Source organism: Geothrix fermentans DSM 14018, from assembly GCF_000428885.1.
Classification (GTDB): domain Bacteria; phylum Acidobacteriota; class Holophagae; order Holophagales; family Holophagaceae; genus Geothrix; species Geothrix fermentans.
Map to the genome: position 1 here is coordinate 1 of NZ_AUAU01000027.1, position 46,659 is coordinate 46,659.

General features: G+C 70.3%; 39 protein-coding genes and 2 riboswitches. Of the genes, 28 read left to right on the plus strand and 11 right to left on the minus strand.

The features are described 5' to 3' along the window. From G398_RS17475 to metH, 9 genes are all read left to right on the plus strand, one after another. Positions 1–269 (plus strand): integrase core domain-containing protein (locus G398_RS17475; RefSeq protein WP_043484595.1); only part of this gene is annotated, 269 nt, incomplete at its 5' end. A gap of 76 nt (positions 270–345) precedes the next feature. After that, positions 346–2,583: a hypothetical protein gene (locus G398_RS17480; protein WP_052571758.1), complete on the plus strand. Its 2,238-nt coding sequence runs from the start codon at positions 346–348 to the stop codon at positions 2,581–2,583. Then, entirely contained in the window at positions 2,580–4,277 is a 1,698-nt protein-coding gene (locus tag G398_RS21950) for a tetratricopeptide repeat protein (RefSeq protein WP_026853406.1), read from the plus strand. The genes G398_RS17480 and G398_RS21950 overlap by 4 nt, the downstream gene beginning before the upstream one ends. A 59-nt stretch (positions 4,278–4,336) precedes the next feature. After that, entirely contained in the window at positions 4,337–4,702 is a 366-nt protein-coding gene (locus G398_RS21075) for a response regulator transcription factor (RefSeq protein WP_169720639.1), read from the plus strand. Between the two features lie 78 nt (positions 4,703–4,780). Continuing rightward, complete coding sequence (locus G398_RS0109380) at positions 4,781–5,866, plus strand: HEAT repeat domain-containing protein (RefSeq protein WP_026853407.1); 1,086 nt, start codon at positions 4,781–4,783, stop codon at positions 5,864–5,866. Then, on the plus strand, positions 5,863–7,305 hold the full coding sequence (locus tag G398_RS17490) for a glycosyltransferase family 2 protein (protein ID WP_052571762.1): 1,443 nt from the start codon (positions 5,863–5,865) through the stop codon (positions 7,303–7,305). Before G398_RS0109380 ends, G398_RS17490 begins: the two co-directional genes overlap by 4 nt. A gap of 52 nt (positions 7,306–7,357) precedes the next feature. Then, a riboswitch (SAM riboswitch) is annotated at positions 7,358–7,461 on the plus strand. 64 nt (positions 7,462–7,525) lie between these two features. After that, positions 7,526–9,385 carry a bifunctional homocysteine S-methyltransferase/methylenetetrahydrofolate reductase gene (locus G398_RS17495; protein WP_043484598.1) on the plus strand — a complete coding sequence of 620 codons (1,860 nt, stop codon included), beginning with the start codon at positions 7,526–7,528 and terminating at the stop codon, positions 9,383–9,385. Further along, positions 9,382–9,669: a 2Fe-2S iron-sulfur cluster-binding protein gene (locus tag G398_RS17500; protein WP_052571763.1), complete on the plus strand. Its 288-nt coding sequence runs from the start codon at positions 9,382–9,384 to the stop codon at positions 9,667–9,669. Before G398_RS17495 ends, G398_RS17500 begins: the two co-directional genes overlap by 4 nt. 125 nt (positions 9,670–9,794) lie before the next feature. Then, positions 9,795–13,217: a methionine synthase gene (gene metH, locus G398_RS0109400; RefSeq protein ID WP_026853408.1), complete on the plus strand. Its 3,423-nt coding sequence runs from the start codon at positions 9,795–9,797 to the stop codon at positions 13,215–13,217. On the opposite strand, the gene G398_RS0109405 is transcribed toward metH, so the two are convergent. Next, the gene (locus G398_RS0109405) at positions 13,214–15,220 is read right to left on the minus strand and encodes a molybdopterin oxidoreductase family protein (protein ID WP_026853409.1); all 2,007 of its coding nucleotides are present in this window, start codon (positions 15,218–15,220) and stop codon (positions 13,214–13,216) included. The genes metH and G398_RS0109405 overlap by 4 nt on opposite strands. Positions 15,221–15,362: 142 nt before the next feature. Then, positions 15,363–15,472, plus strand: a riboswitch (SAM riboswitch). A gap of 126 nt (positions 15,473–15,598) precedes the next feature. Here G398_RS0109405 and G398_RS0109410 point away from each other — a divergent pair. The 3 genes from G398_RS0109410 to G398_RS17505 are packed head-to-tail and all read left to right on the plus strand — an operon-like array spanning position 15,599 to position 19,186. Beyond that, positions 15,599–16,900, plus strand: coding sequence for an O-acetylhomoserine aminocarboxypropyltransferase/cysteine synthase family protein (locus G398_RS0109410; RefSeq protein WP_026853410.1), 1,302 nt, complete (start codon positions 15,599–15,601; stop codon positions 16,898–16,900). A gap of 10 nt (positions 16,901–16,910) precedes the next feature. Then, positions 16,911–17,846, plus strand: a complete 936-nt coding sequence (gene metA / locus G398_RS0109415; protein WP_026853411.1) for a homoserine O-acetyltransferase MetA — start codon at positions 16,911–16,913, stop codon at positions 17,844–17,846. Continuing rightward, a complete protein-coding gene (locus G398_RS17505; RefSeq protein ID WP_052571767.1) occupies positions 17,843–19,186 on the plus strand; it encodes an aspartate kinase in 1,344 nt (447 codons plus the stop codon). Before metA ends, G398_RS17505 begins: the two co-directional genes overlap by 4 nt. Positions 19,187–19,192: 6 nt before the next feature. On the opposite strand, the gene G398_RS0109425 is transcribed toward G398_RS17505, so the two are convergent. Together G398_RS0109425 and G398_RS0109430 are read right to left on the minus strand one after the other, a co-directional pair. Beyond that, entirely contained in the window at positions 19,193–19,879 is a 687-nt protein-coding gene (locus tag G398_RS0109425) for a zinc ribbon domain-containing protein (RefSeq protein ID WP_026853412.1), read from the minus strand. A 75-nt stretch (positions 19,880–19,954) separates the two neighbouring features. Beyond that, complete coding sequence (locus G398_RS0109430) at positions 19,955–20,185, minus strand: hypothetical protein (RefSeq protein ID WP_026853413.1); 231 nt, start codon at positions 20,183–20,185, stop codon at positions 19,955–19,957. Between the two features lie 273 nt (positions 20,186–20,458). Between G398_RS0109430 and G398_RS0109435 the strand changes: the two genes are divergently transcribed. Beyond that, entirely contained in the window at positions 20,459–21,013 is a 555-nt protein-coding gene (locus tag G398_RS0109435) for a hypothetical protein (RefSeq protein WP_026853414.1), read from the plus strand. Between the two features lie 365 nt (positions 21,014–21,378). Here the strand turns inward: G398_RS0109435 and G398_RS0109440 are convergent, their stop codons facing one another. Further along, positions 21,379–21,771, minus strand: coding sequence for a YidB family protein (locus G398_RS0109440; RefSeq protein ID WP_026853415.1), 393 nt, complete (start codon positions 21,769–21,771; stop codon positions 21,379–21,381). A 166-nt stretch (positions 21,772–21,937) separates the two neighbouring features. On the opposite strand from G398_RS0109440, the gene G398_RS0109445 reads away from it, so the two are divergent. The 4 genes from G398_RS0109445 to G398_RS0109460 are packed head-to-tail and all read left to right on the plus strand — an operon-like array spanning position 21,938 to position 25,844. Beyond that, positions 21,938–22,192 carry a GlsB/YeaQ/YmgE family stress response membrane protein gene (locus G398_RS0109445; protein ID WP_026853416.1) on the plus strand — a complete coding sequence of 85 codons (255 nt, stop codon included), beginning with the start codon at positions 21,938–21,940 and terminating at the stop codon, positions 22,190–22,192. Continuing rightward, positions 22,192–23,139 (plus strand): DUF4126 domain-containing protein, encoded by a 948-nt coding sequence (locus G398_RS21955; RefSeq protein WP_052571769.1) that lies wholly within the window; start codon positions 22,192–22,194, stop codon positions 23,137–23,139. Before G398_RS0109445 ends, G398_RS21955 begins: the two co-directional genes overlap by 1 nt. A gap of 57 nt (positions 23,140–23,196) precedes the next feature. Further along, positions 23,197–25,236, plus strand: a complete 2,040-nt coding sequence (locus G398_RS0109455; RefSeq protein WP_026853417.1) for a M13 family metallopeptidase — start codon at positions 23,197–23,199, stop codon at positions 25,234–25,236. A 17-nt stretch (positions 25,237–25,253) separates the two neighbouring features. Next, on the plus strand, positions 25,254–25,844 hold the full coding sequence (locus tag G398_RS0109460; RefSeq protein ID WP_026853418.1) for an isochorismatase family protein: 591 nt from the start codon (positions 25,254–25,256) through the stop codon (positions 25,842–25,844). Between the two features lie 7 nt (positions 25,845–25,851). On the opposite strand, the gene G398_RS0109465 is transcribed toward G398_RS0109460, so the two are convergent. Beyond that, positions 25,852–27,093, minus strand: a complete 1,242-nt coding sequence (locus G398_RS0109465; RefSeq protein ID WP_026853419.1) for an FG-GAP repeat domain-containing protein — start codon at positions 27,091–27,093, stop codon at positions 25,852–25,854. Positions 27,094–27,165: 72 nt separating this feature from the next. Between G398_RS0109465 and G398_RS19665 the strand changes: the two genes are divergently transcribed. The 4 genes from G398_RS19665 to G398_RS0109485 all read left to right on the plus strand — a co-directional run bounded on the left by G398_RS19665 (position 27,166) and on the right by G398_RS0109485 (position 30,129). Next, a complete protein-coding gene (locus G398_RS19665) occupies positions 27,166–27,795 on the plus strand; it encodes a uracil-DNA glycosylase family protein (protein WP_026853420.1) in 630 nt (209 codons plus the stop codon). A 486-nt stretch (positions 27,796–28,281) separates the two neighbouring features. Next, entirely contained in the window at positions 28,282–28,629 is a 348-nt protein-coding gene (locus G398_RS17520; protein ID WP_043484600.1) for an ArsR/SmtB family transcription factor, read from the plus strand. Further along, positions 28,626–29,066, plus strand: a complete 441-nt coding sequence (locus G398_RS0109480) for an SRPBCC family protein (RefSeq protein ID WP_026853421.1) — start codon at positions 28,626–28,628, stop codon at positions 29,064–29,066. The genes G398_RS17520 and G398_RS0109480 overlap by 4 nt, the downstream gene beginning before the upstream one ends. Before the next feature lie 319 nt (positions 29,067–29,385). Next, positions 29,386–30,129, plus strand: a complete 744-nt coding sequence (locus G398_RS0109485) for a DUF899 domain-containing protein (protein ID WP_026853422.1) — start codon at positions 29,386–29,388, stop codon at positions 30,127–30,129. 451 nt (positions 30,130–30,580) lie between these two features. On the opposite strand, the gene G398_RS0109495 is transcribed toward G398_RS0109485, so the two are convergent. Genes G398_RS0109495 through G398_RS0109505 form a run of 3 tightly spaced genes read right to left on the minus strand, consistent with a single transcriptional unit; the run spans position 30,581 to position 31,934 of the window. Continuing rightward, positions 30,581–30,937, minus strand: coding sequence for a PadR family transcriptional regulator (locus G398_RS0109495; RefSeq protein WP_026853423.1), 357 nt, complete (start codon positions 30,935–30,937; stop codon positions 30,581–30,583). Positions 30,938–30,957: 20 nt separating this feature from the next. Then, positions 30,958–31,464 carry a hypothetical protein gene (locus G398_RS17530; RefSeq protein ID WP_043484604.1) on the minus strand — a complete coding sequence of 169 codons (507 nt, stop codon included), beginning with the start codon at positions 31,462–31,464 and terminating at the stop codon, positions 30,958–30,960. Continuing rightward, on the minus strand, positions 31,461–31,934 hold the full coding sequence (locus G398_RS0109505) for a hypothetical protein (protein WP_026853424.1): 474 nt from the start codon (positions 31,932–31,934) through the stop codon (positions 31,461–31,463). Before G398_RS0109505 ends, G398_RS17530 begins: the two co-directional genes overlap by 4 nt. A gap of 190 nt (positions 31,935–32,124) precedes the next feature. Between G398_RS0109505 and G398_RS0109510 the strand changes: the two genes are divergently transcribed. Both G398_RS0109510 and G398_RS0109515 read left to right on the plus strand, forming a co-directional pair. Then, positions 32,125–34,923 (plus strand): M16 family metallopeptidase, encoded by a 2,799-nt coding sequence (locus tag G398_RS0109510; protein ID WP_052571773.1) that lies wholly within the window; start codon positions 32,125–32,127, stop codon positions 34,921–34,923. A 135-nt stretch (positions 34,924–35,058) separates the two neighbouring features. Further along, entirely contained in the window at positions 35,059–36,798 is a 1,740-nt protein-coding gene (locus G398_RS0109515; protein ID WP_169720640.1) for an RluA family pseudouridine synthase, read from the plus strand. A gap of 124 nt (positions 36,799–36,922) precedes the next feature. On the opposite strand, the gene G398_RS0109520 is transcribed toward G398_RS0109515, so the two are convergent. Beyond that, complete coding sequence (locus tag G398_RS0109520) at positions 36,923–37,231, minus strand: 4a-hydroxytetrahydrobiopterin dehydratase (RefSeq protein ID WP_043484605.1); 309 nt, start codon at positions 37,229–37,231, stop codon at positions 36,923–36,925. A gap of 46 nt (positions 37,232–37,277) precedes the next feature. Here G398_RS0109520 and G398_RS0109525 point away from each other — a divergent pair, with 46 nt between their 5' ends. After that, positions 37,278–38,036, plus strand: a complete 759-nt coding sequence (locus G398_RS0109525; RefSeq protein WP_043484608.1) for a 3-oxoacyl-ACP reductase family protein — start codon at positions 37,278–37,280, stop codon at positions 38,034–38,036. Between the two features lie 84 nt (positions 38,037–38,120). Here the strand turns inward: G398_RS0109525 and folD are convergent, their stop codons facing one another. Further along, positions 38,121–39,035: a bifunctional methylenetetrahydrofolate dehydrogenase/methenyltetrahydrofolate cyclohydrolase FolD gene (folD, locus tag G398_RS0109530; RefSeq protein WP_026853429.1), complete on the minus strand. Its 915-nt coding sequence runs from the start codon at positions 39,033–39,035 to the stop codon at positions 38,121–38,123. 63 nt (positions 39,036–39,098) lie between these two features. Beyond that, on the minus strand, positions 39,099–40,076 hold the full coding sequence (locus G398_RS0109535) for a hypothetical protein (protein ID WP_052571774.1): 978 nt from the start codon (positions 40,074–40,076) through the stop codon (positions 39,099–39,101). A 215-nt stretch (positions 40,077–40,291) separates the two neighbouring features. Here G398_RS0109535 and G398_RS17535 point away from each other — a divergent pair, with 215 nt between their 5' ends. From G398_RS17535 to hppD, 4 genes are all read left to right on the plus strand, one after another. Next, positions 40,292–40,861: a ribosome maturation factor RimP gene (locus G398_RS17535; RefSeq protein ID WP_052571776.1), complete on the plus strand. Its 570-nt coding sequence runs from the start codon at positions 40,292–40,294 to the stop codon at positions 40,859–40,861. A 1-nt stretch (position 40,862) separates the two neighbouring features. Beyond that, positions 40,863–42,191, plus strand: coding sequence for a transcription termination factor NusA (gene nusA / locus G398_RS17540; RefSeq protein WP_052571778.1), 1,329 nt, complete (start codon positions 40,863–40,865; stop codon positions 42,189–42,191). 57 nt (positions 42,192–42,248) lie between these two features. Further along, positions 42,249–45,332, plus strand: a complete 3,084-nt coding sequence (gene infB / locus G398_RS21960; protein WP_026853431.1) for a translation initiation factor IF-2 — start codon at positions 42,249–42,251, stop codon at positions 45,330–45,332. A gap of 180 nt (positions 45,333–45,512) precedes the next feature. Further along, on the plus strand, positions 45,513–46,643 hold the full coding sequence (hppD, locus tag G398_RS0109555; RefSeq protein ID WP_052571780.1) for a 4-hydroxyphenylpyruvate dioxygenase: 1,131 nt from the start codon (positions 45,513–45,515) through the stop codon (positions 46,641–46,643). Positions 46,644–46,659 lie beyond the last annotated feature (16 nt).

Sequence of the window (46,659 nt, forward strand, 5' to 3'; positions counted from 1 at the left end):
CGAAGCTGGTCCAAGCTGTCTGCGAGGCCCAAGACATCCGGCACAGCTTCACCCGGCCTTACCGCCCTCAGACCAACGGCAAGGCCGAACGGTTCATCCAGACAGCCCTTCGCGAGTGGGCCTACCGCCTGGCCTACCAATCCTCAGAACAGCGGAGCCAAGCCCTCAAAGCCTGGCTCCACCACTACAATCACCACAGGTCCCACTCAGCCCTCGGCGGTCTCGCCCCCGCTCAAAAGCTGAACAACGTCCTTGGCCGCGACACCTAGAGCACGCTGGTCTCTGATTTCGTGCCCGGATCGTGAAATTTCCGCTCTAATGAAGCGGATGATTCGACGTTTACCGATGGTGTTGCGCGTTGGCCTCGCCCTGTTCCTGGCAGGCCCCGGATGGGGTGCCGCCCCGGCCCAAATCCCAACCCAGATCCCGGCCCGGGCCCATGCGCACCGCCTGGAGGTGGCCGACGGCCAGGGCGGCTGGCGGCCGTTCTACGTCAAGGGCGTGAACCTGGGCGCAGCCCTGCCCGGCCGGCACCCCACCGAGTTCCCCGACCGGGCCACCTACGACGGGTGGATCCGGGAGATGGCCGAGGCGGGCTTCAACACCGTCCGCGTCTACACCATCCACCCGCCGGCCTTCTACGAGGCCCTCCGCGCCCACAACCTCGCGGCCCCGAAGCCGCTGCGGCTCATCCATGGCGTCTGGACCGAACCGCCTCCCCGCGGCGACTTCCAGGACCCGGCTTGGCTGGCGGCGTGGCACCGGGAGATGGAGGACGTGGTGCAGGTCATTCACGGCCGGGCCCGCCTCCCCAGGCGCCCCGGCCACGCCGCCGGCGCCTACGGGGCCGACGTCAGCCCCTGGACCCTGGCCGTGATCCTGGGCCGCGAGTGGGAATCCTCCAGCGTCGTGGCCTTCAACCACCGCCATCCGGGCGAGTCGGACTGGTCCGGCCGCTTCGTCACCCTGCGGGGGGGCCACGCCATGGAGCGCTTCCTGGCCCGGAGCCTGGACCGCTTCCTCGCCCTCGAGTGGGACCAGTACCGCGCCCAGCGCCCCGTCGCCTTCACCAACTGGCCCACCCTGGATCCCCTCTTCCACATCACGGAATCCACGGAGGCGGAGGAGCACGCCCTGCGCCGGAAAGCGGGCCAGGCCAGCGGCCCGCCGAGCCCCGCGGCGGAGGACGAGGACGCCGTGGGCCTGGACATGGAGAAATTCAGCGGCACGCCCCTCCTCCAGGCGGGCCTCTTCGCCAGCTACCACGCCTATCCGTACTACCCCGACTTCATGAACCTGGATCCCAGCTACGCCCAGGCGCGGGACCACCTGGGGCCCAGCAACTATGCGGGCTACCTCGCGGACCTGGTGAAGCACCACACCCGCCATCCCGTGCTCATCGCCGAGTTCGGCGTGCCCTCCTCGCGGATCGTGGCCCACTGGCAGCCCCAGGGCCTGACCCACGGGGGCCAGGGCGAGCGGGAGCAGGGGGAGCAGGACGCCCGCCTCCAGCGGAACATCTACGACGCCGGCTGCGCCGGGGGCGTGCTCTTCGCCTGGATGGACGAGTGGTTCAAGCAGAACTGGCTCACCCTGCCCTTCGAGCGGCCGGTGGAACGGAAGCCCCTCTGGTACAACCCCATGGACGCCGAGGAGAACTACGGCCTCATCGCCTGCCGTCCCGGGGCCAAGGGCCCCTCCATCCTCATCGACGGCAAGGCCGGGGACTGGGGCCGGGTTCCCGCCTACCTCGAAGGCGGGGGCCTCACCCTGAAGGCGCGGGCGGACGAGGGCTGGCTCCACCTGGGCCTGTTCTTTCCACACCCCCTGGATTTCTCGAAAGAGGCCGTCCTGGTGGGCCTCGACACCGTGGATCCCCGGCGGGGGGACCACCGGATCCCCTGGACGGGCGGGCTCCGCAGCGAGGCGGGGCTGGAGTTCGTGGCGCTCTTCCAGGGACCGGACCGCACCGGCCTGTTCGTGGACGCGCCCTATGCCGTGTCCGAGTACCGGTTCCGGCCGGACCGGAGCCACCGCAGCCTCGCCAACGACCAGGGCCGCTTCGTCCTGCCCACGGCCAAGAGCAACCACCCCCGGGTCGGCCGCGACGGGACGCGGTTCCCGGGCCACAGCACCGAGATCGGCTGGCTCCGCCAGGGCACCCAGGACCGCACCGACCCTGCCTTCGACTCCCGGGCCGAGTGGCAGTCGGGGCGCACCGCCGATGGGCGCGGCTTCATCGAGGCGCGGATCCCCTGGACGCTCCTCCATGTCACGGATCCCAGCAGCCGGAGGGTCCTGGACGATCCGGGGGGCACGGCCCCTGGCGCCGGAGGCACGACTGTCACTCCCGGGTTCAGATTCGTGCTGCTGGTCCTGGATGCCGACATGCCTCTCGGGGAGAGTGCCGGGACGCCCCGCCTCACCCTCCCCGCCGCCCGCCGGGGGCGCCTGCCCCTGCCGCCCCTCTTCACCTGGGAGACCTGGAAACAGCCCACCTTCCACCGCTTCCGCAAGCAGTCCTTCGCCCTCTACCAGAAGGCCCTGGCCGACACCCCCGACGAACCGAGGACGCCCCGATGATCCACGCCGCCCCGCCCGCCCTGCAGCAGCCCGCTCCGGCTCCGGATGCCGCCGCCCTCCTGAGGCAGGCCCGGGAGCTGCGCTCGCAGAAGCGGTTCGCCGAGGCCGTGGCGGTCTACACCCGGATGCTGGACCTCTGGAAGGACCAGCCCGAGGCCCTGCTGGAGCGGGGCCGGACCCTGAGCTGGATGAAGCGCTACGACGAGGCCATCCGCGACCTGAAGCGCCACGGGGAGGTCCACCCGGAACTGGCGGCGGAATCCGAGCCGGTCCTGGCCCGGGTGACCGCCTGGTCCGGGCGCTTCCGGGAGGCCGTGGCGATCCTCCAGCCCCAGGTCGCCAAGGGGGATCGCCAGGCCACCCTGGACACGGCCACCTACCTGAGCTGGGACGGCCAGCTGGACCGGAGCCTGGCCCTGACCGGCGAGTGGCTCAAGGGCCACCCCGCCGACCACGACTTCCTCATCCTTCGGGGCCGGGTGCTGGGCTGGCGGGGCCTGCACGACCAGGCGCGCCGGACCTACGAGGAGGCCCTCCGGAGGACGCCCGGCGATGGCCCCGCCCTCCTGGGGCTCGCCCAGCTGGACCTCTGGGCCGGGGATCCCGAGGGCGCGGAGCGCCGCATGGGCGGCCTGGGGCCCGAGGCCGCCAGAAGCCCGGAGGCCGAGCTCATGCGCGCCCAGGTGGACCAGCGCCTGGGCCGCCGCCGCCGGGCGCGGGCCCGGACCGAGGCCCTGCTGGACCAGCCGGACATGCGCGAGGAGGCCCAGTCCCGGCTCTGGGGCTTCGCCGACGCCCAGGGTCCCTGGATCGAGCTCTCCCAGGTCCGCACCGATTCCAACGAGGGCCTGCGCGCCCAGGCTCAGCGGGTGGACGCAGCCCTCCCCTTCTTCGACGGCACCCTGCGCCTGGGCGGGGCCTGGGACCTGCTGGACCAGAGCGGCCAGGGCGAGCGCAAGCCCCGGGAGTGGTCGCTGGGGATCACCCACCCCCTGGGCACCCGCCTCACGGCCTCGGCCCAGGTGGGCCGGGTGGACGACGTGGGCGGCGAAGCCGCGGGCTTCCACAGCTTCTCCCTCGGATGGCGCGCGGCCCCGGGCCTGAACCTGGTGCTGTCCCACACCTTCGCGCCCAGCCTGGCCACGCCCCGGGCGGTGGATCTCCGCACCTTCACCCGGGCCTGGGGCCTGGGCGGGGCCTGGGTCTTCAACCAGACCCTCGATCACGTGACCCTGTCCCTGGACCGGGGCTTCCTCTCCGCCGACGCCGCCCGGAAGGGCCTCCGTCTGGAGGGCGGGCACCGCTTCCCCTTCGCCGGCGGCGAGGCGCGCGCCGGTCTGGCCACCCGCCTCGTCGACCAGGACCGCAGCCTGCGCATCGGCTACTTCAACCCCGAGCGCTACCGGTACTACGGGGCCACCGCCGGGGCCTCCCTGCGGCACGAGGAACGGTGGGAGCTGGCCCTGGACGCCTGGGGCGGGCGGCAGACCGTGAACCGGACCGCCAGCCAGTTCACCTGGGGCTACACCCTGGCGGGCACCTGGACGCCCGGCGGTTCGGCCATCGCCCTCTTCGCCTCCTGGGACCAGAGCGTGGCGGGCCTGCCCATCGCGGACCCCCTGGACCCCACCAGCTACCGGGACCACACGCTCCGGTTCGGGATCCGGGTCCGCGGAAGCCGATGGATCTGGTGAAAGGGGGTAGACTTTTTCCGATGACCCGACATTGGCCAGCTCACACAACGGTCCTGGTGGTGGAAGACGATGCCGCGACCGCGAAGATCATCCAGGTCCGCCTGGAGATGGAGGGGCTGAGGGTCCTCGTGGCGACCAACGGCATGGACGCCCTGGAGATCTTCCAGCGCGAGGCCGTCGACCTGGTCGCCACCGACCTCATGATGCCGGCCATGAACGGGTTCCGGCTGGTGCAGGAGGTGCGGGACCTGCCCCCCCCCAAGGGCCGCGTGCCCATCCTCCTTCTCTCCAGCAACCACAGCGAGCAGGACATGGTGCGGTGCCTGGCGGCCGGAGCCGACGACTACATGGCCAAGCCCATCTCCGTCCAGGTGATGGTGGAGCGGCTCTGGCGGCTCTACGAACGCTCCCATCGGGCGGGGTGAGCCATCCTCCCCATCCGCATCCCCCACCACCTCCTGCTGCCCATCCTTCAGTGGGCGACGCTCATCCTGGTCGCCCTCGTGGCCGGCCTGATCCTGGTCGGCGCGGTCATGCAGTACCGCCAGGACCGCAGGAACCGGTACCGCATCGCCCGCTACCAGGCCTGGGAGACCCGGCTCTCGGACTTCCTCTTCCGGAAGGGGTACGAGCATGGGGACTTCGGGCCGGTGGCCTGGGCGGACCGCTGGCTCTTCAGGGACTTCCTGGCCCGCTACCAGTCCAGCATCGCGGGCGAGGAATCCGAGCTGCTCCGCGGCCTCTACCTGGACATCGGCCTCCATGCCTCCCTGCCCCGCCGGCTGCGGGACCGGGACCCCAGGGTGCGGGCCCAGGCCGCCAAGGAGATCGGGGCCTTCCGGCTGGACGAGCCCTCGGAGCACGTGGCGCCGCTGGCGGCGGAGCGGCCCTGGCGCTGGAAGCCCGGCCTCCGCCTGGAGGGCTACCTCGACCGGGTCCTGCCCCTGCTGGACGACCCCGTCCCCTACGTGGCCCACACCGCCGCCCTCACCCTCACCCAGAGCCGGAACCTGAGGTACGCCGCGCCGGTGGTGGCCTGGGTCATGCGGGAGGAGCTCTACCAGCGGGAGCGGCTGCTCCGGGTGCTGGAAGGCTTTGGTCCCGGCCTGCTGCCCTGGATGAAGGACAACCTGGAATCCCCGGACCAGAACCCAGGGCCCTGGATCCTCTTCGCCCTGCTGGCGGGCTCCCACCGGCACCGGGAGTCCCAGCCGCGCCTGCTGTGGCTCCTCGACATCCCGAATGTGGACCTGCGCGCCTCGGTCCTCAAGGCCCTCATCATCCTCGCGGACCCGGCCATCTACCCCAGGGTGCTGGCCTTCGCCACCAGCCCCGCCTGGGAGATCCGGACCCAGGTCGCCCGGGCCCTGGGCGTGCTGGGGGGACCCTCGGCCGTTCCGGACCTGATGCCCCTGATGGCCGATCCCGTGTTCGAGGTGCGCCGCAACGCCGCCCAGAGCCTCGTGGACCTGGGCCATGCCGGGGTCTCGGCCCTGACCTGGCTGGCGGAGGATCCCAAGGCGGACCGGTTCGCCCGCGACATGGCTCGGGAGCGGCTCGAATGGGCCGATGAACGGGGGCACCTGTGACCTTCCGCGCCTTCGCCACCGGCTTCGCCGAGTGGGGCATCCTCCTCTACTTCCTCGCCATGCAGCTCACGACCCTGTCGCTGATCCTGCGGGCCTTCTTCTCCATACGCGGCTACCTGGACGCCGTGCGGATCGACCGCCTCGACACGGCCTTCGAGACCAGCCACTACAAGCCCATCACGCTCATCTGCCCGGTCTTCAACGAGGAGGCCGGCGTGGTGCCCAGCGTCAACAGCCTCATCAGCCTGCGCTACCCGGAGTTCCAGGTGGTGGTGGTGAGCGACGGCAGCACGGACACCACCCTCGCGCGCCTGGTCAAGGCCTTCAAGCTCCAGCCGAGCCAGCGCGTCGTGCGCCACCTGCTGCCCACCCAGGAGGTGCGCGGCATCTACGAGAGCGCCTACGTGCCCAACCTGGTGGTGGTGGACAAGGCCAACGGCGGCAAGGCCGACGCCCTGAACTGCGGCATCAACCTGGCCCGCTATCCGCTGGTCTGCTGCATGGACGGGGACAGCCTCCTGGAGAACGACGCCCTCCTGCGCATCGCCCGGCCCTTCATGGACCGGCCCGACATGGTGGCCTCCGGGGGCGTGGTCCGGCCCGTGAACGGCTGCAAGGTGACCCCCATGGGCATCCGCGGCATCTTCCTCCCGGATTCCTGGCTGGCCCGGTTCCAGATCGTGGAGTACCTGCGGGCCTTCCTCTTCGCCCGCGTAGGCCTGGCCTCGCTGGACACCATGTTCATCGTCAGCGGCGCCTTCGGCGTGTTCCGCAAGGACGTGGTGGTGGCGGCCGGGGGCTTCGAGACCGCCACCATCGGCGAGGACTTCGAGCTGGTGGTGCGCCTCCACCGCTGCCTGCGGGACTGGAAGCGCCCCCACCACATCACGCTGGTGCCCGATCCCGTCTGCTGGACCGAGGTGCCCGAGGACTTCCGGGGCCTGGGCCGCCAGCGCAACCGCTGGCAGCGCGGCCTGCTGGAGACCCTGTGGCGGCACAGGCGCATGTGGTTCAACCCGAAGTACGGCCGCATCGGGCTCTTCTCCATGCCCTATTTCCTGCTCTTCGAGGCCCTGGCCCCCGTCATCGAGGTGGGCGGCTACCTCATGTTCGCCTGGTCCCTCTGGACCCGCTCGGTCAACGCCGACTTCGCCATCCTGTTCGTCTACGTGGCCCTGCTCCTGGGCGTGCTGAACTCCGTGGTGGCCGTGGTGCTCCAGGAGATCAGCGGCCATCGCTACCAGGGGCTCAAGGCCTGGATCCTGCTGATCTTCGCGGCGGTGGTCGAGAACTTCGGCTACCGGCAGCTGACCCTCTGGTGGCGCCTGCGGGGCATCTTCGACTGGATCCGCGGCAAGGACAGCTGGGGCCACCTGAAGCGCAAGGGCCTCACGGCGCAGCCGGTGCCGGAGGGGCCCCCTCCGCCAGCCCGGGCTTGACGGATGGTTGTCGTCAGACCATTCTGACTTCTCGATCTTTGGCAGTCCGATAGCGCTATCCAGAAAGGTGGAGGGAAAGGCCCTGCGAAACCTTGGCAACCTGCGACAGCAAGGTGCCAATTCCTGCCCCCGGCGCGTCCGGGGGGAAGATACCGAATGACTCAGACTGACCCGAGACCCCCTGGATGCCGATGACGGACGGCCGCCTCCAGGCGCATCCATGACCCATCCCACCTTCCAGCAGGCCCTCGACGGGGGCGAGTGCTTCCTCTTCGACGGGAGCACGGCCACGGCCCTGCACGACCGCGGCATCACCCTCCAGCGCAGCTTCGAGGAGTGCAACCTCAAGGCGCCGGACCTGCTGCTGGCCATCCATGGCGAGTTCCTGGCGGCGGGCGCCCAGGTGCTCACCACCAACACCTGGGGCGCCAACCGGCTCAAGCTCGCCGCCCGCGGACTGGAGGGCCAGCTGGACGCCATCAACCGCGAGGGGGTGGCCCTGGCGAAGCAGGCCATCGCCCAGCAGGGCAGCCGGGCCTGGGTGGCGGGCTGCATCGGCCCCCTGGGCGTGCGGATCGAGCCCTGGGGGCCCACGTCCTTTGACGAGGCCCGGGCCCTCTTCCGCGAGCAGGCCCAGCCGCTGGTCGAAGCGGGGGTGGACCTCCTGGTGCTCGAGGGATTCGAGGACCTGAACGAGGTCCATCAGGCCATCCTGGCCGCCAAGGAGGCCGGGAGCCTCCCGGTCGCCGCCCTGATGACCACCAACGATGACGGCCAGGCCCTCTTCGGCGCGGAACCCGAGTGGTTCATCAAGCAGCTGGACACCTGGGGCGCGGACCTGGTGGGCCTCATCGGCGGCAACGGGCCGGCGCCCCACCTGCGCCTGCTGGAGCGCCTGAAGTCGGTGACCGCCAAGCCCATCGTCCTCCAGCCGAACCCGGGCCTGCCCCACCAGGTGGACGGCCGCCTCATCTACGGGGCCAGCCCCGAGTACCTGGGCGGCTTCGCGGCCCGCGCCCTGGCGGCGGGGGCTCGCGCCGTGGGCGGGTGCAGCGGCACCACGCCCGCCCATATCCGCGCCATGCGGGGCTCCTTTCGCCAGGAGCGGGCCTTCGTGCAGGGCGGAGGCGGCTTCGAGCTGAAGCCCCACGAGCAGCCCCAGCCGGAAGTCCCCTTCGCCTACCGCAGCCGCTTCAGCCTCAAGCTGGCCCAGGGCGAGTTCACCCACACCGTGGAGCTGGTGCCGCCCAAGGGCATGGAGTACGACAAGCTCGTGGCCAAGACGCGCCAGTGCCGGGCCCTGGGCGTGGACGCCATCAACGTGCCCGACGGCCCCCGCGCCATGGCCCGCATGTCGGCCCTGGCCACGGCCCTCATCATCGAGCAGCAGGTGGGGCTGGAGACCATCCTCCACTACGCCTGCCGCGACCGGAACCTGCTGGGCATGCAGAGCGACCTGCTGGGAGCCGCCGGCCTGGGCCTGCGGAACATCCTGGCCGTCACCGGCGATCCTCCGAAGCTGGGCCCCTACCCCCAGGCCACGGCGGTCTTCGACGTGGACGCCATCGGCCTCGTGAACATGCTCAAGCGCCTGAACACGGGCCTCGACCTGGGCGGCGCCAGCATCGGCAAGCCCACCTCCTTCAGCGTGGGCGTGGGCGCCAACCCCGTGGCCCCGGATCCGGAGCGCGAGAAGGCCCGCTTCCGCTACAAGGTGGAGGCCGGCGCCCAGTGGGCCATCACCCAGCCCGTCTTCGACGCCGACAGCCTCTTCCGCTTCCTCGATTTCGCGGAGACCGTGGCCCCGGGCCTGCCCGTCATCGCGGGCATCTGGCCCTTCAAGAGCCTGCGCAACGCCGAGTTCATGGCCAACGAGGTGCCCGGCGCCTACGTGCCTCCCACCGTGCTCGCCCGCATGGCCAAGTGGCCCACGGCCGAGGACCAGGTCAAGGAGGGCCTGGCCATCGCCCAGGAGGTCATCGCGACCATCCGCCCCCGCATCCGCGGCCTCCAGCTCAGCGCCCCCTTCGGCCAAGTGGAACTCGTCGCGCCGCTGCTGCCGAAACGGGAGGTCGCATGAGCGTGAAGGTCCACTTCCTCCTGGAGGATCTGCTGGTGGAGGCGCCGGAGGGGACGCCGCTGCAGGCCATCGCCGATGCCGCCGGCGCCGACATCACCTTCGGCTGCCGCACGGGCTCCTGCGGCACCTGCCGGGTGCGCGTGGCCGAGGGCCTGGACCGGTGCAGCGACATGGGCGCCGAGGAGCGGGACTTCCTGAAGGGCCTGGACGCGCCCCCCGACCAGCGCCTGGCCTGCCAGGTGACCGTCCAGGGGGACGTCGATATCGAATACCTGGGTCTTTAGCCACGGATGAACACAGATGAACACGGATAAGCATTCGCGAGGACAACGCCTCATGCGCGAGCCAGTTCTTCGCTCTTCCATCTGGGTTCATCCGTGTTCATCCGTGGCGAATTAAGGGCTTAGCCATGACCACCCTCGACACGCTCCTCCGCGACAAGGTGCTGCTGCTGGACGGCGGCATGGGGACCCAGATCTTCGCCCGCTCTCCCACCCTGGAGGACTACGGCGGCGCGGCGCTTGAAGGCTGCGTGGACCTGCTCACGGAGCGCCGCCCCCAGTGGATCCGCGAGATCCACGAGAGCTACTTCAAGGCCGGAGCCGACGCCGTGGAGACCAACACCTTCGGGGCGAACCCGCTGGTGCTGGGCGAGTTCGGCCTCTCGGACAGGGCCTACGCGCTGAACGTGCAGGCTGCCTCCCTCGCCCGGGAGGTGGCCCGCAGCTTCGACCGGCCCCGCTTCGTCATCGGTTCCGTGGGCCCGGGCACCAAGCTCATCACGCTCGGCCACGTGGGCTACGCGGAGCTGCTGGCCTCGTACCGCGTTCAGATGGAGGGCCTGCTGGATGGCGGCGCCGATGCCGTCCTCATCGAAACCTGCCAGGACCTGGGCCAGATCAAGGTGGCCGTGCGGGCCGCCAGGGAAGCCATGGCCGCGAAGCGGCGCCGGGTCCCGCTCTGGGTCCAGGCCACCGTGGAGACCACGGGCACGCTGCTGGTGGGCTCGGACATCGCCGCCGTGCTCACCAGCGTGGAACCGCTCGGCATCGACGTGCTGGGCCTCAACTGCGCCACGGGCCCCGACGAGATGCACGCCCACCTCCAGACCCTCTCGGAAGCCAGCCCCTTCCGCATCAGCTGCCTGCCCAATGCGGGCCTGCCGGTGAACGTGGACGGCCAGGTGGTCTACCCCCTCCACCCTGCTGCCTTCGCCCCCAAGGTGCTGCACGCGGCCTCGGAGTTCGGACTCGCCATCGTGGGCGGCTGCTGCGGCACCACGCCGGACCACATCGAGGCGCTGGCCGCCGGCGTGGAGAAGCTGAACCCGCCGAAGCGCACGCCGAAGCTTGAGCGCAGCGCCGCCAGCCTCTACCAGAGCGTGGCCCTCCGGCAGGAGCCCGCGCCCCTCATCGTGGGCGAGCGGACGAACGCGAACGGCTCCAAGAAGTTCCGCGACCTGCTGGCCGCCGAGGACTGGGACGGCATGATCGCCCTGGCCAAGGAGCAGCAGAAGGAGGGCGCCCACCTGCTGGATCTCTGCGTCGCCTACGTGGGCCGCGACGAGGTGCGCGACGCGGACGAGCTGCTGGGCCGGCTGGCCACCCAGATCACCCTGCCCCTGATGATCGACAGCACCGAGGTGCCGGTCATCGAGCGGGCCCTCCAGCGCAGTCCCGGCAAGTGCGTGGTGAACTCCATCAACTTCGAGGATGGCGAAGGCAAGGCCCGGAAGATCCTGGACCTGTGCAAGACCTACGGCGCCGCCGTGGTGGCCCTCACCATCGACGAGCGGGGCATGGCCAAGACCCGCGAGGAGAAGCTGGCCGTGGCGAAGCGCCTGCACGCCCTGGTCGTGGACGAGTACGGGATGGATCCCGGCGACCTCATCATCGATCCCCTCACCTTCACCCTGGGCAGCGGCGACGAGGAGTTCCGCGGCTCCGCCGTGGAGACCCTGGAGGCCCTGAAGCTCATCAAGGCCGAGCTGCCCGGCGTCATGACCATGCTCGGCGTGAGCAACGTGAGCTTCGGCCTGAACCCCGCGGCCCGCCACGTGCTCAATGCGCTGATGCTCTACCACGGCGTGAAGCACGGCCTGGACCTGGCCATCTTCAACGCCTCGAAGGTGCTGCCCGTCGCCAAGATCGACTCCGAGGACCGCCGCATGGTCGAGGACCTGATCTTCGATCGGCGTGCGGACGGCTACGATCCCCTCAAGGCCGTGCTGGCCCGCTTCAGCGACCGCAAAGCCAGCCTCGCCGACGACCGCCGCGCCGACCTGCCGGTGCTGGAGCGCCTGCATCGCGGTATCCTCGACGGCGAGAAGCAGGCCATCCTGGCGGACGTGGATGAGGCTCTGAGGGACCACGACCCCCTGAAGCTCATCAACGAGGTGCTGCTGGGGGCCATGAAGGTGGTGGGCGAGCGCTTCGGGGCCGGCGAGATGCAGCTGCCCTTCGTGCTGGAGAGCGCCGAGGCCATGAAGGCCGCCATCAAGCGCATCGAACCGCACCTGCCCCGGGAATCCACCTACCAGAAGGGCCGCATCCTGCTGGCCACCGTGAAGGGCGACGTCCACGACATCGGCAAGAACCTGGTGGACATCATCCTCAGCAACAATGGCTTCGAGGTGCGGAACCTGGGCATCAAGCAGCCCATCGAAGCCATCCTCAAGGAACTGGAGGCCTGGCCCGCGGACGCCATCGGGCTCTCGGGCCTGCTGGTGAAGTCCACGGTCATCATGAAGGAGAACCTGCACTTCCTGGAGGAGCAGGCCCAGCGCGTGCCCGTCATCCTGGGCGGCGCGGCCCTCACCCGCGACTACGTGGAGGGCGACTGCCGGCGCTCCTACTCGGGGGCGGTGCTCTACGCGGAGGATGCCTTCGAGGGGCTGCGGCACATGCAGGCGCTGGTGTCCGGCGACAGCGTCGTTCCGGCGCCGGCTCCAGCCGCATCCGCGGCTGGAGAAATCAAAATCATCAAACGAGGAGCAGCCTCGGTTCCGCTCACGGAAGCGGGGCAGAGCAGCTGGGTGCGCCAGGATGCGCCAACGCCGCAGCCGCCCTTCTGGGGGGTGCGGGAGCTGGCGGACGCGCCGATCGACCTGTTCGAGTTCCTGGACGAGTTCGCCCTGGTGCGGAACCGCTGGGGCTTCAGCCAGGGCGCGCAAAGCGACGAAGCCTTCGCCGCCGTGCTGCGGGACAAGGCCGAGCCCCAGCTTGCCGCCTGGAAGGCGCGCCTGGCCGCGGCCCCGCTCTTCCAGCCGAAGGCCCGCTACGGCTACTTCCCCGTTCGGGCCGAGGGGGACGCGCTGCGTGTGCTCGATCCCGCGGATCGCACCCGGACCCTCGCCGTGCTCGGCTTCCCGCGCCAGGGAGCGGGTAGGAGGCTCTGCATCGCGGATTTCTTCAGGGCCGACCGAACCGATGTGCTGGCCCTCCAGCTCGTCACCCTGGGCCAAGCGGCCGCGGACCACGCGGCGAAGCTCTACCGGGAGGACGGCTACGCGGACTACTTCGCCTTCCACGGCCTGGCCACGGAGCTGACGGAGGCCTATGCGGAGCGGCTCCACGCCCGCATCCGCCGGGAGCTGAGCATCCACCACAAGGACCTTCCGGGCCGCGCCCTCTTCGCCCAGGGCTACCAGGGTTCGCGCTACTCCTACGGCTATCCCGCCTGCCCCGACCTCGAAGGCAACGGACCCATCCTCGACCTGTTGCGCGGCGCCGAGATCGGCGTCCACCTCAGCGACAGCCACCAGATGGATCCCGAGTACAGCACCAGCGCGCTCGTGGCCTGGCATCCCCAGGCGCGGTACTTCTCCGTCTAGGACCGCCTCACGTCGATGCGGTGGTCGTAGAAAGTGCTGCCGCCGCCGCGGTCTGTGAGCCGCTGGCTGGTGAGCGCGTTGACGGTGGCGCGTCCCTTGGAGAAGGCGGACCAGGCCACGCCTTCCACCACCGCGACGCCTTCCGGAACGCGCTCGGTGACCTCGGCGGTCAGGCGCACCTCCCCCCGGCCGTTGAAGGCTGTGACCTCATCACCACTGGAAATGCCGCGGGCGGCTGCGTCTCCGGCCGAAAGCCGGATCGTCGCCGCGACCTGCCGTGCCGGCAGGTCCTCCCGCTCCTGGAAGGTGCTGTTCAGGCTGTAGAGCGAGGGTGCCGTCACCAGGGCCAGGGGCTCCGGATCCCCCTCGGCGTGGCTGGGAAGGGGCCGGGGCAGGGGCTCGGGCTCCCTCGCGTTGAGGATCTCCACCTTGCCGCTGGGCGTGCCGAAGGGCGGCGGCAGAGCCGGCGGGCTCAGGCGGGCCGGGCGGCCCTCGGCGAGGGCGGCCCGCTCCGGGTCCGTGAGCCAGGGACTTGGATCGACCAGCAGGGCCTCGATGAGGTCGTCCTCGCTCTGCCTGAAGAAGGGCTCTTCGAGGCCCATGCGCTCCGCCAAGGCCTGGAAGGTCCGCCAGTTGGAGCGGGCCTCGCCCTGGGGCGGGAGGGCCGCCGCCACCTTCTGGACACCATAGTGGCCGTAGGCGCGGTAGAGGTCCGGATGCTCGAGGGAGCTGGTGGCGGGCAGCACCAGGTCCGCATAGCGGGCCGTGTCCGTGAGGAACCGCTCGTGGACCACGGTGAACAGGTCCTCCCGCAGCAGCCCCGCCCGCACGGCGCCCTGGTCCGGCGTCACCGCCGCGGGGTTGGAGTGGTAGACGTAGAGGGCCTTCACCGGCGGATCCATGGCGGGGTCCAGTGCCTCCCCCAGCCGGTTCATGTTCACCAGGCGCGTGGGGCCGGGCTGGAAGTCCTCTCTCAGGAGCTTCGCCATGGGGAAGACGCCGGCGGTGGACGTGCCCAGGAAGGCGCCGCCCGCGGGCTTGAGGTAGGCGCCCACCAGGGCCGGCAGGCAGAGGATGAGCCGCGTGGTCATGGCCCCGTTGCCGTAGCGCGTGATGCCGCCTCCCAGCTGGATCTGCGGATTCTCCGCGCGGCCGTAGGCCGCTGCGAAGGCGCGCAGCGTGGCCTCGTCCACACCGGTCTTCGCGGCCACCACCGCCGGCGGGTACTGGGGGAGCACCTCGCGGGCGAAGGCCTCGAAGCCCAGGACGTGGCGGTCCAGGAAGATGCGGTCGAGATCGCCGGCCTCCAGCAGGAGGTGCATGACACCCGCCGCCAGCACGCCGTCGGTGCCGGGCCGCACGAGGATCACGTGGTCGGCGTGGTCCGTGGTGGCGGTGCGGTAGGTCTCCACGGCCCACACTTTCGCACCGCGCCGCCGCGCCTCGCGCACCCGCTGGAAGCCGTGGAGGTTCGTGGCCAGGGCGTGGAGGCCCCAGAGCACCACCAGGTCCGCCCCCAGGACGGCCTCGGGATCGGGGGCCGGCGTGCTGCCCAGCACCGCGGCCAGGCCCGCGCCCTTGGCGGGCGTGCAGATGGTGCGGTCCAGGCGGGAGGCTCCGAGGCGGTGGAAGAAGGGGTGGCCGGCGTTCCGCTGCACCAGCCCCATGGTGCCCGCGTAGGAGTAGGGCAGGATGGCCTCGCCGCCCCACTGCCCGAGGATGTCCCTCCAGCGGGCGGCGATCTCGTCGAGGGTCTCCTCCCAGGAGACGGGCTCGAAGGCGCCCTCGCCCTTGGGCCCGACCCGGCGCAGCGGTGTCGTCAGGCGCAGATCCGAGTGCACGCTGCGCTCGTAGTGGGCCATCTTGGGACAGAGGGTGCCCCGGTTGTAGGGGTGGTCCGGATCCCCGCGGACCCCCACCGCACGGCCCGCCTCGACCTCCACCAGCATCCCGCAGGCGTCGGGGCAATCGAAGGGACAGACGGAACGCCGCAGCTCGGCCAAGGATCCCCCAGGGTGGCGGGCCGCGGCCCTCGTCCCACTATACGGCGGCGGGAATGCGATCCACCCCTGCGAAAGCCCCTTGACCCCGCCGGGGGGCCTGCCAGACTGAAAGCTGTCACGAGATCCTTGTCAGTTCCATAGCGAGTTATCCAGAAAGGTGGAGGGACGGGCCCTGTGAAACCTTGGCAACCTGCGAAAGCAAGGTGCCAATTCCTGCCGTGAGCGCGCGAGCGATTCATGGAGAGATGTCGAGCTGTGTCGAACTGACAACATGCCGAAGGGGCCCGAGCGATCGGGCCCCTTCGGCTTTTGCTTTTCCTGGACTTGCTTTGGACGACGAGGCCTCGGCCTTCCCAACCTGCCTTTCCAGGAGCCGCCATGAGCGCCACCCCCACGCCGAACCCAACCCCGCGTTTCGAGACCCTCGCCCTCCATGGAGGCCACGCCCCGGACTCGGACACCAAGAGCCGGGCCGTGCCCATCTACCAGACCACCAGCTACGTGTTCGACAGCACCGAGCACGGCGCGGCGCTCTTCAATCTGGAGGTGCCGGGGAACATCTACACCCGCATCATGAACCCCACCACCGCCGTGCTGGAGCAGCGCGTGGCCCAGCTGGAGGGCGGCATCGGGGCCTTGGCCACGGCCTCGGGCCAGGCGGCCATCACGCTCACGCTCACCACCCTGCTGCGGGGCGGCGACCACGTGGTGGCCGGCGATAACCTCTACGGCGGCACCTACAACCTCCTGAACCACACCCTGCCCCGCGCGGGCATCACCACCACCTTCGTGGACTCGACGAAGCCCGGGGCCTTCCGCGCCGCCCTGCGGCCCGAGACCCGCGCCATCTACATCGAGGCCGTGGGCAACCCCAAGCTGGATGTCCCCGACTTCGAGGCCATCGCCACCATCGCCCACGAAGCAGGCATCCCCCTCATCGTGGACAACACGCTGCCCAGCCCCTACCTGCTGAACCCCTTCAAGCTCGGCGCCGACATCGTCGTGCACAGCGCCACCAAGTACCTGGGCGGCCACGGCACCTCCGTGGCAGGCCTCATCGTGGACGGCGGCACCTTCGACTGGAAGGGCGGCAAGTTCCCCGAGTTCACCGAGCCCTTCGCCGCCTACCACGGCGCCGTGCTGGCGGACCTGGCGGGCCCGGCGGCCTTCATCACCAAGGCCCGCATCGAGGGCCTGCGCGACACGGGCGCGGCGCTGAGCCCCTTCAACGCCTTCCTCATCCTCCAGGGCGTCGAGACCCTGCACTTGCGCGTGGAGCGCCACGGCCAGAATGCCCTGGCCCTGGCCCAGTGGCTGGAGACGCATCCCAAGGTGGCCTGGGTGAACTACCCGGGGCTGCCCGGCAACGAGAACCACGCCGCGGCGGCCCGGTACTTCCGCAAGGGCGCGGGCTTCGGCGGCATCCTCACCTTCGGCGTGAAGGGCGGCCTGGCCGCGGGCAAGGCCGTCATCGACGCCGTGCAGCTCTTCTCGCGCCTGGCCAACCTGGGCGACGCCAAGAGCCTCATCATCCACCCCGCCACCACCACCCACGCGCAGCTGGCGGCCGAAGAGCGCGCGGCCACGGGCGTCACCGACGACCTGATCCGCCTCTCCGTGGGCCTCGAGCACATCGACGACCTCATCGGGGACCTGGACCAGGCCCTGGCGCAGGCCTAGGAGCGCCGCCATGCCCGTGAAAGTGCCCGACACCCTGCCCGCCCGCGGCGTCCTGGAGGCGGAGAACGTGTTCCTGATGGAGGAGCGCCGCGCCCTCCAGCAGGACATCCGGCCCCTGCGCATCGCCATCCTGAACCTGATGCCCACCAAGATCGCCACGGAGACCCAGCTGCTGCGCCTGCTGGGCAACACCGCGCTTCAGGTGGAGGTGACGCTGCTGCACATGGCCTCCCACGAGGCGAAGAACACCCCGGCGGAGCACCTGCTGGAGCACTACGTGTCCTTCGCCGAGGTCCGCGGACAGACCTTCGACGGCCTCATCGTCACCGGCGCCCCGGTGGAGACGCTGCCCTTCGAGGACGTGGACTACTGGCCGGAGCTGGCGCAGCTGCTGGACTGGGCCCGAACGCACGTGTTCTCCAGCCTCTTCATCTGCTGGGGCGCCCAGGCGGCCCTCCACCGCTACTACGGAGTCCCCAAGCATCCCCTGGCGGAGAAGGTGTTCGGCGTCTTCCCCCACCGGACGCTGGCGCGCCACGAGCGCATCGTGCAGGGCTTCGACGATGTCTTCTTCGCGCCCCACTCCCGCCACACGGAGACGCGCCGCGAGGACATCCTGGCGGAACCGAGGCTGGAACTGCTCGCCGAATCCGATGAGGCCGGCGTGTACCTCGTCCAGTCCCGGGACCGGCGGCTGGTCTTCGTGACGGGCCACTCGGAGTACGACCCGGGCACCCTCCAGGGCGAGTACGCCCGGGACCTGGGCAAGGGCCTGCCCATCGGCATCCCGAAGAACTACTTTCCCGGCGACGACCCCACCCGCGAACCCCTGGTGCGCTGGCGCAGCCACGCCAACTTGCTCTTCGCCAACTGGCTGAACTACTTCGTCTACCAGGAGGCCCCCTTCGACCTGGGCCTCCTCCCCGTGGAAGGGAGGCGGGCATGAAGGTCCTCAAATTTGGCGGCAGCTCCGTGGGCAGCGCCGAGGCCCTCCGCCGCGCCGCGGCCATCGTCCGGGAGGAACTGCCCGGCGGCGGCCTCGTGGTGGTGTCGGCCCTGCGCGGCACCACGGACCTCATCCTCGAGGCCTGCGCCGCCGCAGGCGGGGGGCGGCCCGACGAGGCCCGGGCCCGCCTCTCCACGATCCGGGAGCGCCATCGCGAGGTGGCCGGCGGGCTGGGCCTCCTGGCGGCGGTCGAGGCAGAGTGGGAGCCCCTCTTCACGCGGCTGGATCAGCTCCTCACGGGCATGGCCATGGTGGGCGAGGCCACGGCGCGAAGCCGGGATGCGGCCCTGGCCGTGGGCGAGACGCTCTCCGCCCACCTGGCGGCGGCCTGCTTCGGCGGGGCCTTCAAGGAAGTGCGAGACGTGATGCGGACCGATGCCCGCTTCGGCAAGGCCCGGCCCCAGCTCGCGGCCCTGCGCGAGGCCGCCGCCCCCTGGCGCGAGGCCCTGGCCGGCGGGGCCCTCTGGATCACCCAGGGCTTCCTGGGGGCCACGGTCGAGGGCCACACCACCACCCTGGGCAGGGGTGGCTCGGACACCAGCGCCACCCTGCTGGGCGAGGCCCTGGGAGCGGCCGAGGTGCAGATCTGGACCGACGTGGACGGCGTGCTCACGGCGGATCCCAGCCTGGTGCCCGGGGCCCGGCCCATCCCCCAGATGAGCCTGGGGGAGGCGGAGGCCCTCAGCGCCTTCGGAGCCAAGGTGCTCCACGCGGATTCCCTGGCTCCCGGCGGCCGGGCCGGCTTCCGCCTCGTGGTGGCCAACACCCTGCGCCCCGGCGCCTCCCGCACGGAGATCCTGCCGGCGCCGCCCCGCCGCGAGCCCGGTACCGTCACTTCCGTGGCCTACAAGGAGGGCCTCAGCCTGTTGCGCTTCCCGGCCTCCGAGGGGCTGGAGCCACCCCTGAAGGCGGCCCGGCGCCTGGAAGAGGCCGGGGCCCTGCGCTTCGGCCTGGTCTCGAGCCCGGCGGGCACCCTGCTGGCCGTGCGGCCGGACACCCCCGCCTCCCTCAGGATCCTGGAGGCCCTGGCGGCCTCCGGGCCGGAGCTGGAAACCGGCTGGGCCGTGGTGGCCCTGGTGGGCGAAGGCCTGCGGTCGGATCCCCTGGCGGCCCTGCGCCACCTGGCCACCCTCGGCCAGGAGCCCGTGGGCGGCCTCCTCACGGGCAGCAGCACGGTCTCCATCGCCTTCCTCGTGCCCGAGTCCCGCCTGGGGGAGCTGATCCCCCGGCTCCACGATCGCTGCGTGGAGGGACTCCGGGTCCACCCCAAGGCCGGGTGATCCGGCCTACTTCCCCGCCGGCTGGGCGCACCAGGGGCAGAACGACCAAGCCGGCTGGAGGGGTTCGCCGCACTTGGCGCAGGCCACGGGTTTCACGAAGGAGGCCAGGGGCGTCTTCCAGGTCAACGCCATGCCCGGGAAGGCGTCCACCTTCGCCAGCCGGAGGCTGATGGCCCCCCGACGCGTGGGGGAGGCCATCAGCGGCCCGCCATCCTGGCTCCGGCCCGGGAACACCAGCAACCGGAAGTCCTCCCGGCCCTTGGCCGAGAAGCCCTGGCGGACGGCGTTGAGGGTGGCCTCGACCTTGGCCGGGAGTTCCGTCAGCGGCTTCACGGACCGGCCGGACTCGTCCACCAGGGTGGCCAGGGCCCGGAGCTGGGAAGTACTGAGGGAAACCGGGCCATCCTCGCCCTTGGTCTTGGCCTGCACCATGAACACCGCGTAGTCCTTCAGAAAGGCCAGTTCCTTCTCCAGCTCCCTGGAATCGAGACCCGGCGCCTGCGTCATCCCGGCCGCGACGAAGAATTCCTGGGGCAGCCACATGGCCATGGCCTCCTTGTCCTTGCCCAGGTCCGTGCGCATCACCTCGAGGATCATGTCGTTCACATTCCCCGGACGACCGGCCTGGGCTTGGGCCTGAAGGGGAAGGGCAGCCAAGCCAAGGATGGCTGCCAGGAAGAGCAGGACGCGCATGGGGACCCCCGGGATGGACGGACAGTCCCAGGTGTACCACAACCCCGGACGGAGTCTTCCCGGCCTTTCCCGGCCTCAGCCCTGGCGCAGCAACCAGGCGGTGAGGCGGTGGTGGAAGTCCTCGGGATGCTCCAGGTCCGTGGGGCGCAGGCGGGCGGGATGGCCGGGATCCCCCATCAGGAGGGGGGCTTCGTCCACCAGGTTGGGCAGGCGGTGGCCATCCGGCAGGGACCAGAGGGCCCCGCGGCTCTCGTCCTCCCGGAACTGCGACGCCTGGCGTCGATCGCCCTGTGTCTCGCAGGCCATCTCTTTCCTCTGTGGAATCTAAAAGATAGGTCTGCCCGTCCCCTTGCGCCACCTGCCACCCCCCTGCGCCCCCCTTGGCGGGGCGCTTCGTGACCTGCGGCATTCAGTGCAGTCCTTCGCATGGTCCTGATTTTTCTGCGTCCACCTCTCAACACCGATGGAACCTGATGTCCACATGGATGAATCCGCGGGAGGCACTCTGCTCCGACCTTCCCGAGGACGTACATTTCCCCTGCGCTGGTACCTCCGGCGCGACAAGAAAAGGGGTGCGCCATGAGATCCCTCACTGAATGCCCCACCGAATCCCTGGAATGGTGGAGGACGGACACGGGGCCCCTGGGCTTCGAGCTCCGCTCCGGCGAAGGGACCTTCGCCACCCTCGCCTTCCTGGATGACGCGTGCATCCTGGCCCGCGTGGAGACCGCCGAGGGGACCTGGACCCTCAAGCACCTGGGGGTCATGAACCCGGTCGTGACCCTCCGCGAGGAAGGGGGGAAGGCCAACCTGGCCACCTTCCACCCCCACGCCTTCCGCCAGGGGCGGTTGGAGTTCCTGGACGGCGCCGTCTTCGACTGGGCCTGGGATCCCGCGGGGCTCGGCGGCATCTTCTCCGACCAGGGGGGCATGCCCCTGGTGCGGCTCCATGCCCGCACGGGGAGGGATCTCGCCTCCCCGCCGGGAATCGAGCATGGCGACGTGGACCTGAACTCGGCCCACTCGATCCGCTACCGGCACGCGGTCCTGGCCGCCTTCGGCTGGTACCTGATCCTCTTCGACCATCTGAAGGAACGGGACCAGGCCGCGGCGGAAACCGCGCTCCGGATGTAGAGCACCTAGCACCCCCCCACCGGACCGCGCGAGGGTCGCCGGGCGAGCGAGGCGAGGAACGCGAGGGAGGCTCCGGCTCCACGAGCCGAAGGCGAGTGGGAGGCACGCAAGGCGTGCCGTCAGACGGAGGGCGCAGCGGCATCGCCCTCCGCCTGACGGGCCCTGCCTCGCAGGGCCCTCCCGCTCGTCCCTCGCGGAGGCGGAGCCTCCCCGCCGGCCCTCGCCCGAAGGGAGAAAGCCAGGCGGGCGCCCTGCGGCGTCACGGCCCTTGAACGATGAACCACATCGTCCTGCGGGCCCTTCCTTGCGGGGCATCCCGCCTGACTTTCTCGCGGTCCCGCGGGGGGATGCTAGCTGCTCTGGCCTCAGCCCAGGAACTTCTTCAGCAGGTCCATGCCGATGCCGCCTTCGGGCAGGCTGCCCTGGGGGCTGAGCTTGTCCACCACCTGGGGCAGGAGGTCCGCAAGCCCCGAGGCGGCTTCGCCGTGGGAGAGGCCCAGCTGGCCCGCCAGCTGCTGGAGCTGGTCCGAACCCAGGGCCGCCTGCACGTGCTCGGCGCTGATGGGCTGGTTCGCGCCGGTGCCGATCCAGGAGGCCACCTGGTCGCCCAGCCCCTTTTCCTGGAACTGGCCCAGCAGGCCCTGGATGCCCCCGGGATGGTTCTGGATGAGGCCCATGACGGCGCCCATGAGCGGGTTCCCGCCCTCCGCCTGGCCGCCCTGTCCCAGCAGACCGCCCACCATGTCCAGCAGACCCATGACATCCTCCTCAGGAAGTAGGGCCCCAGGGTCCGGTCAATCCCCTGTCGAGGCAAGCCCCTCCCCGGGAATGTCCCATCCCCGTCCCGGTCCTTTGACGGGGAGTTGACCGCCCGGGGTGGGCCGGCGTAGGGTGGCCCGCATCCAGCCCCCAACAGGAGGACCCATGCTCCACCTCATCTGGACGTGCATCATCGGCCTGATCGCCGGCGCCGTGGCCAAGCTCATCATGCCCGGCAAGGACCCCGGCGGCTGGATCATCACCATGGTCCTCGGCATCGCCGGGTCGTTCCTCGGTACCTACCTCGGGCGGGCCGTGGGCCACTACCAGCCGGGCCAGAGCGCGGGCTTCCTCATGTCCATCGTGGGCGCGGTGATCCTCCTGGGCATCTACCACCTCTACAAGCGGTTCACCGCCTGATGGGCCCCACGCAGACCCTGGCGGCCATCCTCGGCCTCTCCACCGTCTCCGGCATCAACCTCTACCTGACGGTGCTCCTGGTGGGCGCGGGCCAGCGGTACGGATGGATCCACGGCCTGCCCCCGGAACTCGGCATCCTGAGCCACCCGGTGGTGCTCGGGGTCGCGACCGTCCTGTTCCTCATGGAGTTCCTGGCGGACAAGGTGCCCTTCATCACGCCCATCTGGGACGGGCTGCACACCTTCATCCGGCCCCTTGGCGGCGCCCTGCTGGCCCTGGGGGCCGCCGGCGAGCTGCACCCCGTGGCCAAGGTGCTGGCCCTGCTGGCGGGCGGCACCATCGCCCTGGGCACCCACGGCAGCAAGATGGGGGTGCGCCTCCTGGCCCACACGGCCCCCGAGCCCGCCAGCCACAGCGTGCTCAGTGTGGCCGAGGACGTGGGCGTGGCCGCCCTGCTGGCCCTGGCCTACAGCCATCCCGCCATCGCCCTTCCTGTGCTCGGGGCGGTGCTGGTGGCGACGGCCCTCCTCCTCCCGCTGCTGCTGCGGGCCCTGGCCTTCGTGCTCACGGGATTCCGCGGCGCCCTGCGCTCCCTGGTGGGGCGCGGCAGCCGCGAGGAGATCCCCCTCTGGGCGGAGCTGAAGGCCCTGGAGCTGGCACCCACGCGCCCCACGGAGATCCTGCCCTGCTTCGCCCGCCAGGTGAAGGGCCTGCCGCGCTTCCACGGGGCCTTCCTCGTCCAGGCGGGCGGGGGCTGGCATCTGGTCTACCGGCGCTGGTTCCACACCCGCAGCCTCTCCTTCGATCCCGCGCCCGGCCCCGCCCGCACTTTCCCGGGCCTGCTGTGGGACACGGCCGTGTTCCTCGCGGACGGCAAGCCCCAGGTGCTGCTGGCCGGGCGGGACTGGCGCCACGCGTTCCCGGTGGAGGTGGGCCAACCCTCCTGATCCCGTATCTTCCCCCACGGCACCTTTCGGTCCACCCTGGAAGGTCCTGAGGTACCCATGCGCGGATCTTTGTCCCTCCTTGCCCTCTCTCTCGTCCCCGCCCTGGTGGCGGCGCCGCCCAAGGCCGAGCCCCGCGGTCTCGACCTGGCGGGGATGGACCGCAGCGTGGCCCCCGGCGACGACTTCTTCGCCTATGCCAACGGCGCCTGGGTGAAGAAGACGGAGATCCCCGCGGACCGGGGCTCGTACGGGGTCGGGCGCGAGGTGGCGGACCTCACGGACCGGCGCACGGCCGACCTGATCAAGGCCGCCTCCAAGGCCCCGGCCGGGTCCGAGCTGCGGAAGATCGGCGACTTCTACACCAGCTTCATGGCGGAGAAGGCCATCGAACGGAAGGGGCTCACCCCCCTCCAGCCCACCTTCCGGGCCATCGGCGCCATCGGGGACCGCCAAGCCCTGGCCCGCTACCTGGGCACCACGCTGCGGGCCGACGTGGACGTCCTGAACAACACCCAGTACCACACGGCCAACTTCCTCGGCCTCTGGGTGGCGCAGGATCTGGATCATCCCGATCAGTACGCCCCCTTCCTGCTCCAGGGCGGCCTGGGCCTGCCCGAGCGCAGCTACTACCTGGACCCCTCCGACGGCATGGCCGCCGTCCGAACCCAGTACACCACCCACGTGGCGGCCATGCTGAAGCTGGCGGGGCTGTCGAACGTCCTCACCCGCGCCACGGCCGTGGTGGACCTGGAGACCCGCATGGCCAAGGCCCACCTGGGCCGCGAGGAATCCGGCGACGTCCAGAAGGGCAACAACCACTGGACCCGCGCGGACTTCCCCGCCAAGGCCCCGGGCCTGGACTGGGAGGCCTTCTTCGCCGCCGCGGGCCTCTCGAAACCTCCGGTGTTCGTGGTCTGGCAGCCCGGCGCTGTCACGGGCCTTTCGGCCCTGACCGCCGAGGTCCCCCTCGACGTGTGGAAGGACTACCTCACCTTCCACGCCCTCCAGCGCTGGGCGGAGGTGCTGCCCAAGGCCGTGGGCGAGCAGTCCTTCGCCTTCTACGGCAAGGTGCTCAGCGGCGCCACCAGGCCCCGCGACCGCTGGAAGCTCGGCGTCGAAGCCACCAACCGCGCCCTGGGCGAGGCCGTGGGGAAGGCCTACGTGGCGAGGTACTTCCCGCCCTCGGAGAAGGCCCGCGCCCAGGAGATGGTGGCCAACATCAAGGAGGCCTTCCGCCTCCGCATCGAGCGCCTGGACTGGATGTCCCCCGCCACCAAGGCCAAGGCCATCGCCAAGCTGGAGGCGCTCAAGGTGGGCGTGGGCTACCCGGACCGCTGGCGCGACTACCGCGGCTTGAAGGCCGTGGCCGGGGATGCCTTCGGCAACGCCCAGCGGGCGGAGCGTTTCGAGTACGAGCGCAACCTCAGGAAGCTCGGCCAGCCCATCGACCGCACCGAATGGGTGATGAACCCCCAGCTCGTGAACGCCGTGAACCTGCCCGTGATGAACGCCCTCAACTTCCCGGCGGCCATCCTCCAGCCGCCCTACTTCGACCCCAAGCGGCCCATGGCCATGGACTACGGCGCCATCGGCGCGGTGATCGGCCACGAGATCAGCCACAGCTTCGACGACTCCGGCTCCCTCTTCGACGCCACCGGGAAGCTGCAGAACTGGTGGACGCCCGAGGACCTGAAGCACTTCCAGGCCTCCGCGGATCAGCTGGTGAAGCAGTTCGACGCCTACGAGCCCTTCCCCGGCCTGCACATCAAGGGCAAGCAGACCCTGGGCGAGAACATCGCCGATGTGGCCGGCCTGGCCGCCGCCTACGATGCCTATCGCCTCTCCATGAAGGGCAAGGAGGCTCCCGTGGTCCAGGGCCTCACCGGCGACCAGCAGTTCTTCCTCAGCTACGCCCAGAGCTGGCGCGAGAAGACCCGCGAGCCCCTGCTCCGCCAGCAGATCCTCACGGACGGCCACGCCCCGGCCTCGTTCCGGCCCTCCACCGTGCGGAACCTGGACGCCTGGTATGCCGCCTTCGAGGTGAAGCCCGGCCAGAAGCTCTACCTGGCCCCCGCGGACCGCGTGAAGATCTGGTAGCAGGCAAGGAGGCTTCCATGGCCCTTCTCGATTCCAGCCGCAGCATCCTCGTGGTCATCGACCTCCAGGGCAAGCTCGTGGGCATGGTCCACCGGCCGGCCCTGGTGCTGGAGGCCACCCGCCGCCTCATGAAGCTGGCGGACCTCTTCTCGGTGCCCGTGGTGCTCACGGAACAGTACCCCAAGGGCATCGGCCCCACGGAGGAGAGCATCCGCGCCACCTACGAGGCCCTGGCCACGCCGAAGTTCCTCCTGGAGAAGACCGCCTTCGGGTGCTGCGGCGACTCAGGGTTCGAAGCCTTGCTCCAGCAGGCGCGGCCCGACCTGGCCCGGGAGAAGCGCCAGATCGTCGTGGCCGGCATCGAGGCCCACGTCTGCGTCATGCAGACGGTGCTGGAGCTGCTGGCCACGGGCCACGAGGTGCACCTCTGCTGGGATGCGGTCAGCGGCCGCGGTGAGGAATACCGGAAGCATGCGCTGGAGCGCATGGCCGCCGCCGGCGCCACGCTCACCAACCACGAGTCCGTGGCCTTCGAGTGGGCCCGCGACAAGAACCACCCCCAGTTCAAGGCGCTGTCGGCGCTCATGAAGGAGGGGCAGCCGGGCTGAGGCTCCTTCAGCGGAGCGCCCGCGGCGGACTGAAGACGCCCGGTGCCGTCTGGAGCATCACGCTGGGTCCCTCGTTCAGGATGAGGTCGGTGCGGCCGTCCCCGTCCGCATCGCCCAGGGCGAGGAAGTTGGCATTCTGGGTTCCGTCCAGGGCCGCCGCGGCCACGAAGGTCCCCCGCCGGGTGGCCGACTGCCGGAGGATTGTCACCTTCGACGGCGTCGAGAGCGACTGGTACACCAGCGAGATGACCGCCACCTCCGGCAGGCCATCGCCATCGAGATCGCCGATGGCCACCTGGCGCGCCCCGTCGGCCACGGGGACGGCCGTGGCCGTGAAGATGCCCGGCTGGGCCTGGAGGAAGACCGTCACACTGGCCCCGCCCCTCCCGCCATTCGGGGCATTTCCGGGATTCGCCGCCACCAGGTCCAGCCGGCCATCGCCATCCAGGTCCGCGGCCGCGACCCCGTCGAACCGCTGTCCCACGGCGAGGAGAACCGGCGCCGCGAAGCCTCCGCCCGCGCGCTGGTGGAGGACGGCGAGGCCGCCGGATCCCGCCAGGACCAGGTCCGGCCGGCCATCGCCATCCACATCCGAGGCCACCAGGCTGCTGAACCCCTGGCCGGCCGCCACCGGCACCGGAACGGCCGGCAGGAAGGAGCCGGGCGGAGCCGGAGCCTGCGCCAGCAGGAGGATGCGACCGTTGACGAGCACCCCATCGGCCACGGCCACATCGGCCAGGCCGTCCCCCGTCAGGTCCGCCACCGCGCAGGCTTCGGCCGCCCCGCCGGTCCGGACCCAGACCGGCGCGAGGAAGCGCCCTGGCGTGGCAGGATCCTGCCGGAGCAGGACCAGTCCGCCGCTGTCTCCCGGCGTGTTCAGCTGGGGGGGCGTGGAGGCGGGAATGGCCACGACCAGATCCGGCCGGCCGTCCCCGTCCAGGTCGCCCACGGACACTCCCCAGGGATCGAAGGCCAGGGGGTACGCGCTCGGCGCGGCGAACCCGCCCCCGGCGCCCCGGAGGAAGACCTGCACGCTGTTGCGGTGGGTTCCGCCGTCGATCAGGGTGGAGGCCACGGCCACGTCGTCCCGCCCATCGCCATCCAGATCCGCCACCACCACCTGGCCCCAGACCCAGAAAGGCGGGATCACCACGTCCCCACCCCCGCCGCCGCAGGCCGATCCGAGCAGGAGCGCCGCGCCGGCGAGCCGCCCGGACCAAGTCCAGAAGCCTTCCCTGAATCGCCTCACGATCCACCTCCTGCGGGAAGCACTCCGCCCGGGCACGGGACCATCGCAGAATGTAAGCCTTCCGGAAGCCCCATGCCCCGCATCCAAGGCCACCCTGTTCCTGCCCTCTTCCCCGATGCCGGCCCGGTGTCGGTGATGCTCTTCGGCGAGGCGCCGGGCCCCCGGGGTGCCGACCAGTCGGGCCTCCCGTTCTGGGGGGACGGCGCCGGCATCACCGTCTACCGCGCCCTGGCCGCCACGGGCCGCGCCGAGGTGCCCGACGCCGCCTGGGTGGACTGGGACGGGGCCCGGTTCAAGGCGCTAGGCCTGGCGCCGCGCCTGCTCGGCACGGCCCTCAGCAACGCCTACCCCGCCTGCCCGACCAAGGATGGCGAGCACTTCCACGCCCCCTCCAACAAGGATCTGCTGGCCCCCGCCAACCTGGCCCGGCTCGTCTCGGAACTGACCCGGGCTTCGCAGGGTGTCACCTCCCCGCTGCGCGTCATCGCCTTCGGAAAGCGGGCGGAGTGGGTGCTCTTGCGGCTGGAGGGCGCGCCTCCCTTCGAGCTGCACGCCCTGCCCCATCCCAGCGCCCAGGGCCTGCTGCAGGCCGCGCCGGGCAAGGGCAAGGGCCTGCGGCTGGAGGACCTCCGCGGGGATTGGATGGCCCGGCTCGAGACCCTGCTCTGCCCGGATCCGGACGCCCCCCTCGATCTCCGCTAAAAGATTTCCTGATTATCGGCGAGCCTCAGCCAGAAAAGCGGAACGCAGAGGGCGCAGAGACCGCCCTTCGGGCGCACGGAGAGCGCGGAGGGGGCTCGACCCACCATGCGTGGGCCCGCCGAAGGCGGCCTCCGGCGTTGCCGGAGGGCATGGGAGCGCCCACCCCTGCGAAGCTGCACCCCCAAATCAGCCGCAGCCCCGTTTTCAATCTGTGCAAATCTGTGGACCCGAGGCCGTTTCTCCGTCATCTCCGGCTCCAGCCTTTCATCTTGCGAACATGGGGCTGAGCTTGGCCGATAAGCAGGAAAGATTTTTATCGAGCAGCCATTGACAGCCGGTGCCCGATTTCATACATTCACCCACATGGGTGAATGTTCACCTGTTCCAACATGGAAAGGACGGCATGAAGACCTACGATGCGCGGATGGTGCCGCTCGAACCGATCGAAGGCGCGCCCGCCCCGGGCCGCGCCCGGGAAGGCGCGTGATGGAAGGGCACAGGCTCGATCAGGTGTTCGGGGCGGTGTCCGATTCGACCCGGAGGGCGATCCTCGCACGACTGGCCAGCTCCGAGGCGCGGGTGACGGAACTCGCCGAGGCGTTTCCGATCTCGCTCAACTCCACCTCGAAGCACATCCGGGTGCTGGAGCGGGCGGGGCTCGTCCGGCGGGAGGTCCGGGGAAGGGACCACGTGCTTTCGTTGAACGCGGGCCCGCTGGAAGAAGCCTCCGCATGGATCGAGCACTACAGGCGGTTCTGGGACGACCGGCTCGCGGCCCTCGACACCTTCATCCAAACGAAACGAGAACAGACCCACAGGAGAAACCCGAGATGAACCACACCATCCCCCTTCCGGCGGTCGTCGTTCAGCGCGAGATCGACGCCACCGCCGAGGAACTGTTCGACGCCTGGCTCGACCCGGAGAGCCTCGCGGCCTGGATGCGGTGTTCGACCTGCGTGGACGCCACCGCCCGCGTCGATCCGAGGGTCGGAGGCGAGTTCGAGATCGTCATGACGGAACCCGGCCGACCCCACGTCCATACCGGGAGGTACCAGGTCATCGAACGCCCCCGCGTGTTGAAGTTCACGTGGATCTCCGAAGCGACCAAGCACACGGAGACGCTCGTGACGGTCGAATTCCTGAAGAAAGGCCGGAGAACCAACGTCGTGGTCACCCACGAGCAGTTGCCCGACCAGGCCGCGGCCATTCCGCATGAGATGGGCTGGACCCACATTCTCGAGCTGCTCGCCGGGCACGTCCGCGCGGCATGATCCGCCGTCGCCATCCACCCCATCCACGGCTGCATCCATGGGCCCACCCATGACCACGGCAGCCTGACGTGAACCAGGCCTCTGCCCCATCCGGGGCGGCGGCACATCGATGACCATGATGGGTCGAGGAGCGGCCGAAGCACCTGGCCGCGGCCCGGGCTCCATCGACAGGAAGCCGGCTCGCTGAACGCCTGCCCTCGCCCTGGGCGAAGGAAAGACCGCGTTTGCCTTCGCGGCGCTGCGTTCCATCGCCGCGGAACATCCCCCCCCGACCTCAGGCAGAGGCACTGAGGCATAAACCTTCAGAAGGAGGACTGTCATGCACAACCGAATCGTTTCCGCGGAGGAATGGCTCCCATCGCGTCTCCAGCTCCTGCAAAAGGAGAAGGAACTCACCAGGCTCCGGGAGAAGCTGGCCGAAGAACGCCGCCGCCTTCCCTGGATGAAGGTCGAAAAGGACTACTTCTTCGACGCTCCCGGAGGCAAGGTCTCCCTCGGCGATCTGTTCGAGGGCCGCAACCAGCTGGTGGTCTACCACTTCATGTTCCATCCCGATTGGGAACAGGGGTGCAAGTCCTGTTCTCTCCTCGCGGACCACTACAACCCGGCCATCGTGCACCTGAACCACCGCGATGTCTCGATGGTGACGGTGTCCCGCGCCCCCCTGCCGAAACTCCAGGCCTTCAAGAAGCGCATGGGCTGGTCCTTCCAGTGGGTGTCCTCCCATGACAACGACTTCAACCGTGACTTCAACGTCACGTTCACGGAGGAGGAGATCCAGCGCCGCACCCCCTATTACAATTACGCCACCGGGCCGTTCCCGCTGCAGGAGGCGCCGGGCATCAGCGTGTTCGCCAGGGACGAGGCGGGGAATATCTACCACACCTACTCGTCCTATGCCCGGGGGCTCGAATCGTTCATCGGCACCTACGACCTGCTGGACATCGTCCCCAAGGGCCGCGACGAAGAGGCCGACGCCTATCCCATGCAGTGGCTCCGCCATCACGACAGGTACGGTGCCGAGGACCCCTTCGCCTTCATGGTCGCCGGAGGGAAGCCGTGACGCCTCCGACCTGTTGCGAGATCCGCCCGGGATCCTCCGCCCCACCGGCGGAGGGTCCCCACGGCGGGGGTCCGGTCCCGGAGGCGCCTCGTCCAGCCGGGCGGGCCTTCGCGCGGCGGCTGAGGCGGTGGGGCGTCCCAGGCATCGTCCTGGTCCTGCTTCCGAAATGCCCCATGTGCCTCGCGGCCTACGTGGCGGCAGGGACGGGGATCAGCCTTTCCTTCTCAAGCGCATCTCTGCTCCGCACCTCGCTGCTCGTGGCGTGCCTCGCCTCGCTCGCGTTCCTTTCCATCCGGTACCTGGCGCAGTGGGTCCGCAGGCGGCAGGGCCGCTCCGAGGCCGTCTCCGCCCGGTAGCCCCCGCTGTCCGGCCTGGCGGGTTTCCGTTCAGCCGGCCTCCGGCTGGAGGACCTCCCCGGCGAATGGGAGGCTCGCCTCCGGAGCCTGCTGGATCAGGATCGGCCGGGGCCGCGCCCCCGGACTTGCGCGTAGCCGTCCAGGAAGCCCTGCAGGAAGCCCAGGCGCTGGCGGATGTCCGCCTCCCAGAACCCGAGCCGCTCCCAGCCCTCGGCCGTCAGCTCGTAGATCTTCCGGGCCGGGCCCCGGTGGTCCGTGTCCCAGTGGGCCGTGACCTCGCCGGCGGTTTCCAGGGCCTGGAGCGTCCGGTAGATGGCGCCGGGATCCCCCTTGAAGTCCGCGAACCGCGCATGGAGCTCTGCCCGGATGGCGTGCCCGTGCAGGGGGCCTTCCGTGAGGGCCAGCAGGATGAAGGCGGGGAGGTGGCGGGCGTGGCGGCGGGCGGCGGGCATGGGATGTCTGGAGTGTACCCTCAGCGCGCCGGGCGCCGTTCCAGGCGCTCCATGAGGAACCCGCAGCCGAGGATCCCGGGAACCGTGAGAGCCAGGCGGATCAGGGCGAAGCGGGGTCCCAGGAAGGCGCTCTCCAGCAGCAGCATGGGCACCTTGATGGCGGCCCAGGCCCCCAGGAAGATCACCAGGTTGGCGGTGCGCGCCCCCTTCTCCCGGAGCGACAGGCCCAGGGGGAAGGCCGCGTAGATGGGCCCCGCCGCCGCCGTGCCCAGCAGCATGGCGAAAGCCACCCCCCGCAAGCCGGAGCCGGGGCCCAGGCTCCGTTCCACCACGGCCCGGGGGACCCAGGCGTCGAACAGGGCCAGGAGGACCAGCACCGCGGGCAGGATGGCCAGGATCTGGAGGAAGCCCTGCAGGCCGCCCCTGGCCGAGGCGAGGGCAAGCTGCGGGAAGCGCCAGGCCAGGGCGAGGTGGACCGCCGCGATGGCGACGAGGATCCCGACGACGGGGCGCCAGGCCCGGCTCACAGCAGCACCCCCATGGCGGCGCCGATGGCCAGGGCCAGCACCAGGCTCAGGGCCTGCCTCCGGACGGTGAAGGCCCGGCCGAAGGCCTTGACCTCCAGGGGCGCCGTGAGGAGACCCACCATGGTGAGGGTGGTGATGAAGCTGGCGAGGGCGGGCAGGCTGGCCCCCATGCGGTGGAGCGTCCCCGCGAGGGGATAGGCCACCGGCGAGGGAATCGTGAGCAGGGCGCCCACGCCGGACAGGAGGAGGAAGCCCACGGCCCCGTGCTCCTGGAACAGGCGTGCCACGGCCTGGGGGGATATGAGGGCCGTGATCAGGCCGATGCCGGCGGTCAGGCCCAGGAGGGAGGGCAGCAGACCGAGCCAGGAGCGCCAGGCCGCCCCCAGGGCCTGGCGGGTGCGGACCCGGTCCTTCCGGGCGGACAGGAGCAGGCCGATCAGGGCCAGCAGGAACAGGACGAAGGCAGACATGGGTAAGGCTCCAATATGACATCTAGATGTTTATGACATCTAGATGGTTCATTATGATCACCCCACCGTCGCGGTCAACCCCTCCGGAGGAACCTGGGGGCGGGCCTAAACATGTCTTAACTGGCCCTTCCCCACGTGCCGCGTAAGCTGAGGGCTTCCCGTGGGGGATCTTTCGCAGCCTGGAGGTCACATGTCCCTGTCCCGTCGATTCACGCTGCCCCTGTGCGGGGCCCTGGCCCTGGCGCTGGTGGCGGGCGATGCCTCCAGGCCGGCCCCCGCGGTGAAGGCGGCCCCCAGGGGGAAGGCCAAGGCCCTTCCCGTGCCCGCGCCGGTCAAGGTGACGACGGTGGAGGGCATCACCGAGTACCGCCTGGCCAACGGCCTCCGGGTGCTGCTCTACCCCGACGCCAGCAAGCCCACGATCACCACCAACATCACCTACCTGGTGGGCAGCCGCATGGAGCACTACGGCGAGACGGGCATGGCCCACCTGCTGGAGCACATGCTCTTCAAGGGCACCAAGGACCGGCCCGACACCTGGAAGATCCTCAACGAGCTGGGGGGCGACGCCAACGGCACCACCAACCTGGACCGCACGAACTACTACGTGTCCTTCCCGGCCTCCGAGGAGAACCTGAAGAAGGCCCTGGGGTTGGAAGCCGACCGGATGCTGAACTGCAGCTTCACGGCGGAGACGCTGTGGGGCAAGGACGGCAAGAGCGGCGAAATGACCGTCGTCCGCAACGAGTTCGAGCAGACCGAGAACAGCTCTTTCAATGTCACGGGCCTACGGGTGCTGTCGGTGGCCTTCGACTGGCACAATTACGGCAAGCCCGTCATCGGCGCTCGCAGCGACATCGAGCACGTGAACGTGGACCACCTGCGGGCCTTCTACCGGACCTACTACCAGCCGGACAACGCCGTGCTGGTGGTGGCGGGAAAGTTCGACGGGCCGAAGACGCTGGCCTTCGTCAACGAGACCTTCGGGCGGATCCCCAAGCCCGCCCGCACCCTGGAGCCCACCTACACGGTGGAGCCCACCCAGGACGGCGAGCGCCTCGTCACCATCCGGCGCGTGGGCGGCACGCCCCTCCTGATCGCCGGCTACCACATCGCCCCCGGGGCCCACCCGGACCGCAGCGCCACGGACCTGGCGGCGGCCATCCTGACGGACGCCCCCGGCGGACGCCTCTACAAGGCCCTGGTGGAGACCAAGCTGGCCGCCCAGGTCTTCCCCCTCTCCTTCACCACCTACGAACCCGGCTACCAGATGTTCGGCGTGGTCCTGCCCAAGGACGGGGACCTGGGGAAGGCGCAGGAGGTGCTCCTGCGCGAGGTGGAGGGCCTGAAGGACCGGCCCCTCACCCAGGCGGAACTGGACCGGGCCAAGGCCCAGGTCCAGAAGGGCATCGACCAGACCCTATCGGACACCAAGGCCATGGCCATCGGCCTGAGCGAGGCCATGGCCACGGGCGACTGGCGGGAGTGGTTCCTGGACCGCGACCGCACCCTGGGGGCCTCCCTCGCGCAGGTCCAGGCGGCGGCCGTGGCCTACTTCAAGCCCAGCAACCGCACCCTCGGGGAGTACGTCCCCACGGAAAAGCCAGACCGCACCGAGGTGCCGGGCCTGCCGGACATCGCCGCCGACGTGGCCTCGTACACGGGCAGGCAGACCATCGCCCAGGGCGAGGCCTTCGACGCCAGCCCCGCCAACGTGGACCGGCGCACCATCCGGTTCACGGCTCCCAATGGCCTCAAGGGCGCCCTGCTCCCCAAGAAGACCAAGGGCGGCATGGCCTCGGTGCAGCTCACCCTGCGCTTCGGCCAGGAGGCCTCCCTGCGCGACAAGCAGGCGATCCCGGAGCTCACGGGCGCCATGCTCATGCGTGGCACCCTCAGGCACTCGCGCCAGGAGCTCGCCGACGCCTTCGACCAGCTGAAGGCCGAGGTCATGGTCACCGGCGGCGCCACCTCCGCCAACGCCCGCATCACGGTCCCCCGGGAGCACCTCGCGGCCGCCCTGAAGCTGGTGGCCGAAGTCCTGCGCGAGCCCGCCTTCCCCGCCTCCGAGCTGGAGACCCTCGCGAAGCAGCAGAGCACGGGCATCGAGTCCCAGCGCCAGGAGCCCCAGGCCAAGGCCATGGAGTTCCTGGGCCGGACCTTCGACGCTTACCCCGCGGGGCACCCCTCGGCCTACCGGTCCTTCGACACCCGGCTCCAGGACCTGAAGGGGGCCAAGGCCGAGGACCTGAAGGCCTTCCATGCCGCCTTCTACGGGGCGGACCACGCCACCTTCGCGGCCTCCGGCGACTTCGATGCCCAGGAGCTCCAGGCCCTGGTGACTGAGCTCTTCGGCAGCTGGACCTCCACGTCGCCCTACGCGCGCATCCCCGCCCGGCTGAAGGAGGTCCCCGGCCAGTCCAGGGTCCTGGAGACGCCGGACAAGAAGATGGCCATCTTCATCGCCGCCGAGCGCTGGGCCATGAAGGACACGGATCCCGGCTATCCCGCCTTCCTCATGGCCAACCAGATCCTCGGCGGCGGCGCCCTCAAGAACCGCATCGCGGACCGCCTGCGCCAGAAGGAGGGCTTCAGCTACGGCGCCGGCTCCTACGTCAACGTCAGCAGCCAGGACCCCGTGGCCTCCTGGCAGGGCTACGCCATCTACGCGCCCCAGAACGCCGCGAAGCTGGAGGCCGCCTTCCAGGAGGAACTCCAGAAGGCCCTGAAGGACGGCTTCACCCAGGAGGAGCTGGACTTCGCCCGGAAGACCTGGCTCCAGGGCGAGGAGGCCCAGCGCCAGGAGGACCGCGCCATCGCCGGCTGGCTGAACAGCTCGCTCTACCTCGGCCGCTCCGTGCTCTTCGAGGCGGAGCTGGAAGCGAAGGTCAAGGCCCTGAAGCTGGACGAGGTCAACGCCGCCCTGCGCCGGCACCTGGATCCCGCGAAGCTCGTCATCGTCAAAGCGGGCGACTTCACCAAGAAGTAGTCTTTCTCGTGCTGGCAAAATGGGGGAGCGGCCTGCCGCTCCCCCATTTTGCTAGGAGGAAACAGCGATCCATGGTCTTCTGGATGTCCGCTCGGCGTTGATCAGTGACGCGGGGCGATGACGGAGGGCGTGGCCATGGCGCGCATCGAACGGGAATGGAAGGCCGAGCAGGAGGGCGCGGCCCTGGCTTCGGAGCTGCACAAGGTCATGGTCATCAGCCACCGGCAGGCCAAGGGCTTCATCGACGGCCGCTGCGTGACGGTGAACGGCGAGACCGCCGAGAAGCACGGCCACCGGCTCAAGGCCGGCGACACCGTGAAGGTGGTCTTCGATCCCGAGCTCACCTACGAGGTGCTGCCTCCCCCGAAAAAACTGAGCTCCGGACCCTACGAGACCCTGTGGGAGGACAACCACCTGCTCTTCGTCTTCAAGCCCGCGGGCCTGCTGACGGTACCCGCCGAGCAGGGCGGCGAGCCCAGCCTGGCGGAGGCCATCACCGAGTCCTACCGCCGCCGCGGCTTCAAGCGCTTCAACCTCTACATCGTCCATCGCCTCGACCGCTTCACCAGCGGCGTGCTGGTCTTCGCCAAGACGCCCGAGGCCCTGCACGGCCTCAAGAAGCACTTCGAGCTGCACCGCCTCCAGCGCGTCTACTTCGCCATCCTGGTGGGTGAGCTGCCCGAGAACAGCGGCACCTTGGCCGGCCATCTCATCGAGCACGCCAAGTCCCTGAAGATGTCCGTGGCCAAGGTGCGCAAGGGCCCCGGAGGCGGCAAGCGCATGCCCGCGGGCGCCAAGGAGGCCGTCACCCACTACCGCGTGATCGAGCGCCTGCCCGGCCACACCGTGGTGGAGGTGCGCCTGGAGACCGGCCGCCGCAACCAGATCCGCGTGCAGTTCGCGGACCGTGGCTTCCCCCTGCTGGGCGACCAGGTCTACGGCGTGGAGAGCCCGCTGCTGGACCGCCAGGCCCTGCACGCCGAGCTGCTGGGCTTCAAGCACCCCGTCACCGAGGAGCAGGTCACCGTCACGGCCCCCATGCCCGCGGACATGGAGGCGGCCCTCAAGGCCCTGCGCAATTCCGCCCGCCTGCAGCGCGCCGCCACTGGCGCCAAGGGCGAGGAGGGCATCTTCCAGCCCACGGAGAGCCGCGACCACAAGCTCAAGCGCGTGGCCCGCGCCAAGCGCTACGATCGGCCCGAGGAGCGCGAGCGTCCCCTGGGGGGTTCCTCGCGGCCTCGCCGCGAGGAGGAGCAGGAAGAGCGGCCCCGCCGCCGTTTCACTCCCGACGACCGTCCGGCACGGTCCCGCCGCGAAGAGGGCGACGAACGCCCGCGCCGCAGCTTCGGTTCCGCCGACCGCCCTGCCCGCCCCCGGCGCGACGACGGCGACGAGCGGCCCCGCCGCAACTACGGCTCCGCTGAGCGCCCCACCCGTCCGCGACGCGACGACGATGGCGACCGGCCTCGCCGCCCCTTCACCCCCGGCGACCGACCCCGGCCCCGCCGCGAGGACGGCGACGAGCGCCCGCGCCGCAGCTACGGCGCCGCCGACCGCCCCGCCCGCCCCCGGCGCGACGACGGTGACGAGCGGCCCCGCCGCCCCTTCACACCCGGCGACCGCCCGGCCCGGCCCCGCCGTGAGGACAGCGACGAGCGCCCGCGCCGCAGCTACGGATCCTCCGAGCGCCCTGCACGCCCCCGGCGCGACGACGGTGACAAGCGGCCTGGCCGCCCCTTCACCCCCGGCGATCGCCCGGCCCGGCCCCGCCGTGAGGGCGGCGACGAGCGCCCGCGCCGCAGCTACGGATCCTCCGAGCGCCCCGCCCGAAAACCGGCCCCCCGGACCGTCAAACCCAAGCCGCGAAAGCCCTGATCCGACCACAAGCATTTCATGCGCCGGACCGCCCGCGGTCCGGCGCCCGCGTGTGGCATGACCTCCTCGCCGGGACCCGACTCCGAACGCCGCCACCCGGCGTTCTCCGCCACCTGGCCGTCGGTCAAATGTGCTCCAGGTACATCCGGTCCAGCGCTTCGGCCATGTCCAGGTCCCGCTGGGTGACGCCGCGGCTGACATGGGTGGTGAGCACCGCCACCACCCAGCGGTAGCCCAGCGTCAGGTCCGGGTGGTGGTTCACCTTCTCGGCGTGCTCCGCTGCGGCCATGACAAAGCCCAGGCCCCGCGGGTAGGCGGAGAAAACATAGCGGCGCCGGAGGGTCAGCCCGTGGGCATCCCCCTGGGCGACCCAATCGGGGTGCGACTTCAGGAAGGCCTCCATGGCGTCGGGGCTGACCAGATCCTTGGACATGCTTTCTCCCATGGGGCATCCTAATCCGTTGCCCTGGAATCGCGCCATGCCCTTCAACCAGCCTCCCCTGCTCGGCCGCATCGCCTTTGTCACCGGCTCCTCCCGGGGCATCGGGCGGGCCATCGCCGTGGAGTTCGCCCGGTGGGGCGCGGACGTGGTGGTGCATGCCCAGAAGAACCAGGATCTGGCCGAGGCCGTGGCCGAGGAGATCCGGGGCATGGGGCGCCGGGCCATGGTGGTGCTGGCGGACGTGCGGGTGAAGGCAGAACTGGAGGCCGCCGCGGACCGGGTGAAGGCGGAACTGGGCCCCGTGGACATCCTCGTGAACAACGCCGGGACGCGCAAGGACGGCCCCTTCATCCTCATGGGCGACGCGAAGTGGGAGGAGGTAATGGACGTGAACCTCCGCGGCACCGTGTACGCCACCAAGGCCTTCGTGCGCGGCATGATGGCCCGCAAGTGGGGCCGCATCGTCAACATCGTGAGCCCCACCGGCATCATCGGAAAGGCCGGCCAGACCAACTACGGCGCCAGCAAGGGTGCCGTCATGGCCCTCACCAAGAGCCTGGCTCGGGAGGTGGCGCCCTTCGGCGTGCTGGTGAATGCCGTGAACCCCGGCCTCATCCACACGGAGCTCACCCAGGACGTGCCCGAGGACCTGCGCCGGGAGATGCTGGCCCCCGCCATCCTCAAGCGCGAGGGCGAGCCCGAGGAGGTGGCCGGCGTCGTGGCCTTCCTCTGCTCCGACTGGGCCAGCTACATGAGCGGCCAGATCATCAACGTGGACGGCGGGCTCTGCCCTTGACCGACCGCCGGATCGCGGAGCAGGCTGCGGGGCAGCCTGCGAAGCGAGGATCCGGCGAGGAGGTCATGCCACGGGGCCGCCGGATTAGTCCAGCTGGTTCGCCGCCTGGAGGGTATTGGTCAGCAGCCCCGCGATGGTGAGAGGCCCGACGCCCCCGGGGACGGGCGTCACGGCCGAGGCCACCTGCATGGCCTCGCCGTAGCGCACGTCGCCGCAGAGGACGGCGCCCTTGGCGATGAGCGTCTCCAGCTTCTTCGGTTCGGCGGCGAAGATGCGCTGGCCGAGGGCCAGGTCGTCCACGCGGTTGATGCCCACGTCCACCACCACGGCGCCGGGCTTGATCCAGGAGCCCTCCACCAGGCCGGGCTTACCGACGGCGGCCACCAGCAGGTCCGCCTCCCGGCACACGGCGGGCAGATCCTTCGTGCGGCTGTGGGCGATGGTCACCGTGGCGTGCTGCTCCAGCAGCATGAGGGCCATGGGCTTGCCCACGATCTCACTGCGCCCCAGCACCACGGCCCGCAGGCCCTTGAGCTCCACGCCATGGTGGGCCAGGAGGGACATGCAGGCGCTGGGGGTGCAGGGGCGCAGGCCCGGCAGACCCTCCAGCAGCAGGCCCTGGTTCACGGGATGGAAGCCGTCCACATCCTTGGCGGGACTGATGCGGTGCAGGGCCCGCTTGGAGTCCAGGCCTTTGGGCAGGGGCAGTTGCACCAGGATGCCGTCCACGCCGGAATCGGCGTTCAGGCGGTCGATGAGGGCGTCCAACTCGGCCTGGGGCGTGTCCGCGGCCAGGCGATGTTCCAGGGAGGTGATGCCCACCTTGGCGCAGGCGGCGGACTTGTTGCGGACGTAGACGTGGCTGGCGGGATCATCGCCCACCAGCACCACGGCCAGGGCCGGCGCGCGGAGTCCCTTGGCCTGCCGGGCCTCCACTCCCTGGCGCACCGCCTCCAGCATGCGGTCCGCGTGCGCCTTGCCATCCAGCACCTGAGCCATGAGCCATCCTTCCCATTGGAAAAGGGGACTCGCTGGCCCCCTTTCCAGCCTACCAGTCGAAACCTACCAATCGAAGCCGAGGCCCGCCGCCAGCACGTCCGTGTCGCGGTGGTAGGAGGTGGCCGTCCGGTTCCAGGTGAAGTGGGCCATCCACTGGGGGGCCAGGCGCCAGCCCGCCGCCAGGGTGACGCGTCCCGAGAGCCGCACGTCGTCCCGGTCCGGCCCTCCCTCGTAGTGCTCCACGCGGGTGGCGTAGGGACCGACGCCCATGCCCAGGCGCAGCCGCCGCTCCAGGAAGAACCCGTCCAGCCAGGCCTGGAGGCTCACACCGTCGCGGCGCACCTTCTCCGGAGATCCCTCGTTGACGTAGCCCGCGCTCCAGGACCAGTGGGGGGAGATCCGCCGCCGGTAGGCGATCTCGTAGGCGTCCGCCGTCTGGCTCGTGTCGCTGTTGAGGATGGTCTGCCCGTAGTAGAAGAGGACCTCCTGGCGGCCTTCTCCCGCCTGCCTAGCCGGGGGACTGGGTGCCGCCGGCTCGGCAGGCCCGATCCTCAGCAGCAGGCCCAGGAGTACGGCCTGGGTCACGGGGTCCCGCCCGCCCAGGGTGCGGTTGAGCTGGACCTGGGCGGACAGGTCCCCGTCCCCGAGGGGATAGGCCATGGCCACCGAGAGGAGGGGCCGGGTGTTGTGGTCGTTCCGGTAGCCGTTCCCGCCCTCCTCCACGCTGGTGTCAAAGGACCGGTAGAGGCCCAGGCCGACACCCATCCGCAGGCGCTGGCCCCGGGGGTCCCGGGTGGCCCAGAGCTGGGCGGTCCAGCCATCCCGATGGTGGTTCTCCAGATGGCCCTCGTTGAGCCAGCCGAGGGAGACGGCGAAATGCGGCGTCAGGCGCTGGTAGTAGTCCATCCGCCAGGTGTAGGTGAACTCCTTCTCCCCCACCTCGTGGAGACGGCCCAGGGCCAGGGCGGCTTCCTGCGCCTGCGCCCCGCCTCCGGCCAGGAGCGCGGCCGCGAGCGGCGCCCACAGCCTCGCTCTCCTCATGAGTGAACCCTGCCGCATGAAGCTCCACACGTCCGCCCGGCGGACCTTCCATTGGAACAGGATTCGGCCCTGAGACCCAGAATCCCTTTCCCGGCCTTGGCATCTCCCCTTGATGGCGGTAGACTCATAGGTCAATTCGGCCATGGCATCCCGGACCCGGGGGCCAAGACTGGGTGGGTTCGGCCCACCTTTTTTGTTGTTCTGACGGAGCCTGAGTGGATCTGAAGAAGCTGCAGCCCCCCATCGAGCGCCAGCTGGCCCTGCTGGGCTACGAGCTGGTGCACTTGGAGACCGCCCGCGAAGGCCGGGACGAGGTGCTGCGCCTCTACATCGACCACCTGGACGCCGAGACCAGCGGCCGCCGGATCACCCTGGACGACTGCACCGCGGCCCACGAGGGCCTGCTGCTGTGGATGGACGTGGAGTTCCCGGACCTGCGCGAGACCCTGGGCATCGAGGTGAGCAGCCCGGGCCTGGAGCGCCCCCTGGTCAAGGCCGAGCACTTCCGTCGCTTCGCGGGCCGGCTCTGCCGCGCGCAGACCGCCGCGCCCATCAATGGCCAGAAACGCTTCAAGGGCTGGATCGGCCCCGTGGAGGACGGCAGCGTCACCCTCGAAGAGGACGGCGTCCTCAAGGCCATTCCCCTCGAAGCCATCCAGAAGGCGCGCCTGGCGCCTTTTGATGAAGAGAAGACCCCGCGGCCCAAGCACCTGGCCGCCCGTTTGAGCGAATTACCTGATGCCGACGGCGTAGAGACAAGCGCCGCCGAGGACGAGGAGGCCTGAGATGGCGAACGTGGCAACGACCTTTTTCGACAGCGTGAAGATGATCGCCGCCGAGAAGGGCATCAATGAGGAAGACGTCTTCGCGGCGGTGGAGGAGGCCCTGGCCAAGGCCGCGGACAAGTTCTTCAACGCCCAGGATTTCTACGGCAACTTCCAGGCCCAGATGGATCGGGAGACCGGCGAGTTCCACGTCTACGCCCTGAAGCAGGTCGTGGCGGAGGTCGAGGAGGAGGACCTGGAGATCAGCCTGGCGGAGGCCCAGCAGCTGAACCCGGACGCCGCAGAGGGCGACACCCTCTGGCTGCCCCAGGACACCAGCCAGCTCGGCCGCATCGCCGCCCAGGCCGCCAAGCAGGTGCTGGTGCAGAAGGTCCGCGAGGCCGAGCGCGAGCGCATCTTCACCGAGTTCGCCGACCGCATCGGCGAGGTGGTGGTGGCCGAGGTGAAGCGCTTCGAGAAGAGCGCCATCATCCTCGAGATCGACCGGGTGGAGGCCATGCTGCGCCGCTCGGAGGCGCTGCGCGGCGACCGCTTCGACAAGGGCCAGCGCATCAAGGTGGTCATCGTCAGCGTGGACCGCAGCGCCAAGGACCCCCAGGTGCAGGTCAGCCGCACGGATCCGCGGCTGCTCATCAAGCTCTTCGAAAATGAAGTCCCCGAGATCCACGACGGCACCGTGGTCATCCGCAACTGCGTGCGCGAGGCCGGCGACCGCGCCAAGGTGGCCGTCCACAGCCTCGACCCCGATGTCGATCCCGTGGGCGCCTGCGTGGGCCTCAAGGGCAGCCGCGTCCAGGCCATCATCCGCGAGCTGAAGAACGAGAAGATCGACATCGTCCGCTTCTCGGATGACGCCTCCCAATTCATCGCCAACGCCCTGAACCCCGCCAAGGCCATCCGCGTGAACCTGGTGGACCCCGAGAACCGCCGGGTCGAGGTGGTGGTGGACGACGAGCAGCTCAGCGTGGCCATCGGCAAGCGGGGCCAGAACGTCCGTCTGGCCGCCAAGCTCACGGGCTGGAACATCGATGTCCGCAGCGAGGCCGACAAGCGCCGCGAGGCCGAGGTCGCCATGGGCCTGGCCCTCCCCGAGATGGACGCCGAGGCGGCCCCCGCCGCCGAGGCCGCCGCCCCCGCCTCCACCCTGCTGGACGAGATCCAGGCCGAGGGACTGGATGCCGCCCTTGCCGCCAAGCTGGCCGCCGCGGGCTATCCCGACGCCAAATCCCTTTACACTGTCACTGCCGAGCAGCTCATGCAGGTGGATGGCATGGACCAGGATCTGGCCTTCCGTCTCATCGATGCCGTGCAGGCTCACTTCGGGGAGTAGGCTGTAGACCTGCAGCCCTTCCCGTTCCCCACACCCAGGCCGAGGTAATCCGCTTACATGCTGCGTATCAACCAACTCGCCAAAGAGCTCGGAGTCGCCAACCAGGAGGTCATCGAGGCCGCCGAGAAGCGTCTCGGCCTCCCCGGGAAGAGCCACAGCTCCAACCTCACTGATGACCAGGCGGACCAGTTGCGCCGGGCCTTCCAGGGCAAGCACAAGGGGGAGAGCGAGGCCCCCCCCCTCGCGCTGCACAAGCCCTCCGCCGCCGTGAAGGTGGTGAAGGGCCCCGCCCCGGTCGCCGCCCCCCGCCCCGAGCCCAAGGCCGAGGCCCCGGTCGAGGTGCCCAAGCCCGCGCCCGCCGTGCTGGTGAAGAAGGCCGAGCCCCGGCCGGAGCCTGAGCCGGAGCCCCAGGCTCCGGTCTCCGCCATCCCCGAGGCGCCGGCTCCGCAGCCCAAGGCGGCCGAGCCCGCCATCGCCCCCGCGCAGCCCCCCGTGGCCGCGACCCCCGCGGCTCCGGCCGCTGGCGCGCCCACCCCGGCGCCCACACCGGCCCCGGCCCCGGCCGAGCCGCTTCCGGAGACCTTCTCCCGCCTGAAGGTGTCCACGGGAGCGGCCCCCGCGCCCCGCGAGGAGAAACCCGCCCGCTACATCCAGCTGCCCCCGGCGCGCCCCACAGGCGGCTCGGCCCCCCAGCGGCCCGCCCAGCCCGCGGGCCAGGCCGGCGGTCCCCGCCCCGAGGCCGGCGCCCGTCCCATCGTGCAGCGCCCGGGCCAGACCCCGGCGCCCAGCAATGTGCAGCGCTCCGGCATGCCCCAGAAGGAGAAGGCCGTTCTCCAGATGGCCACCAACACCGGCCGAGGCGAGGTGCGCCATGACGCGCCCGCGCCCGCCACGCCCCACCGGCGGCCCTACATCCCGCCCGCCATCACGGAGATGAGGTCCGACCAGGGCTTCAGCCGCATCAAGACCTCGGATACGCCTCCCCCGGCCCCCCGGCCCCAGGAGCCCGCCCGTTACATCCAGCTGCCCCAGCCCCGGCCCGCTGGCGGAGCCCGGCCCAGCGGCCCCGGTCGCCCCGGCGGTCCCGGTCGCGGCCCCGGCGGTCCCGGCCGTCCCGGCATGGGCCCCCGCCCCGGCGGACCCGGCCGTCCGGGTGGCCCTCGCCCCGGAGGACCCGGCCGCGGCCCCTCGCTCCCCGCCGCGGGTCCCATCGATCCCAACAGCCAGAAGGGCCCCGGCCGCGGCGCCCAGAAGGGCGGCAAGAAGAAGGGTGGCTTCGTCCGGAGCAAGGAGGAGGAGCTGGACCTCAAGCTCCGCCAGCCCCGCTCCCGCGCCCAGCAGGTGGCTACCGAGTACGTCGAGGATGAGATCGGCATCGTCATGCTGTCCGAGGGCGTGACGGTCAAGGAGCTCGCCGAGAAGTGCAACCGTCCCGCCAAGGACGTCGTCGCCAAGCTGCTCCACCGCGGCATCTTCGCCACCATCAACCAGCCCCTCGACACCGAGATGGCCAAGGAGATCGCCCGCGAGTTCGGCTACCTGGCCGACATCGTCTCCTTCGAGGAGGACGTCCAGATCGCCGCCGACGAGTCCGGCGAGGTCCTGGGCGAGAAGCTGGCCCGGCCCCCGGTGGTCACCATCATGGGCCACGTGGACCACGGCAAGACCTCGCTGCTGGACGCCATCCGCAAGACCAAGGTGGCGGCTGGCGAGGCCGGCGGCATCACCCAGCACGTGGGCGCCTACCACGTGGCCGTGAAGGACCCCAACACCGGCGAGAAGCGCAAGGTGGTCTTCCTCGACACCCCGGGCCACGAGGCCTTCACCAAGATGCGCGCCCGCGGCGCTAAGGTCACGGACATCGCCGTCCTGGTGGTGGCCGCCGACGACGGCGTCATGCCCCAGACCGTGGAGTCCATCAACCACGCCAAGGCCGCGGACGTGCCCCTGGTGGTCGCCATCAACAAGATCGACAAGCCCGGCGCCAACCCGGACAAGGTCCAGCAGGGCCTGCTCCAGTACGGCGTCCAGACCGAGGCCTACGGCGGCGACGTGCCGGCCGTCCTCGTCAGCGCCAAGACCCAGCAGGGCCTGGACGAGCTGCTGGAGACCCTGCTCCTCGTGGCGGACCTCAAGGAGCTGAAGGCCGTCTACGACTGCCCCGCCGCCGGGTCCATCATCGAAGGCCGCCTGGACCGGGGCCGCGGTCCCGTGGCCACGGTGCTCGTGCAGCGCGGCACCCTGAAGGCCGGCGACATCTTCGTGGCCGGCGCCACCATGGGCCGCGTCCGCGCCATGTTCGACTACCTGGGCCAGCGCGTCACCGAGGCCGAGCCGTCCACCGCCGTGCAGATCCTCGGCTTCGAGGAAGTGCCCAGCGCCGGCGACAACTTCCAGGTGGTGGAGGACGAGGGCAAGGCCCGCACCATCGTCTCCTTCCGCCAGGAGAAGGCCAAGCAGGCCGCCCAGCTCAAGCAGCGCGCCACGCTGGAGACTCTGTTCAGCACCCTCAAGGACGGCCAGGTCAAGGAGCTGCCCCTCATCATCAAGGCCGACACCCAGGGTTCCGTGGAGTCCCTGGTGGGCCAGCTGGAGCGTCTCAGCACCGAGAAGGTCCGCGTGCGGATCATTCACAGCGCCGCCGGCACCGTCACCGAGAACGACGTGCTCCTGGCCGAGGCCTCCAAGGCCACCATCATCGGCTTCCAGACCAAGGCCGAGAAGAAGACCGAGGAACTCGCCCACGAGGAGGGCGTGGACCTGCGCTTCCACGACATCATCTACAAGGTCACGGAAGAGGTCGAACGCGCCATGGTCGGCATGCTCGACGCCACCGAGAAGGAGACCATCCACGGCCAGGCCGAGGTGCGCCAGCTCTTCAAGATCGGCAAGGCTGTCATCGCCGGCTCCTTCGTCACCGAGGGCAAGGTCCAGAAGTCCAACAAGGTCCGCGTGAAGCGCGGCGAGGAGGTCCTCTTCGAGGGCGGCCTCAAGAACCTCAAGCGCTTCAAGGAGGATGTGACCGAGGTGAAGAACGGCCTCGACTGCGGCATCTCCCTCGACGGCTTCGACGAGCTGAAGGAAGGGGACATCCTCGAGTTCTTCAGCAAGGAGAAGGTGATCGCCACGAGCCTCACCTGAGGCGATCTGCGCTTCGCGCAGATCGGAAACGGGCCCGCGAAGCGGGCCCGTTTTTCATTGATTGTCATAATTGACTTAGTGGTATTTAAATGTTGAATCCGCTCGGGTAATGACAATTCATGTGATCCTTGTCACGGCCATCCGAACCCAGAATGGGCGGTCGTTCCAGACGAGGTATCCATGTCCGCTCCCAGCTTCGCCCTCTCCGCCCCCACGAACCGGCAGCCCGCGGGCAATCCCCTGGGCCTGGCGGGCATCGACCACTTCCAGCTGACGGGCTCCATCCCGCGCCTGGAGACCCTCTACCGCCGCCTGGGCTTCGCCCGGGTGGCCAGCGGCGACCACGCCTGGGGCCGGCTGGTCCACCTGCGCCAGCAGCGCATGGACATCCTGATCTTCGAGGCGGTCTCGAACCACCCCGCCGGCCGCTACTTCCAGGCTCATGGCGAGGGGGTCTGCGCCCTGAACTTCACGGTGCAGGATCTGGACGTGGCTCTGGCCCAGGCCCGCGCCCAGGGCGCCCGGGTGATGCTGGAGCCCGAGACCCATGAGCTGGGCCAGGGCACGCTCCGCTTCGCGGCCATCCAGGGCGTGGGCGATGTCTGGAACTTCCTCGTGCAGCGCACGCCTGGGAACGCCGACGAGCGGAAGGGGGAGCCCGCCTTCTGGCCCGGCCTCACGCCGGACCCGGCCCCCGCCTTCTGCGAGCCCGGCCTGGTGCGCGTGGACCACCTCACCAACAACGTGGGCCCCGGCGAGATGGACGCCCTGGTGGACTTCTACGAGCGCGTCTACGGGTTCGTCGTCACCCGCGAGTTCCACATCCGCGGCGCCCTGGGCACGGGCCTCGACTCCAAGGTGGTGCAGAGCGCCGACAACCGCGTGATCATCCCCATCAACCAGCCCACGGACGAGAAGAGCCAGGTGCAGGAGTACGTCACCCGCCACCGCGGCCAGGGCGTGCAGCACATCGCCCTCTCCACCAACGACATCTTCCACACCCTGCGCACCCTCCAGGAGCAGGGCTTCAAGTTCCTGCGCGTGCCGGACACCTACTACGAGCTGCTGCCCGGCCGCATCGCCAAGAGCGGCTACACCGTGCGGGAGGACCTTGCCACCGTGCAGGAGCTGGGCGTCCAGATCGACGGTGACGGGACCGGCTACCTGCTGCAGATCTTCACCGAGGACCAGGTCGGGCCGCTGTTCTTCGAGATCATCCAGCGGCGGGGGAACATGGGCTTCGGCGAGGGCAATTTCCAAGCCCTGTATGACTCCATTGAGCTGGATCAGAAGAAGAGAGGCGTGCTCTAACACGCCCATGCCCCCT

Coding starts and splice junctions, on each gene's coding strand:
- G398_RS17480 (WP_052571758.1), top strand. CDS start 346: ATGGTGTTGCGCGTTGGCCTCGCCCTGTTCCTGGCAGGCCCCGGATGG.
- G398_RS21950 (WP_026853406.1), top strand. CDS start 2,580: ATGATCCACGCCGCCCCGCCCGCCCTGCAGCAGCCCGCTCCGGCTCCG.
- G398_RS17495 (WP_043484598.1), top strand. CDS start 7,526: ATGACCCATCCCACCTTCCAGCAGGCCCTCGACGGGGGCGAGTGCTTC.
- G398_RS17500 (WP_052571763.1), top strand. CDS start 9,382: ATGAGCGTGAAGGTCCACTTCCTCCTGGAGGATCTGCTGGTGGAGGCG.
- metH (WP_026853408.1), top strand. CDS start 9,795: ATGACCACCCTCGACACGCTCCTCCGCGACAAGGTGCTGCTGCTGGAC.
- G398_RS0109410 (WP_026853410.1), top strand. CDS start 15,599: ATGAGCGCCACCCCCACGCCGAACCCAACCCCGCGTTTCGAGACCCTC.
- metA (WP_026853411.1), top strand. CDS start 16,911: ATGCCCGTGAAAGTGCCCGACACCCTGCCCGCCCGCGGCGTCCTGGAG.
- G398_RS17505 (WP_052571767.1), top strand. CDS start 17,843: ATGAAGGTCCTCAAATTTGGCGGCAGCTCCGTGGGCAGCGCCGAGGCC.
- G398_RS0109425 (WP_026853412.1), bottom strand. CDS start 19,879: ATGCGCGTCCTGCTCTTCCTGGCAGCCATCCTTGGCTTGGCTGCCCTT.
- G398_RS0109430 (WP_026853413.1), bottom strand. CDS start 20,185: ATGGCCTGCGAGACACAGGGCGATCGACGCCAGGCGTCGCAGTTCCGG.
- G398_RS0109435 (WP_026853414.1), top strand. CDS start 20,459: ATGAGATCCCTCACTGAATGCCCCACCGAATCCCTGGAATGGTGGAGG.
- G398_RS0109440 (WP_026853415.1), bottom strand. CDS start 21,771: ATGGGTCTGCTGGACATGGTGGGCGGTCTGCTGGGACAGGGCGGCCAG.
- G398_RS0109445 (WP_026853416.1), top strand. CDS start 21,938: ATGCTCCACCTCATCTGGACGTGCATCATCGGCCTGATCGCCGGCGCC.
- G398_RS21955 (WP_052571769.1), top strand. CDS start 22,192: ATGGGCCCCACGCAGACCCTGGCGGCCATCCTCGGCCTCTCCACCGTC.
- G398_RS0109455 (WP_026853417.1), top strand. CDS start 23,197: ATGCGCGGATCTTTGTCCCTCCTTGCCCTCTCTCTCGTCCCCGCCCTG.
- G398_RS0109460 (WP_026853418.1), top strand. CDS start 25,254: ATGGCCCTTCTCGATTCCAGCCGCAGCATCCTCGTGGTCATCGACCTC.
- G398_RS19665 (WP_026853420.1), top strand. CDS start 27,166: ATGCCCCGCATCCAAGGCCACCCTGTTCCTGCCCTCTTCCCCGATGCC.
- G398_RS17520 (WP_043484600.1), top strand. CDS start 28,282: ATGGAAGGGCACAGGCTCGATCAGGTGTTCGGGGCGGTGTCCGATTCG.
- G398_RS0109480 (WP_026853421.1), top strand. CDS start 28,626: ATGAACCACACCATCCCCCTTCCGGCGGTCGTCGTTCAGCGCGAGATC.
- G398_RS0109485 (WP_026853422.1), top strand. CDS start 29,386: ATGCACAACCGAATCGTTTCCGCGGAGGAATGGCTCCCATCGCGTCTC.
- G398_RS0109495 (WP_026853423.1), bottom strand. CDS start 30,937: ATGCCCGCCGCCCGCCGCCACGCCCGCCACCTCCCCGCCTTCATCCTG.
- G398_RS0109505 (WP_026853424.1), bottom strand. CDS start 31,934: ATGTCTGCCTTCGTCCTGTTCCTGCTGGCCCTGATCGGCCTGCTCCTG.
- G398_RS0109510 (WP_052571773.1), top strand. CDS start 32,125: ATGTCCCTGTCCCGTCGATTCACGCTGCCCCTGTGCGGGGCCCTGGCC.
- G398_RS0109515 (WP_169720640.1), top strand. CDS start 35,059: ATGGCGCGCATCGAACGGGAATGGAAGGCCGAGCAGGAGGGCGCGGCC.
- G398_RS0109520 (WP_043484605.1), bottom strand. CDS start 37,231: ATGTCCAAGGATCTGGTCAGCCCCGACGCCATGGAGGCCTTCCTGAAG.
- G398_RS0109525 (WP_043484608.1), top strand. CDS start 37,278: ATGCCCTTCAACCAGCCTCCCCTGCTCGGCCGCATCGCCTTTGTCACC.
- folD (WP_026853429.1), bottom strand. CDS start 39,035: ATGGCTCAGGTGCTGGATGGCAAGGCGCACGCGGACCGCATGCTGGAG.
- G398_RS0109535 (WP_052571774.1), bottom strand. CDS start 40,076: ATGAGGAGAGCGAGGCTGTGGGCGCCGCTCGCGGCCGCGCTCCTGGCC.
- nusA (WP_052571778.1), top strand. CDS start 40,863: ATGGCGAACGTGGCAACGACCTTTTTCGACAGCGTGAAGATGATCGCC.
- infB (WP_026853431.1), top strand. CDS start 42,249: ATGCTGCGTATCAACCAACTCGCCAAAGAGCTCGGAGTCGCCAACCAG.
- hppD (WP_052571780.1), top strand. CDS start 45,513: ATGTCCGCTCCCAGCTTCGCCCTCTCCGCCCCCACGAACCGGCAGCCC.